42 protein-coding genes and 6 pseudogenes (1 of these 48 only partly in view) are annotated in these 57,671 nt (G+C 61.0%); 29 read left to right on the plus strand and 19 right to left on the minus strand.

The window, feature by feature from the left end:
* The 14 genes and pseudogenes from P6U16_RS15220 to P6U16_RS15285 all read left to right on the plus strand — a co-directional run.
* Positions 1-309, plus strand: partial view of a CmpA/NrtA family ABC transporter substrate-binding protein gene (locus tag P6U16_RS15220; RefSeq protein ID WP_277701254.1) — the final stretch only. The gene continues 984 nt to the left of window position 1, outside the view; 309 of the gene's 1,293 nt are visible here — the last part of the coding sequence; its start codon lies beyond the left edge, outside the window; it ends in the stop codon at positions 307-309.
* A 66-nt stretch (positions 310-375) separates the two neighbouring features.
* Positions 376-1,269: a nitrate ABC transporter permease gene (ntrB, locus tag P6U16_RS15225; protein WP_277701255.1), complete on the plus strand. Its 894-nt coding sequence runs from the start codon at positions 376-378 to the stop codon at positions 1,267-1,269.
* 14 nt (positions 1,270-1,283) lie between these two features.
* Positions 1,284-2,081: an ABC transporter ATP-binding protein gene (locus tag P6U16_RS15230; RefSeq protein WP_277701256.1), complete on the plus strand. Its 798-nt coding sequence runs from the start codon at positions 1,284-1,286 to the stop codon at positions 2,079-2,081.
* A gap of 11 nt (positions 2,082-2,092) precedes the next feature.
* A complete protein-coding gene (nirB, locus tag P6U16_RS15235; RefSeq protein ID WP_277701257.1) occupies positions 2,093-4,540 on the plus strand; it encodes a nitrite reductase large subunit NirB in 2,448 nt (815 codons plus the stop codon).
* Entirely contained in the window at positions 4,537-4,854 is a 318-nt protein-coding gene (gene nirD / locus P6U16_RS15240) for a nitrite reductase small subunit NirD (RefSeq protein ID WP_277701258.1), read from the plus strand. Before nirB ends, nirD begins: the two co-directional genes overlap by 4 nt.
* A gap of 94 nt (positions 4,855-4,948) precedes the next feature.
* Entirely contained in the window at positions 4,949-6,406 is a 1,458-nt protein-coding gene (gene cysG / locus P6U16_RS15245) for a siroheme synthase CysG (RefSeq protein ID WP_277703862.1), read from the plus strand.
* Positions 6,403-8,085: a molybdopterin-dependent oxidoreductase gene (locus P6U16_RS15250; RefSeq protein WP_277701259.1), complete on the plus strand. Its 1,683-nt coding sequence runs from the start codon at positions 6,403-6,405 to the stop codon at positions 8,083-8,085. The genes cysG and P6U16_RS15250 overlap by 4 nt, the downstream gene beginning before the upstream one ends.
* Positions 8,019-8,603: a molybdopterin dinucleotide binding domain-containing protein gene (locus P6U16_RS15255; RefSeq protein ID WP_277701260.1), complete on the plus strand. Its 585-nt coding sequence runs from the start codon at positions 8,019-8,021 to the stop codon at positions 8,601-8,603. Before P6U16_RS15250 ends, P6U16_RS15255 begins: the two co-directional genes overlap by 67 nt.
* Positions 8,600-10,498 carry a flavodoxin domain-containing protein gene (locus tag P6U16_RS15260; protein WP_277701261.1) on the plus strand — a complete coding sequence of 633 codons (1,899 nt, stop codon included), beginning with the start codon at positions 8,600-8,602 and terminating at the stop codon, positions 10,496-10,498. Before P6U16_RS15255 ends, P6U16_RS15260 begins: the two co-directional genes overlap by 4 nt.
* 71 nt (positions 10,499-10,569) lie before the next feature.
* The gene (gene cobF, locus P6U16_RS15265; protein ID WP_277701262.1) at positions 10,570-11,340 is read left to right on the plus strand and encodes a precorrin-6A synthase (deacetylating); all 771 of its coding nucleotides are present in this window, start codon (positions 10,570-10,572) and stop codon (positions 11,338-11,340) included.
* Positions 11,341-11,458: 118 nt separating this feature from the next.
* A pseudogene (cobG, locus tag P6U16_RS15270) lies at positions 11,459-12,777 on the plus strand (precorrin-3B synthase).
* 2 nt (positions 12,778-12,779) lie between these two features.
* A complete protein-coding gene (locus tag P6U16_RS15275) occupies positions 12,780-13,412 on the plus strand; it encodes a precorrin-8X methylmutase (RefSeq protein WP_277701263.1) in 633 nt (210 codons plus the stop codon).
* Positions 13,409-14,146, plus strand: a complete 738-nt coding sequence (locus P6U16_RS15280; RefSeq protein ID WP_277701264.1) for a precorrin-2 C(20)-methyltransferase — start codon at positions 13,409-13,411, stop codon at positions 14,144-14,146. Before P6U16_RS15275 ends, P6U16_RS15280 begins: the two co-directional genes overlap by 4 nt.
* Positions 14,143-14,907, plus strand: coding sequence for a precorrin-3B C(17)-methyltransferase (locus P6U16_RS15285; protein WP_277701265.1), 765 nt, complete (start codon positions 14,143-14,145; stop codon positions 14,905-14,907). Before P6U16_RS15280 ends, P6U16_RS15285 begins: the two co-directional genes overlap by 4 nt.
* On the opposite strand, the pseudogene P6U16_RS15290 reads toward P6U16_RS15285, so the two are convergent.
* Positions 14,871-15,639 (minus strand): annotated as a pseudogene (locus P6U16_RS15290) (cobalt-precorrin-6A reductase). The gene P6U16_RS15285 and the pseudogene P6U16_RS15290 sit on opposite strands and share 37 nt — an antisense overlap.
* Between P6U16_RS15290 and cbiE the strand changes: the two are divergent.
* On the plus strand, positions 15,638-16,879 hold the full coding sequence (gene cbiE / locus P6U16_RS15295; RefSeq protein ID WP_277701266.1) for a precorrin-6y C5,15-methyltransferase (decarboxylating) subunit CbiE: 1,242 nt from the start codon (positions 15,638-15,640) through the stop codon (positions 16,877-16,879). The pseudogene P6U16_RS15290 and the gene cbiE sit on opposite strands and share 2 nt — an antisense overlap.
* Before the next feature lie 22 nt (positions 16,880-16,901).
* A pseudogene (gene cobM, locus P6U16_RS15300) lies at positions 16,902-17,665 on the plus strand (precorrin-4 C(11)-methyltransferase).
* On the opposite strand, the gene mnhG reads toward cobM, so the two are convergent.
* The 6 genes and pseudogenes from mnhG to P6U16_RS15330 form a co-directional block, all read right to left on the minus strand.
* Positions 17,662-18,042 (minus strand): monovalent cation/H(+) antiporter subunit G, encoded by a 381-nt coding sequence (gene mnhG, locus P6U16_RS15305; protein WP_277701267.1) that lies wholly within the window; start codon positions 18,040-18,042, stop codon positions 17,662-17,664. The pseudogene cobM and the gene mnhG overlap by 4 nt on opposite strands.
* Complete coding sequence (locus tag P6U16_RS15310; RefSeq protein ID WP_277701268.1) at positions 18,039-18,320, minus strand: K+/H+ antiporter subunit F; 282 nt, start codon at positions 18,318-18,320, stop codon at positions 18,039-18,041. Before P6U16_RS15310 ends, mnhG begins: the two co-directional genes overlap by 4 nt.
* Positions 18,317-18,805: a Na+/H+ antiporter subunit E gene (locus P6U16_RS15315; RefSeq protein ID WP_277701269.1), complete on the minus strand. Its 489-nt coding sequence runs from the start codon at positions 18,803-18,805 to the stop codon at positions 18,317-18,319. The genes P6U16_RS15310 and P6U16_RS15315 overlap by 4 nt, the downstream gene beginning before the upstream one ends.
* 4 nt (positions 18,806-18,809) lie before the next feature.
* Positions 18,810-20,435, minus strand: coding sequence for a monovalent cation/H+ antiporter subunit D (locus P6U16_RS15320; protein ID WP_277701270.1), 1,626 nt, complete (start codon positions 20,433-20,435; stop codon positions 18,810-18,812).
* A gap of 4 nt (positions 20,436-20,439) precedes the next feature.
* Positions 20,440-20,775 (minus strand): Na+/H+ antiporter subunit C, encoded by a 336-nt coding sequence (locus tag P6U16_RS15325; RefSeq protein WP_060503055.1) that lies wholly within the window; start codon positions 20,773-20,775, stop codon positions 20,440-20,442.
* Positions 20,775-23,701, minus strand: a pseudogene (locus P6U16_RS15330) (monovalent cation/H+ antiporter subunit A). Before P6U16_RS15330 ends, P6U16_RS15325 begins: the two are co-directional and overlap by 1 nt.
* A 525-nt stretch (positions 23,702-24,226) precedes the next feature.
* Between P6U16_RS15330 and P6U16_RS15335 the strand changes: the two are divergent.
* Positions 24,227-24,646, plus strand: coding sequence for a DUF3830 family protein (locus tag P6U16_RS15335; RefSeq protein ID WP_277701271.1), 420 nt, complete (start codon positions 24,227-24,229; stop codon positions 24,644-24,646).
* A 44-nt stretch (positions 24,647-24,690) separates the two neighbouring features.
* On the opposite strand, the pseudogene P6U16_RS15340 reads toward P6U16_RS15335, so the two are convergent.
* The 7 genes and pseudogenes from P6U16_RS15340 to P6U16_RS28390 form a co-directional block, all read right to left on the minus strand.
* A pseudogene (locus P6U16_RS15340) lies at positions 24,691-26,105 on the minus strand (efflux transporter outer membrane subunit).
* Between the two features lie 911 nt (positions 26,106-27,016).
* On the minus strand, positions 27,017-29,686 hold the full coding sequence (locus P6U16_RS15345) for an EAL domain-containing protein (protein WP_277701272.1): 2,670 nt from the start codon (positions 29,684-29,686) through the stop codon (positions 27,017-27,019).
* Between the two features lie 149 nt (positions 29,687-29,835).
* Positions 29,836-31,461 carry a cisplatin damage response ATP-dependent DNA ligase gene (locus P6U16_RS15350; protein WP_277703863.1) on the minus strand — a complete coding sequence of 542 codons (1,626 nt, stop codon included), beginning with the start codon at positions 31,459-31,461 and terminating at the stop codon, positions 29,836-29,838.
* Positions 31,461-32,471, minus strand: a complete 1,011-nt coding sequence (locus P6U16_RS15355; RefSeq protein WP_277703864.1) for a ligase-associated DNA damage response exonuclease — start codon at positions 32,469-32,471, stop codon at positions 31,461-31,463. The genes P6U16_RS15350 and P6U16_RS15355 overlap by 1 nt, the downstream gene beginning before the upstream one ends.
* 70 nt (positions 32,472-32,541) lie before the next feature.
* Positions 32,542-33,495: a nucleoside hydrolase gene (locus P6U16_RS15360; protein WP_277701273.1), complete on the minus strand. Its 954-nt coding sequence runs from the start codon at positions 33,493-33,495 to the stop codon at positions 32,542-32,544.
* 91 nt (positions 33,496-33,586) lie between these two features.
* Entirely contained in the window at positions 33,587-34,030 is a 444-nt protein-coding gene (locus tag P6U16_RS15365; protein WP_277701274.1) for an FAD-binding oxidoreductase, read from the minus strand.
* A gap of 729 nt (positions 34,031-34,759) precedes the next feature.
* Positions 34,760-34,821: pseudogene (locus tag P6U16_RS28390) on the minus strand (hypothetical protein); the annotation flags it as partial.
* Positions 34,822-35,109: 288 nt separating this feature from the next.
* Here P6U16_RS28390 and P6U16_RS15375 point away from each other — a divergent pair.
* Entirely contained in the window at positions 35,110-35,949 is an 840-nt protein-coding gene (locus P6U16_RS15375; protein ID WP_277701275.1) for a hypothetical protein, read from the plus strand.
* Positions 35,950-35,986: 37 nt separating this feature from the next.
* Here the strand turns inward: P6U16_RS15375 and lysS are convergent, their stop codons facing one another.
* The 4 genes from lysS to P6U16_RS15395 all read right to left on the minus strand — a co-directional run bounded on the left by lysS (position 35,987) and on the right by P6U16_RS15395 (position 41,217).
* The gene (gene lysS / locus P6U16_RS15380; RefSeq protein WP_277701276.1) at positions 35,987-37,480 is read right to left on the minus strand and encodes a lysine--tRNA ligase; all 1,494 of its coding nucleotides are present in this window, start codon (positions 37,478-37,480) and stop codon (positions 35,987-35,989) included.
* Positions 37,481-37,678: 198 nt separating this feature from the next.
* Positions 37,679-39,136, minus strand: coding sequence for a glutamate--tRNA ligase (gene gltX / locus P6U16_RS15385; protein ID WP_277701277.1), 1,458 nt, complete (start codon positions 39,134-39,136; stop codon positions 37,679-37,681).
* 439 nt (positions 39,137-39,575) lie between these two features.
* Positions 39,576-40,331 (minus strand): TerC family protein, encoded by a 756-nt coding sequence (locus tag P6U16_RS15390; RefSeq protein WP_277701278.1) that lies wholly within the window; start codon positions 40,329-40,331, stop codon positions 39,576-39,578.
* A 193-nt stretch (positions 40,332-40,524) separates the two neighbouring features.
* On the minus strand, positions 40,525-41,217 hold the full coding sequence (locus P6U16_RS15395; RefSeq protein ID WP_277701279.1) for a TetR/AcrR family transcriptional regulator: 693 nt from the start codon (positions 41,215-41,217) through the stop codon (positions 40,525-40,527).
* Between the two features lie 129 nt (positions 41,218-41,346).
* Between P6U16_RS15395 and P6U16_RS15400 the strand changes: the two genes are divergently transcribed.
* The 6 genes from P6U16_RS15400 (at position 41,347) to P6U16_RS15425 (ending at position 50,046) form a co-directional block, all read left to right on the plus strand.
* Entirely contained in the window at positions 41,347-42,576 is a 1,230-nt protein-coding gene (locus P6U16_RS15400) for an HlyD family secretion protein (protein WP_277701280.1), read from the plus strand.
* 36 nt (positions 42,577-42,612) lie between these two features.
* Positions 42,613-44,214, plus strand: a complete 1,602-nt coding sequence (locus P6U16_RS15405) for a DHA2 family efflux MFS transporter permease subunit (protein ID WP_277701281.1) — start codon at positions 42,613-42,615, stop codon at positions 44,212-44,214.
* Between the two features lie 92 nt (positions 44,215-44,306).
* Complete coding sequence (locus P6U16_RS15410; protein ID WP_277701282.1) at positions 44,307-45,371, plus strand: LacI family DNA-binding transcriptional regulator; 1,065 nt, start codon at positions 44,307-44,309, stop codon at positions 45,369-45,371.
* A gap of 22 nt (positions 45,372-45,393) precedes the next feature.
* Entirely contained in the window at positions 45,394-46,845 is a 1,452-nt protein-coding gene (gene xylB, locus P6U16_RS15415) for a xylulokinase (protein WP_277701283.1), read from the plus strand.
* A gap of 35 nt (positions 46,846-46,880) precedes the next feature.
* Positions 46,881-48,191 carry a xylose isomerase gene (xylA, locus tag P6U16_RS15420; RefSeq protein WP_277701284.1) on the plus strand — a complete coding sequence of 437 codons (1,311 nt, stop codon included), beginning with the start codon at positions 46,881-46,883 and terminating at the stop codon, positions 48,189-48,191.
* 343 nt (positions 48,192-48,534) lie between these two features.
* Complete coding sequence (locus tag P6U16_RS15425) at positions 48,535-50,046, plus strand: globin-coupled sensor protein (protein WP_277701285.1); 1,512 nt, start codon at positions 48,535-48,537, stop codon at positions 50,044-50,046.
* A 63-nt stretch (positions 50,047-50,109) separates the two neighbouring features.
* Here the strand turns inward: P6U16_RS15425 and P6U16_RS15430 are convergent, their stop codons facing one another.
* Complete coding sequence (locus P6U16_RS15430) at positions 50,110-51,141, minus strand: LacI family DNA-binding transcriptional regulator (RefSeq protein ID WP_277701286.1); 1,032 nt, start codon at positions 51,139-51,141, stop codon at positions 50,110-50,112.
* Between the two features lie 166 nt (positions 51,142-51,307).
* Here P6U16_RS15430 and P6U16_RS15435 point away from each other — a divergent pair, with 166 nt between their 5' ends.
* The 5 genes from P6U16_RS15435 (at position 51,308) to P6U16_RS15455 (ending at position 57,634) form a co-directional block, all read left to right on the plus strand.
* Positions 51,308-52,831 (plus strand): sugar ABC transporter ATP-binding protein, encoded by a 1,524-nt coding sequence (locus tag P6U16_RS15435; protein ID WP_277703865.1) that lies wholly within the window; start codon positions 51,308-51,310, stop codon positions 52,829-52,831.
* Between the two features lie 88 nt (positions 52,832-52,919).
* Positions 52,920-53,924: an ABC transporter permease gene (locus P6U16_RS15440; protein WP_277701287.1), complete on the plus strand. Its 1,005-nt coding sequence runs from the start codon at positions 52,920-52,922 to the stop codon at positions 53,922-53,924.
* 119 nt (positions 53,925-54,043) lie between these two features.
* Positions 54,044-54,994: a substrate-binding domain-containing protein gene (locus tag P6U16_RS15445; RefSeq protein WP_277701288.1), complete on the plus strand. Its 951-nt coding sequence runs from the start codon at positions 54,044-54,046 to the stop codon at positions 54,992-54,994.
* A 241-nt stretch (positions 54,995-55,235) separates the two neighbouring features.
* Positions 55,236-56,288, plus strand: coding sequence for a sugar phosphate isomerase/epimerase (locus P6U16_RS15450; protein ID WP_277701289.1), 1,053 nt, complete (start codon positions 55,236-55,238; stop codon positions 56,286-56,288).
* A gap of 161 nt (positions 56,289-56,449) precedes the next feature.
* Positions 56,450-57,634 carry a Gfo/Idh/MocA family oxidoreductase gene (locus P6U16_RS15455; RefSeq protein WP_277701290.1) on the plus strand — a complete coding sequence of 395 codons (1,185 nt, stop codon included), beginning with the start codon at positions 56,450-56,452 and terminating at the stop codon, positions 57,632-57,634.
* Positions 57,635-57,671: the final 37 nt, after the last annotated feature.

The following is a 57,671-nucleotide window of genomic DNA, read 5'->3' on the forward strand; positions in this document are numbered from 1 at the left end:
GTGGAGAACAGCCCGCATTTGATGAAGTTCTGGAAGGACCACACCTCCTATCCGTTCCAGAGCCATGAGGCCTGGTTCCTGACCGAGGACATCCGCTGGGGCAAGTTCGAACCTGGCACGGACATCAAGGGCATGATCGCCAAGGTCAACCGCGAGGATATTTGGCGCGAAGCCGCAAAGGGCCTCGGTATCACTGATGTCCCGGCTTCCACGTCGCGCGGGATCGAGACCTTCTTCGACGGCAAGACCTTCGATCCGGCCAATCCGGAAGCCTATCTCGCCAGCCTCGATATCAAGCGTTTCGCCTGATCCCGTTATTTCGTGCAGCCGGCGTATCGCCGCCGGCTGCCTCACGACCGTTCACAGGAGACCGGCATGTCCGTGACCAATCTCAACATTAAGTCCGATGCGGCGGCCAAGCCGTCCGCCAGCATTGTTACGCTGTCGCGCGCAGCCCCTCCGTCCGCCGGCTTTCGTATGCCCGGTTTTGTCAAGACGCTGGCAGACAATGTCCTGCCGCCGATCATCACGCTGGCCTTTCTGCTTGTCGCCTGGGAATTTCTCTGTTCTTCGCCGACCTCCAGCCTTCCAGCTCCGTCGCGCGTGCTGGAGGAAAGCTGGGCGCTGATCGTCGATCCCTTTTATGTGGGGCAGGGCACCGACCAGGGCATGTTCTGGCATATCTTCGCCAGCCTTCAGCGCGTTGCCGTCGGTTATGCGCTGGCAGCCATTGCCGGCATAGCGCTCGGAACGCTGATCGGCCAGAGCGACCTTGCCATGCGCGGGCTTGATCCGATCTTTCAGGTACTGCGCACCGTTCCGCCGCTCGCCTGGTTGCCGCTCTCACTTGCCGCCTTCCGCGATGGCAATCCGTCAGCGATTTTCGTCATCTTCATCACGGCGGTCTGGCCGGTGATCATCAACACCGCCGTCGGCATCCGCAATATCCCGCAGGATTACCAGAACGTCTCCAAGGTCCTGCGGCTCAACGGCTATGAATACTTCACCAAGATCATGCTGCCGGCCGCCGCACCCTACATCTTCACCGGCCTGCGCATCGGTATCGGCCTGTCCTGGCTGGCGATCGTCGCCGCTGAAATGCTGATCGGTGGCGTTGGTATCGGCTTCTTCATCTGGGACGCGTGGAACTCCTCGCTGATCAGCGACATCATCGTCGCTCTCGTCTATGTCGGCATCGTCGGCTTCCTGCTCGACCGTGTCATCGCCCTCATCGCCAACGCCGTCACCCGCGGCAACGTCAAAGCTTGAAGGAGCGCATCGTCATGTCAAAGAGCTATCTCTCGCTGGAATTCATCGACAAGAGCTTCGAGCGCAACGGCGTCCGCAGTGACGTGCTGACGCAGGTGTCGCTGGGCGTCGAAAAGGGTGAATTCATCTCGATCATCGGTCATTCGGGCTGCGGAAAATCGACGCTGCTCAACATCGTCGCCGGCCTCACCAAGGCAACGACCGGCGTCGTCTTTCTCGACGGTCAGGTCGTCGATGCGCCCGGTCCGGACCGCGGCGTGGTCTTCCAGAACCATTCGCTGCTGCCCTGGCTTACCGTCTACGAGAATGTTTCGCTTGCCGTCGACAAGGTGTTTTCCCGGACGAAATCCAAGGCGGAGCGTCATGACTGGGTCATGCGCAACCTCGACCTCGTGCAGATGGGCCATGCCAAGGACAAGCGTCCTTCGGAAGTTTCCGGCGGCATGAAGCAGCGCGTCGGTATCGCCCGCGCGCTCGCCATGGAACCGAAGGTCCTTTTGCTCGACGAACCCTTCGGCGCGCTTGATGCCCTGACCCGGGCGCATCTGCAGGATCAGGTCATGCAGATCCATGCCGAACTCGGCAATACGGTGATGATGATCACCCATGACGTCGATGAAGCCGTGCTGCTCTCCGACCGGATCGTCATGATGACGAACGGCCCGGCAGCTCGGATCGGCGAAGTGCTGGATGTGCCGATCGCGCGTCCGCGCCGCCGTATCGAGCTTGCCACCGACCCGACCTATATCCGCTGCCGTTCGGCCGTCCTCAAATTCCTCTACGAGCGCCACCGCCTCGTTGAAGCTGCATAAGGGAGAAGACGATGAGCCGCGAAAAACTGGTCGTGATCGGCAATGGCATGGCGCCGGGCCGCATGCTGGAGGAATTGTTCGAAAAGGCACCCGGCCTTTACGACGTGACGATCTTCAACGCCGAGCCGCGCGTCAACTATGACCGTATCATGCTCTCGCCGGTGCTATCCGGCGAAAAGGCCTATGAGGACATCATCATCCATGGCGACGACTGGTATCGCGATCATGGCGTGACGCTGCACCGCGGTGCCAGGGTCAGCGGCATCGATCGGGTTGCAAAGACCGTGACGGCCGAAAACGGGATCACAGTTTCCTATGATCGTCTGGTGATCGCAACGGGTTCGCTGCCGTTCATCATTCCGGTGCCCGGCCATCAACTGCCCGGCGTTCTGGCCTATCGCGATCTCGACGATGTCGAGAAGATGCTCGATATCGCCAAGAACAAGGGCAAGGCAATCGTCATCGGCGCCGGCCTGCTGGGCCTGGAAGCCGCCTATGGTCTGAAGCGCCAGGGCATGGACGTGACCGTCGTGCACCTGATGCCGACGATCATGGAACGCCAGCTCGATCCGGCGGCAGCCTATCTGCTTGAAAAGGCGCTGACCGAACGTGGCATAAACATCATCACCAAGGCCGATACCAAGGCGATCCTCGGCACGACCCGTGTCGAAGGCGTCGAACTCAAGGATGGCCGCATTCTGGACGGCGACATGGTCGTCATGGCAGTGGGCATCCGGCCGGCATCGGCGCTCGCCAAGGAAGCCGGCGTCGCCGTCAACCGCGGCATCGTCGTCGATGACGGGATGATGACGTCGGACCCCAGCATCTACGCGCTCGGCGAATGCGCCGAACATCGCGGCACTTGCTACGGCCTCGTCGCGCCGCTCTATGAAAGCGCCCGCGTCCTTGCCGACCGGCTCTGCGGCGGCAGTGGTGAATATGGCGGCTCCGTCGTCAACACCAAGCTCAAGGTCACCGGCATCAACCTGTTCTCCGCCGGTGATTTTGCCGAAGGCGACGACCGCGAGGAAATCGTCCTGCGCGACGCGACGGCCGGTGTCTACAAGCGGCTGGTCCTGAAGAACGACCGCATCATCGGCGCCGTGCTCTATGGCGAAACGGCCGATGGCCCCTGGTATTTCGACCTGATGAAGCGCAGCGTACCGGTCACCGAAATGCGCGACACGCTGATCTTCGGCCAGTCCTATCAGGGCGGCACCACGCTCGACCCGCGGGCGGCTGTCGCTGCCCTGCCGGCGGAAGCAGAAATCTGCGGCTGCAATGGTGTGTGCAAGGGCAAGATCGTCGACACGATTTCCGCCAAGGGTCTGACTACGCTGGACGACGTGCGCGCCCACACCAAGGCGTCCGCCTCCTGCGGCTCCTGCACCGGTCTGGTCGAGCAACTGATGTCGATCACGCTCGGCGACGCGTTCAATCCGCATGCGGTCAAGCCGATGTGCGGCTGCACCGATCTCGGCCACAGCGATGTGCGCCGGCTGATCATGGCCAAGCAGTTGAAGACCATTCCGGCCGTCATGCAGGAGCTGGAGTGGAAGACCTCCTGCGGCTGCGCCAAGTGCCGTCCGGCGCTCAACTACTACCTCGTCTGCGACTGGCCGGACGAATATGCCGACGACTACCAGTCGCGTTTCATCAACGAGCGCGTCCACGCCAACATCCAGAAGGACGGCACCTATTCCGTCGTTCCGCGCATGTGGGGCGGCATGACGAGCTCGTCGGAACTGCGGGCGATCGCCGACGTTGTCGACAAGTTCGAAATTCCGGCCGTCAAGGTCACCGGCGGCCAGCGCATCGACATGCTGGGAATCAGGAAGGAAGACCTGCCGGCCGTCTGGGCCGATCTCGGAAAGGCCGGCTTCGTCTCGGGCCAGGCCTATGCCAAGGGACTTCGCACCGTGAAGACCTGCGTCGGGACCGACTGGTGCCGCTTCGGCACGCAGGATTCGACCGGGCTCGGCATCCGCATCGAAAAGTTCATGTGGGGCTCCTGGACGCCTGCCAAGCTGAAAATGGGCGTCTCCGGCTGTCCGCGAAACTGTGCGGAGGCCACCTGCAAGGATATCGGCGTGATCTGCGTCGATTCAGGTTTTGAAATCCACTTTGCCGGTGCCGCCGGCCTCGACATTAAGGGCACGGAGGTTCTCGGGCTGGTGAAGACCGAGGACGAAGCGCTCGAATATATCGTGGCGTTGACCCAGATGTATCGCGAGCAGGGTCATTATCTCGAGCGCATATACAAATGGGCAAAGCGCACCGGTCTCGACGAAATCCGCCGCCAGATCATGACCGATACGGAAAAACGCCAGGGTTACTACGAGCGTTTCGTGCTGTCGCAGAAGGTCGCCCAGGTCGATCCCTGGTCGGAGCGCGTTTCCGGCAAGGACAAACACGAATTCAAGCCGATGTCCGAACTCAAGCTGGAGGCCGCCGAATGAACACGCATATGAAAAGCTGGTTCGACGTCGGATCGATTTCCGACATTCCGCGACGCGGCGCACGCTGCGTCAAGACCGGAACCATGACGGTCGCCGTGTTCCGCACCGCCGACGACAAGGTCTTTGCGCTGGAGGACAAATGTCCCCACCGCAACGGCCCTCTCAGCCAGGGCATCGTCCATGACGGCTGCGTCACCTGCCCGCTGCACAACTGGGTCATCTCGCTCGAAACCGGCCGTGCACAGGGTGCCGACGAAGGTGCGACGCTGTCCTTCCCGGTGCGGCTGGAGGGGATCGCATCCTCCTGTCGCTGATGCCGCAGGCAGCGGAAGCGGTCATCGCGGCGGAATAGTCCGGCATTTCGAACAGGAGACGGGTGGCATGGGCGAGCACAGCGATACAAACGGCATGATCTCGAACACGTTCACGCAGGTGGCCGGATCGACCGGGCGCAAACGTTCCGAGCGGGTGCAGCCGCTTTCCGTCCTGCCCGTCTTCTTGCCGCTCTCCTGCCGCCGGGTAATCGTTGCCGGGGGTACGGATGCGGCCGCCTGGAAAGCCGAACTTCTTGCGGCGACTGGCGCCGATGTTATCGTTTTTTCGCCTGACAACGAGGAGTTGTCCGGCGACATGCGCGCCCTGCTGGAGGAGGGCAGGGTGCGCCTTTGTTCCCGTCCGTGGTCGTTGGCTGATTTCGACGGTGCCGCAATCGCCATTGCCGATGCCGAGAGCGAGGAGGAGGCCATCGCTTTCGCCGATGCGGCGAAGGCAGCAGGCGTGCCCTGCAATGTCATCGACAAGCCGGCCCATTGTCAGTTCCAGTTCGGCACGATCGTCAACCGCTCGCCGGTCGTGGTCGGCATCTCCACCGATGGCGCGGCACCGATCCTCGGACAGGCGATCCGTCGGCGCATCGAGACGCTTTTGCCGCCGTCGCTGAAGGATTGGGCGGGGCTTGCCCGCACGCTGCGCGACACGGTGGCGGAAAAACTCACCCCCGGCCCGCAGCGCCGTGCCTTCTGGGAGCGCTTTGTCGATCGCTCGTTTGGCGGGCAGGGCCCGGACGCCGGCAGCGTCATGGAGATAAACGATGATCTTTCGGCCGTGAAGCACACAGGCAATGGTCGCGTGACCCTGGTCGGAGCCGGTCCGGGCGACGCGGAACTGCTGACGTTGAAGGCGATGCGGGCGCTGCAATCGGCCGATGTCATCCTGTTTGATGACCTGGTGTCCGACGAGGTGCTGGAACTTGCCCGCCGCGAGGCCAAGCGCACGCTGGTCGGCAAACGCGGCGGCCGCGAAAGCTGCAAGCAGGACGATATCAACCGCATGATGCTGACCTTCGCCCGGCAGGGCAAACGCGTCGTGCGGCTGAAGTCCGGCGATCCGGCCGTCTTTGGCCGCGCCGGCGAGGAAATCGCTTTTCTGGAACGGCACGGTATCGCCGTCGATATGGTGCCGGGCATCACGGCGGCCAGTGCCATGGCTTCGCGCCTCGGCGTCTCGCTGACGCACCGCGACCATGCCCAGTCCGTCCGCTTCGTGACAGGCCATTCGCGGCACGGTGCCTTGCCGTCCGATCTCGACTGGCGGGCGATTGCCGATCCGCGCACGACGACCATCTTCTACATGGGCGGCCGCACGGCCGCTGAAATATCGGAGCGCCTGCGCGACCATGGCCTGGATCCGCAGACGCCGGTGGCGATCTGTTCCTCGGTCTCGCGGGCCAGCGAGAAACGCTGGTTCGGAACGGTCGCGGGGATGGCGGACGGTATCGGCGAAATACGCTATGACGAACCGGTGCTGATCGCCGTCGGCGGCGTCTTCGCGCGGCAACAGCAGCAGGCGGTGGCGCTCAGCGCATGAATATCCACGCCGCCTCCACCCGCAAGGTCAAGAGTGCCTGCCCCTATTGCGGCGTCGGCTGCGGCATCGTCATGGAGGTGGCCGGCAACCGCGTCGTCAAGGTCACCGGCGACAAGGATCACCCGGCAAACCGCGGGCGGCTCTGCACCAAGGGCATGACGAGCGCGCAGGCAATCGAGGCCACGGGGAGGCTCGACCGTGCCTTCATCCGCGCCGATCGCCATGGCGAGCAGGTGCCGGTGGCGCTGGAACTTGCACTGTCACAGACAGCCGACCGGCTGAGGGCGATCCTCGATCAGGACGGGCCGGACGCCATCGCGCTATATATTTCCGGCCAGATGTCGATCGAGGCGCAATATCTCGCCAACAAGCTCGCCAAGGGCTTCATCCGCACGCAGCACATCGAATCCAATTCGCGCCTCTGCATGGCAAGTGCTGCGAGCGGCTACAAGCTTTCGCTCGGCGCCGACGGCCCGCCCGGCTCCTATGACGATATCGACAGCGCGGATCTCTTCCTCATCATCGGCTCCAACATGGCCGATTGCCATCCCGTCCTGTTCCTGCGGCTGATGGACCGCGTCCGGCAGGGTGCGAAACTGATCGTCGTCGATCCGCGCCGGACCGCGACGGCGGAAAAGGCAGACCTGTTCCTGCAGATCAAGGCCGGAACGGATCTCGCACTTCTCAACGGTCTCCTGCGTCTGCTTGCCGAAAACGGTCGGATCGATCAGGATTTCATCGCGGCGCATACGGAAGGCTGGGCGATAATGCCGGATTTCCTCAGCACCTACGCGCCGGACGCCGTCGCCGTGACCACCGGGCTTTCGGCAGAGGATATTCGCGCGGCTGCGGAGATGATCGGCACGGCCGGCAATTGGGTCAGTCTCTGGACCATGGGGCTGAACCAGAGCACGCACGGCACCTGGAGCACCAATGCGATCTGCAACCTGCATCTCGCCACCGGCACCATCTGCCGGCCGGGCAGCGGGCCGTTTTCGCTGACAGGCCAGCCGAATGCCATGGGTGGCCGCGAAATGGGCTATATGGGCCCGGGTCTGCCGGGCCAGCGTTCGGCGCTCGTCGATGCCGACCGACGCTTCGTCGAAGAGCGCTGGGCTCTTCCGAAAGGAACCATCCGCGCGGATGGCGGCGGTGGCACGATCTCCCTGTTCGAGGACATGGGCTCCGGTCGAATAAAAGCCTGCTGGATCATCTGCACCAATCCGGTCGCCTCCGTCGCCAATCGCGCGACGGTCATCGAAGGATTGAAGAAGGCCGAGCTGGTGATCACCCAGGACGTCTTTCTCGATACAGAAACCAATATCTATGCCGATATCATCCTGCCCGGCGCGCTCTGGGCCGAGGCTGAGGGCGTGATGGTCAATTCCGAGCGCAATTTGACGCTCATGGGCAAGGCCGTGGAGCCGCCCGGAGAGGCGCGGCCCGACTGGTGGATCATCGCGGAGATCGCCTGTCGTATGGGCTATTCGAAGGCCTTCACCTATACCTCGGCGGCGGAGGTGTTCGAGGAGCTTTCCGGCTTTGCCAATGCCAAGACTGGCTACGACATTTCCGGTGCCAGCTACAGGCGGCTGGAGGAGACGCCGCTGCAATGGCCGCTGCCAAAGGGGGCAGCAGTCGCAATCCGGTGCGCTACCGTGATCCCGCAGCGGGGATAAATTTCCCGACGGCCAGCAGTAAGGCGCAGTTTTTTGCGCGACCGCATCTCGATCCGTCGGAAATGCCTGACGATGCCTTCCCCTTCGTGTTGAACACCGGTCGCCTGCAGCACCAGTGGCACACGATGACCAAGACGGGAAAGATCCAGACGCTGAACAAGCTCAATCCCGGCCCCTTCGTCGAGGTCAATCCGCTGGATGCACAGGCCTTCGGCGTGTCCGATGGGGACCGGGTCGAAATCCGCTCGCGGCGCGGTTTTGCCATCCTGCCGGCGGTGGTGACCGACCGCGTGCTGCCGGGCGCCTGTTTTGCACCCTTTCACTGGAACGACATCTTCGGCAACGACGTGGCGGTCAATGCCATAACCTGCGATGCCGTCGATCCGATCTCCCTGCAGCCGGAACTGAAGGTCTGCGCTGTTGCGCTGACGCCTGTCATGCAGCCCGGCAAGGTGTTGCCGTCGGCAGAACCGATCCTGCAAAAGTCCTGCAGCCGGTATCGGCCGGTGGGTGGATGACTGATGGCGCGGATGCCTTTGCCAGTGCCGTCGGGATCAAAAGACCGGCGCTTGTCGTTCTGCTTGACGAGGAGCAGGCCTATCTTGAAGGCTTTATCCTCGGCCTGCGTGCGGATGCCCGCTCGTTTCCATCAGGTGTTCCTGTCTTGCCGTCGAACGCTCCGCTCTCTGTGGAGAAGCGCTTGCGGCTGAACGGCCTCCTGGCCGGACTGTTTTCGCGCGACTGGTCTGATGCGGCGCCCTCGACGGGTATGCAGGCTTCCGTTAAGGAAAAGTGCAACGAAGGCATCCTGATGCTCTGGTCCTCGCAGACCGGGACGGCGGAGGAACTGGCGAAACGCTGTGCTGCCGATCTTGCCGAGCATGGCCTGAAAATCCGCCTCACCTGCATGGAGGATTGCACGGCAGAGGCACTTTCCCGCGAAAACCTGCTGCTGATCGTCACCAGCACGTTTGGCGATGGGGACGCACCGGACAATGGCGCGGCCTTCTGGCAAGGGCTGCAAAACAGCAAGACAGCCCTACCGGAGCTGGGTTTCGCGGTACTCGCGCTCGGCGATTCGAGTTACGGCGAGTTCTGTGGGTTCGGCAGGCGGATCGACGAGACGCTGGAAGCTCTGGGTGCCCGCCGTCTCGTGCCGCGCACCGATTGCGACGGCGATGGCGAAGACAAGGTCGATGGCTGGCTCGACGGGCTCATCGGGGCACTGACAGCCGAAGACCCTAATCCGCCGAAAATGGCGCCGGTTGCCAGACCAGCCTTCGCGCCCGTTTCCAGTCCGGCTCGCGATCTTTTGCAGCGGGTTCGCCTGATCCGCAATCTCAGGCTCAATGCAACGGGCTCCGCCAAGGAAACCCGCCAGATCGGTTTTGATCTGCGCGACACCGGGCTCGACTATGAAACCGGCGATGCGCTGGGAATTCGTCCCCGCAATTGCCCGGATCTTGTCGCGGAAATTCTGGAGGCTGCCGGGCTATCGGCGCAAAAAGCCGTCGATGTTGCCGATGTCGGAGAGATGTCGCTCACCGAAGCCCTGACCGATCATTTCGAAATCGCCCGCATCACGCCGGATTTTCTTCGTTTCGTCGCCGAGCGGACAAAGGACGAGACGTTGAACGCGCTGCTTCATCGCGACAGCAAGGCGGCGCGCGAAAAATGGCTTTGGGGCCGTCAGGTGGCCGACGTGCTGGCTGAACATCGGCTCGACGTCGATGCTGGTGATTTCCTCTCCAGCCTGAAACGCCTGCAGCCGAGGCTCTACTCGATTTCGTCAAGTCCCAGAGCGCATGCCGGGGAGGTTCATCTCACCGTCTCGACCGTGCGTTATGCCCATCAGGGCCGTTCGCGCCACGGCGTCTGTTCCGCATTTCTTGCAGACCGCGCCGAGCAAACCGGGGCATCGATATTCGTTCGTCCGGCGCCAGCATTCCGTCTGCCTACAGACGGTGACAGGCCGGTGGTAATGATAGGTCCCGGCACCGGGGTCGCACCTTTCCGCGGTTTTCTGGCCGATCGGGCAGCGACGGGTGCAACGGGTCGCAACTGGCTGTTCTTCGGCGAGCAGCATGAAAGCACCGATTTCTATTACCGCGAGGAGCTTGTGGACTGGCAGCGCTCAGGCGTGCTGACCCGCCTCGATACCGCCTTTTCCCGGGATAGCGCAGACAAGGTCTATGTGCAGGATCGCATGCTCGAACAAGGCGCGGATCTCTGGCGCTGGCTGGAAGAAGACGCTTCGATCTATGTCTGCGGCGATGCCTCGCGCATGGCGCGGGATGTCGATGCGGCGCTGAAATCGATCGTTGCCGAGCACGGCCGGATGACCGGCGAGAATGCAGCCGAGTACGTTTCGAGGCTCTCACGCGAAAAGCGCTATCTCCGCGACGTCTATTGATCGTGCGCTGGAGCTTGCATCCCGCTGATCGATCCGTCAAAGACGCTCCTTGAAAGAGCAGGTATGGGCGCATGAGACAGATACTGATCGTCGGCATCGGGGCCGGCAATCCCGAACATATGACGATGCAGGCGATCAATGCGCTGAACCGCGCCGATGTCCTGTTCATCCCGACCAAGGGCGAGGCGAAGTCGCAGCTTGCCGACATCAGGCGTGATATCTGCGACCGCTACGTCACCCGCGCCGATGGTCGCGTGGCGGAATTCGCCGTACCGGTACGCCAGACTGTTGGGCGCTCCTACGACCAGAGCGTCGATGCCTGGCATGCGGCGATCGCGCAATCCTATGAGCACTTGCTGATCGAGGAACTGAAGCCCGACGAGACGGGCGCATTCCTAGTCTGGGGCGACCCCATGCTGTATGACAGCACAATCCGCATCATCGAACGGGTGCGGGCGCTGGACACGGTCGCGTTCGACTATTCCGTCATTCCCGGCATCACCAGCGTTCAGGCACTGACGGCCAGCCACCGCATACCCCTCAATCTTGTCGGAAAGCCGGTGCAGATCACCACGGGCCGGCGTCTGGCCGAGAGTTTTCCGGGGCTTGCCGAAACCGCTGTGGTGATGCTGGACGGCGAGCAGGCGTTCATGACAATCGACGATCCTGATGCCTTCATCTATTGGGGGGCCTATCTCGGCACGCCGCAGGAAATCATCCTTTCGGGGCGGGTGGTCGAGGTTCGGGACGAGATCCTGAAGATCCGTGCCGAGGCCCGGGACCGGCATGGCTGGATCATGGATGTCTATCTGCTACGCAAGGGCGTCGATTTCGGCGCATAGTCGCATGTGGCCGACGCATGTTGGCCCGCGTGTCACAATCCTGTAAGGACGGCGGATGGAACGGAAAGCTGTGCATCTGGCAATGACGGAACAAGCGACAGGCTACGACGGCGCCGACATGCGGCGTGGCGCCTGTCCGACGCTGGCCGCGCCGATGCAGACCGGCGACGGTCTTCTGGTGCGTCTTCGTCCGGTTCGTCCGGGTTTTGCCCTTCCGGAGATAGTCGCGCTTGCGAAGGCCGCCCGTCGCTTCGGCAACGGCATCCTTGAGGTGACGGCCCGCGGCAATCTGCAGATCCGTGGCCTCACCTTCGAGACGGTGTCCTCTCTTACCGCCGCCATCGCCGATGCGGAGATCAGGATTACCGAAGGGGTCGCCATCGAGACACCGCCGCTTGCCGGCATCGATCCGACCGAGTTTGCCGATCCGTTGACGCTGGCTGCCGAATTGCGCGCTGCGATCACGGCGCATCGGCCAGCGCTTGTCCTTGCTCCAAAACTCTCGATCATCATCGACGGCGGCGGTCGCCTCCATATGGGTGAAACGAGCGCCGACATACGGCTGCGCGCGGTTGGGGTTGGTGCCGCCCTGTCCTGGCTTCTGAGCCTTGCCGGGACGGAACGAACGGCCAAGCGGGTTGCCATGCTTGCGCCTGATGCCGTCATCCCCGCCGTCTTGAATGTGCTTTCCGAACTCGCACGCCTCGGCGGCAATGTGCGGGGACGGGACCTGGATGCGGAGATGCTGGCCCGTTCGATCGGCTCCGGAACGATTTTTGACGAGGTCGCATTCCCGGATGCGGCCCCGCTGGCAACAGGCGTCCATGGTTGCGGCAGCAGGGGTCCGGTGCTCGGCCTTGGGCTTGCTTTCGGTCAGACGGATGCCGAAAGCCTGATCGCACTTGTCGCAGAGTTGGAACGGCTCGGCGCCGATGAAATCCGGCTGGCGCCGGGGCATGCCTTGCTCGTTCCGGGCCTGAAGGGCGAGGAAATCGCGCAGGCACAGGCGCATGCTCTGGCCTTTGGTTTCCGGATTTCGCCTGACGATCCCGGCAATCATATTGCTGTGTGCGCCGGAACGGGGCCTGCCGTTCGGCGCTTCTCGACACGAAGGCTGTTGCAAGGTTGTTCATCGACGAGGCACCGGACCTGCTCGATGGGTCCTTGTCCGTGCATCTTTCCGGCTGTGCCAAGGGCTGTGCAAAACCTTCGGCCGAGACACTGACCATGCTGGGTGCGCCATTAGGCTATGGGCTTGTCGTAAATGGCCCTGCGTCCGCCGTCCCCAACGCCTACATCGAACAAAAGACCATAAAAACCGCAATCGGGCATCTCGGCGCCCTGGTGCGGCAGAACAAACAGGCTGGCGAATCGGCTCTATCCTGCCTTACACGGCTTGGACCGGATGCGACCATCGCAGCGCTGCAACAGGGATAGAGATGCCAGACTACGATTACATCCGGGATGGCGACGCCATCTACGAGCGTTCCTTTGCCATCATCCGCAGCGAAGCCGATCTGTCGCGGTTCTCCGAGGAGGAGGCCGATCTGGCCGTTCGCATGGTGCATGCCTGCGGTCTGGTCGAGGCGGCCCGGCAATTCGAATTCTCGCCTGACTTTGTTGCCGCCGCCCGCACGGCGTTGCAGAACGGCGCGCCTATTCTCTGCGATGCCTTCATGGTGGTGCATGGTGTTACCCGAGCGCGCCTCCCAGCCGGCAATGAGGTGATCTGCACTTTGCGCGAACCGGAAACCGTGGCGATCGCCAAGGAGATCGGCAACACGCGCTCCGCCGCAGCGCTCAAGCTCTGGGGCGATCGCATGGCCGGTGCTGTCGTTGCCATCGGCAATGCGCCGACTGCCCTCTTCTACCTGCTCGAATTGCTACGGGACGGGGCACCGAAGCCGGCGGCGATCATCGGCATGCCGGTGGGCTTCGTCGGGGCAGCGGAATCCAAGGATGCGCTGGCCGAACATTCCTATGGCGTGCCCTATGCGATCGTGCGCGGGCGGCTGGGCGGCAGCGCCATGACGGCGGCGGCGATCAATTCGCTGGCGAGGCCTGGCCTGTGAGCGCGGCGGGTGTTGGAAGGTTGATCGGTGTCGGCACCGGCCCTGGCGATCCCGAGCTGTTGACGGTCAAGGCCGTCAAAGCGCTGGCGGCTGCCGACGTGCTGGCTTATTTCGCCAAGGAAGGTCGGCGCGGCAATGGCCGCACGATCGTCGACGGCATGCTGAAAGCCGACCTTATCGAACTGCCGCTGTACTATCCGGTCACGACCGAGATCGACAAGGATCACGACGACTACAAGAGCCAGATCACCGGCTTCTATGATGCCTCGGCCGCAGCCGTCGCAGCGCATCTGGAGGCCGGGCGAACGGTCGCCATTTTGAGCGAAGGCGATCCCTTGTTCTACGGCTCCTACATGCACCTGCATGTGCGTCTCGCCGGGCGTTTTCCGACGGAGGTCATTCCCGGCATCACGGCAATGTCCGGCTGCTGGTCGATGGCCGGGCTGCCGATTGTCCAGGGCGATGATGTTCTGTCGGTGCTGCCGGGTACCATGGCCGAGGCTGAACTTTGCCGCCGGCTGGGCGATACCGAAGCGGCCGTGATCATGAAAGTCGGCCGCAATCTCCCAAAGATCCGCCGCGCGCTTGAGGCGTCCGGCAAGCTTTCGCAGGCGCTCTATGTCGAGCGTGGCACGATGACGACCTCAGCCATGATCCCGCTTGCGGAAAAGACCGACGATGTCGCGCCGTATTTTTCGCTGGTGCTGGTCGCCGGATGGAAGGGCAAGCCATGAGGGGAACGCTCTATGTCGTCGGCACCGGCCCCGGTGGTCCGCAGCAGATGACGCCTGAAGCGCTGGATGCCGTTTCGAAAGCCACCGAGTTCTTCGGCTACGGTCCCTATCTCGATCGCCTGTCTCTGCGGCCGGACCAGACCCGCATCGCGTCTGACAACCGCGAGGAACTCGATCGTGCGCAGGCTGCACTGGCGCGTTCTGCATCCGGCGTTGACGTCTGCGTCGTCTCGGGCGGTGATCCTGGTGTCTTCGCCATGGCCGCGGCCGTCTGCGAGGCGATTGATGCCGGCCCGCCGGAATGGCGGGATCTCGATCTGGTCGTTACACCCGGCGTCACCGCCATGCTCGCCGTTGCCGCTCGGATCGGCGCGCCGCTCGGCCATGATTTTTGTGCGATTTCGCTGTCGGATAATCTGAAACCATGGGAGGTGATAACCCGCCGTCTGCGGCTGGTTGCCGAGGCCGGATTGGTGATCGCGCTTTATAATCCCATCAGCAAGGCCCGGCCGTGGCAGCTCGGTCAGGCCTTCGATATCCTGCGCACGGTACTGCCGGCATCGACGCCGGTCATTTTCGGTCGCGCGGCCGGACGGCCGGACGAGCGCATGACCGTCATGCCGCTTGCCGAGGCTGATCCGGCGGTGGCCGACATGGCAACCTGCGTCGTCATCGGCTCGGCCCTGACGCGCATCATCGCGCGGCCCGGCAGGCCGGATCTCGTCTATACGCCGCGCTTCATCTCCGGGGAGAGCCAGTGATCGATCCGGTCGAGAGCCTCAGCCAGCGTTCCGACCGACGGCATGTCGGCCGGGTGCTGCCGCTCGACCATCACGACCTCGATGCCGCGGTCTCGGGCAGCGACGATCTTGCTATAGGTGGCCGCCCCACCGCTGTTCTTGGCAACGATGACGTCGATGCGATTATCTTTCAGAAGCCGATATTCGTCGGCAGTCTCGAAGGGACCGCAGGCGAGGATATAACGAACATGCGGCAACTCGAGCGGCGGAGTGACGGGATCGACGCTGCGCACGATATAGTGATGCTGCGGCGCGTTCTCGAACTGGAACGCTTCCTGCCGGCCGATCGCGAGAAACACGTTTCTGGGCTCAGGCCCGAGCGCAGCCACGGCATCCGTCATGGTGAAAACGGACGTCCAGCGATCACCCGCCTGCCGCTCCCATGCGGGGCGTCGCAGGGCAAACGCCCCAATGCCGGCCAGCTTGGCTGCTACGGCGGCATTGGCGGAGATGCGCGCGGCAAGGGGTGCGTGGCGTCGATCAGCAGGTCGAAATGATTGTCCCGAAGAAAGTCGGCCAGCCCCTCGGCTCCGCCAAAGCCGCCACTGCGCGTCGGAACGGGTTGCGCCATGGGTTCGGCGGTGCGGCCGGCCAGCGAAAGCAGCACGGCACAATCGGCGCGGTCTTTCAGCCTGTCCGCCAATTGCCGGGCCTCGGTTGTTCCCCGAGTATCAGAATGCGGTGTCTGCCCATGCGTGATGGTTCCGTGGTTTCCCTTGATCTTCAAGCGCCCTGGCTGACGGTTATCGGCCTGGGAGAAGATGGTCTAGCTGGTCTCGGCGATGCGGCCAAGCGCTGCATCGCATCGGCGACTGTGATCTTCGGCGGCGCCAGGCATCTGGAGCTTGCGGGTCCGTTGATCACAGGCGAGGCCCATGTCTGGGCAAGCCCGTTTGAGCGTTCGATCGATGCGATCCTTTCCCTGCGGGGTTCACCCGTCGTGGTGCTGGCCTCCGGCGATCCGCTGCACTTCGGTGTGGGTGCTACCTTGGCGCGCCGCATCGATCCCGCAGAAATGCGGGTCCTGCCGTTCCCGTCCTCTTTCAGCCTCGCTGCCTCGAAGCTCGGCTGGGCGCTGCAGGAGACGCAGACCGTTTCACTGCACGGGCGCCCCGTCGATCTCATCCGCCCGCTTCTGCACCCGGGTGTGCGGGTGCTTGCACTGACTTCGGATGCACAGGCCCCTGCCGCTCTGGCAAAACTCCTCACGGAGAGCGGGTTCGGTCAGTCAAGGTTTACGGTTCTCGAGGCGCTGGGTGGTTCGAACGAGCGCTTGACGCACCATATCGCCGCGCAATTCTCGCAGGCCGACGTCAATGCCCTGAATGTCTGTGCGGTCGAGGTCGTGGCCGACAAGGGTGCGCGCATTCTGACGCTTGCGGCCGGCCTTGACGACGCGCTGTTCGAGCATGACGGGCAAATCACCAAGCGGGAAATCCGCGCGCTGACGCTGTCCGCGCTTGCGCCGCGGCGTGGCGAATTGCTTTGGGATATCGGTGCCGGATCCGGCTCGATCGCCATCGAATGGATGCTGACTGATCCGTCCATGCGGGCGTTGGCAATCGAGGTTTCAGCCGAGCGCGTCGCGCGGATCGGTCGCAATGCCGCCCGCTTTGGCGTCCCCGGCCTTACGGTCGTTCACGGTGCTGCCCCTGATGCGCTGTCCGGCCTGACGCCGCCCGATGCAATTTTCATCGGCGGCGGCGGCAGTCGCGATGGCATGATGGACGCGGCACGTTCTGTCTTGCGCGAAGGCGGTCGTCTGGTTGCCAATGCGGTGACGACCGAAATGGAAGCGGTGCTTCTGGCGAGCCATGTCCGCTTTGGCGGCACGTTGATCCGCATCGACATTGCAAGGGCATCGCCCGTCGGCTCGATGACCGGCTGGCGTCCGGCGATGCCCGTGACGCAATGGTCGTGGACAAAAGAATAGAAGACGTCTGAGAGGAAATGAAATGACAGTGCATTTTATCGGCGCCGGCCCTGGCGCTGCGGACCTGATCACGGTGCGCGGCCGCGACCTGATCGCCCGTTGCCCGGTCTGCCTCTATGCAGGTTCGATCGTTTCGCCCGACCTTTGCAATATTGCCCACCCGGCACCCGCATCGTCGATACGGCGCCGATGTCGCTTGATGAGATCGAGGCGGAATATGTGAAGGCTGCGGCCGATGGCCATGACGTGGCGCGGCTGCATTCCGGCGATCTCTCCGTCTGGAGCGCAGTTGCCGAGCAGGTCCGCCGACTGGAAAAGCATGGCCTTGATTATACGATGACACCTGGTGTGCCGGCTTTTGCTGCTGCCGCCGCCACGCTCGGCCGCGAGCTGACGATCCCGGCTGTCGCGCAAAGCCTTGTGTTGACCCGCGTTTCCGGCCGCGCGTCGCCAATGCCCAATGCCGAGACCCTTGCAGGCTTCGGCGCCACCGGCTCGACACTTGCCATCCATCTGGCGATCCACGCGCTGGGGCAGGTCGTCACGGAACTGACGCCGCTCTATGGCGCGGATTGCCCCGTCGCCATCGTCGTCAAGGCATCCTGGCCGGACGAGCGCGTCGTGCGCGGTACGTTGGCCGATATCGAGGCCAAGGTTGCGGCCGATCCGATCGAACGCACGGCGCTGATCTTCGTCGGCAAGACCCTTGGAGCTACCGATTTTCGAGAGAGTGCGCTCTACGATGCTGCCTATCAGCGTCGCTTCCGCGGCCGTGACGGCCTTTAGTCAGGGTCAGTTCCGGTCGGAGTCGGTACGGGTTTTTCCTTGAGTGGCACGTCGTGTGTGCCCTCGATCCGGTCGCGATAGAGAGCTGATTGCCCCAGAAGCATCAGCGTCACTGGCGTTGTCAGGATGATGAAGACGACGATCAGGACTTCGTGAAAGATCCAGCGATTTTGCAGGACGGCAAAGCAGAGCATCGATGCAAGGGAAATGAGAACGACGCCGGCGCTGGCGCCAAGGGTCGGCGCATGAAGCCTGCTGTAGAAGTTGTTCAGCCTGAGCAGGCCGATCGATCCGATCAGCGTGATGATCGATCCGACAAGCAAAAGGATGCAGACGGGGATTGCGGCCCAGAGCGGCAGGTCTGTGAGGTGGCTCATTCGATCACCTCACCGCGCATCAGGAATTTGGCGAAAGCGATCGAAGACACGAATCCGAGCAGCGCAATGATCAGCGCGGCCTCGAAATAGATCGTGTTGGCCGTGCGCATGCCGAAAGTGAGCAGCAGCAACATGGCGTTGATATAGAGCGCATCAAGGCCGAGTATGCGGTCCTGCGCGCGCGGGCCCCGCACCATGCGGAACAGAGCGCAGGCCATCGCGAGGCCAAGGATGACCTGAGAGAGCAGGATCGACCAGATGATGAAGAGTTCGGTCATTCGAATAGCTCCTTCAACGGCGCCTCGTAGCGCGTTCTGATCAACTCTGCCCAGGCAGTCCCGTTTTCGATATCGAGCACATGGAGCAACAACACCTGCGTCTGGCTGTCGAATTCAAGCCAGGCTGAACCGGGGGTCGCGGTCAGAATGCAGGCCAAAATGGCCAGAGCGTTCTCGTCGCGCAGCGTAAGGTGGATCGGCACGAAGCCGGAATTCACAGGACGGTTCCTGCGGCGCAGGATGACGCCCATCACCATGATATTGGATTTGGCCACATCGATGACGACGGTTGCCATCAACCGACCGACCAGCCAGGCTTTTTTCATATGGGTCTTGGTCGGCCTAAGATTGACCATCAGCCACGCATGCGAAATGCCGAGCGCGGCTCCGAGAAGAATCTGTGCCGGCGAAAGCGACTGGTTGATCAACAGCCAGAAGAGCATGAGAGCAAAGGATAACAGCGGGTAGGGGAACCAGTAGCGCATCGCGTCAAACGCCTCCCGCCGGGGCGACGCGTGGCGCGGTAAGCACCCGGTCGGTATAGTTTTTCGGATTGGCCAGCGACTTTGCCGCCGCATCCATATAGCGCATGGCTGGGCCTGCCTGCAGGCTGAGGAAAACGGTCGCGAGAAGCAGCAGGAGCACGGGCGTGATCTCGATCAGGAATACCCGCGGGATCGTGCCTTCGATCGATGTCCAGAAGGTTCGGATGCCGATGCGGTTCATCGCGATCATCGCTGCCAGGCCCGACAGAATGAGCAGGGCGACGTAGATCCATTGCCCGGCGCCGATCGGCATGTTGCCGCCGAAACCGTCTTCGTTGAAAAGTTCGTGCAGGATGGCGAATTTGGCCAGAAAGCCTGATAGCGGCGGTAGGCCCGACATCAGGATGGCGCAGGTGCAAAAACAAAGGCCGAGCACGGCAAGCGTGCCCGGCACGGCAACGCCAACTTCCTTTTCATCCTCGTCCTCATCAAGATCGCCATAGGCCTCCATCGTTACCGCCAGAACGTCGGCACCGGCATCGCGACCGCGCTCGACGAGTTCGATCAGCAGGAAGAAGGCACAGATCGTCAGCGTCGAACTCACCACATAGAAGAGTGCCCCGCCGATGACCGCGCTGTTGCCGAGGCCGATTGCCGCCAAGAGCGTGCCGGAGGATACCAGAACGCTGTAACCGGCAATGCGGCCCATGGCCTGCGAAGCGAGAACCCCGACGGCGCCGAAGCCAATGGTCAGCAGACCGCCGTAGAGCAGGAGGGTCTGGCCGAAACCGGCCGACATGCCGGCCTCGTCTCCAAACAGCAGCATTGACAGGCGCAGGATGACATAGAACCCGACCTTGGTGAGGATGGCGAACATGGCTGCAACGGGCGGCGTTGCGGCGGAATAGGCGGTTGGCAACCAGAATCCGAGCGGCCACATGCCGGCCTTAACGAGAAAGGCGATGCCGAGCAGAGCGGCGCCTGCTTCCATCAGCATGCGGCTTTCCGGTCCGAGCGTCATTATGCGAACTGCAAGATCGGCCATGTTCAGCGTGCCGGTCGCGCCGTAGATCAGGCTGACGCCAATGAGGAACAGCGAGGATGCGGCGAGATTGACGGCGATGTAATGCAGCCCTGCCTTGACGCGCAGCGGGCCGGAGCCATGCAGCAAAAGGCCGTAGGAGGCGGCCAGCATCATCTCGAAGAAGACGAAGAGATTGAAGAGATCGCCCGTCAGGAAGGCGCCGTTGAGACCGGCCAGCAGAAGCTGGAACAGCGAGTGGAAATGATAGCCGGCCGTATGCCACCGCGCCATCGCATAGACCTGCGCAGCCAGCCCCAGCACGGCGCTCAGCGCCAGCATAAGCGCGGACAGTCGGTCGAGAACCAGAACGATGCCGAATGGCGCCGGCCAGTTGCCGAGCATATAGACAAAGGCACTGTCCGCCGCATCCTGGGAGGACGCCGCAAGGGTCACGAGAATGATGGCCGCAAAGAAAAGCACCACCGTCGAGGCAAAACTCAGGACGCCTTTCAGGGTCCGGTTCCGGTCGTCGATCGGGATCAGTGCCGCGGCGGTCGCCATCGGCAACAGGATCGGCAGGATGATCAGGTGGTTTGCCCAGTTCATTCCGTCACTCCCTGCCATCCACATGGTCGGTGCCGGTGAAGCCGCGCGAGGCGAGCAGGACGACGAGGAACAGGGCGGTCATGGCAAAGCCGATGACGATCGCGGTCAGGACAAGCGCTTGCGGTATCGGGTCTGTATGGGTCAGCAACCCGCCGACGCCGCCCGGCTCGAGTACGGGCGGGGCGTTTACGCGCAGGCGGCCCATGCCGAAAATGAACAGATTGACGGCGTAGGAGAGGAGCGAAAGGCCGATGATGACCTGATAGGTGCGCGGCCGGAAAAGCAACCAGACCCCGGATGCGGTGAGTACGCCGATACCGGCCGAGAGAACGAGTTCCATTACGCGGTCTCCTTTGCAGCGGCGCGGGCTGCCTTGATTTGCGTGCGCGGCGCGCGCACGGACTGGTGGGCAAGCGCGATCAGGATCAGCACGGTGGCGCCGAGAACGAGCGAGAAGACGCCGAGATCGAACAGGATCGCGGTTGCCAGCGGGATTTTGCCAAGGATGGGCAGGCCGGCATATTGCGAATACGAGGTCAGGAACGGATAGCCGAACGCCCAGGAACCGAGCCCCGTCGCCATCGCGACAAGCAGGCCGATGCTCATCCAGCGCAGAGGATGGATGCGCAGCCGCTCCTCGACCCAGCGCGTGCCGCCGGCCATATACTGCAAAATAAAGGCGATCGACATGGCGATGCCGGCTGCAAAGCCGCCGCCGGGAAGATCATGGCCGCGGAAGAACAGGAATGCCGTCAGCATACCGATGACAGGAAACATCCAGCGCATGATGACGGACGGCACCAGCAGATATTCCGCGATGCTGTCGCCCTTCTTGCGGTCGGGGTGGTCGTCGTCGAAGGCGTTCTGGATGCGCTGTTGTTCGGGTTTTTCGAGGCTTTCGGTGGCCGGCCGGAACCGGCGTAGCAGCGAGAACACAGTCAGGGCGACAATGCACAGCACCGCGATCTCACCGAACGTGTCGAAGCCGCGGAAATCGACGAGGATCACATTGACGACGTTCGTGCCGCCACCCTCGCTATAGGCGCGCTCAAGGAAGTAGCTGGAGATCGTGTCGGGCACGTTGCGCGTCATCACCGTATAGGAGATGAGCATCATGCCAACCCCGCAGGCCAGCGCCAGAGCCAGGTCTCGCAAACGTCTGAGCCGCACGGTGAAGTTCATGAGTTCCGGATCGTTCGGATCCTCGATCCGCTTTGGCAGCCAGCGCAGGCCAAGCAGGATCAGGACGGTGGTGACGATCTCGACCAAAAGCTGAGTGACGGCAAGATCAGGTGCGGACAGCCAGACGAAGGTGAGGCAGGTGACGAGCCCGGCACCACCAAGCAGCACGAGTGCAGCCAGCCGGTGGAATTTCGCCTGATACGCGGCACCAACCGCGCATACCATCCCGATGATCCAAAGCAGGGCGAAGGCGGGATCAATGCTGCGAAGTGCGATTGCCGCAGGTTTGAACCCTTGAAAGAGAAGAGGGATAGTGCCGGCGACGAAGGCGACGAATACGAGAATGCGCATTTGTTGCTGTAGCCGGCGCGAACTTGCAGTACGTTCCAGCCAGCGGGCCCATTTCCACGAAAGAGCAACCAGTACGCGTTCGAAGATGCGCTGCCCTTTCAGCCGCCGGAAGAAGGGTGGGCCTTCGACGCTGGTGGCAAGATAGGTTTTCATCAGCAGAAACAGCACCACCCCACCGATCAGTGCGACAAGGCTCATGGCAAGCGGCAGGTTCCAGCCGTGCCAGACCGCGAGGCTGTAGACCGGGGTGGCCTCGCCAAGCACCGATTGCACGGCGGTGTGCAGAAATGGGCCGATGGTGAATGTCGGTATGACGCCGACGACAAGGCAGGCAAGAACCAGGAATTCGATCGGTGCGCGCATCCAGTGCGGCGGCTCGTGGGGTATTTTCGGCATGTCGGTCGGCGGCGGCCCGAAGAAGACGCTGTGAATGAACCGCAGCGAATAGGTGACGGCGAACATGCTGGCCAGCGTCGCGACATAAGGCGTGATCGTATCAAGGACGTTGTACTTATGCGTCTCGATCGCCTCGGCGAAGAACATTTCCTTCGAGAGGAAACCGTTGAGCAACGGTACGCCGGCCATGGCGGCGCTGGCGACCATGGCGAGCGTCGCGGTGAACGGCATGTACCGGAAAAGCCCGCTCAGCCTGCGCATGTCGCGCGTGCCGGTTTCATGGTCGATAATGCCGGCCGCCATGAAAAGCGAGGCCTTGAAAGTCGCATGGTTCATCGTATGGAAGATCGCCGCGACGGCTGCAAGCGGGCTTCCGAGGCTGAGAAGCACGGTGATCAGGCCGAGATGGCTGATTGTGGAGTATGCCAGAAGGCCTTTCAGGTCCTGCTGGAAGATCGCGAAATAGGCACCGAGCAGCAGTGTCGTCAGGCCGGCACAGCCGACGATCCAGAACCAGGCGTCGGTTCCGGCCATCACCGGCCAGAGCCGGATCAGCAGAAACACGCCCGCTTTCACCAGAGTTGCTGAGTGCAGATAGGCCGAGACCGGGGTTGGCGCCGCCATGGCGTGCGGCAGCCAGAAGTGGAAGGAAACTGCGCGCTCTTTGTCAGCGCGCCGAGCAGGATCAGGATGAGCACGGTGGTGTAGAGCGGATGCTCGCGGATGACGTTTCCGGACGACAGCACGGCGTCGAGGTCATAGCTGCCGACGATATGGCCCATGAGCATCAGGCCGACGAACATGCATAAGCCACCCGTGCCGGTGACGGTCAGCGCCATGCGCGCGCCATCGCGGGCATGGCCGTTGTGGTGCCAGTAGCCGATCAGCAGGAAGGAGACGATGCTGGTCAGTTCCCAGAACATTGCCAGTTGGATGATGTTGCCTGACAGCACGATCCCCAGCATGGCGCCCATGAAGGCGAGAAACAGCGAGAAAAACCGCGGCACCGGATCGCTGGCGGACATGTAGTAGCGGGCGTAGACGACGACGAGTAGACCGATAGCCGTGATGATGCCGGCAAACATCCAGGCAAAGCCATCCATGCGGAGCGTGAGGTTCAGGCCGAGTTCCGGCAGCCAGCGCATCTCGTAACGCAGGATGCCGCCCGATGTGACGAAGGGGTAGAGGCTCGCGACCAGCAGAAGGCAGAACAGAGCGACGGCACCTGCGAACCAGGCCGCGGCGGTACTTTTCGTCGACGGGAAAAGGATTGCAGCGAGGCTTCCCGCAAAAGGCGCGAGGGTCAGTATCAGAAGCAATGGTCCAGCGGTCTCTATCTCTCTGTTTCCTCGATCGTTCCGAATGGAAAGGAGCACAAGGGCTCCGCAAAGCTTTGCCCAGCGATGTGGTCGGGACCGGTGCCCGAAGCATGCCGCAAAGCAGCAAAATAAGTATGTGTTTTTATGTCCGGTTTCTCGCTTGCTGCCAACCCGAAGAAGCGAGAAAAGGATTCGACGGCTCGAATTTCCGTGCCGGCGCGCCCGACGCGCGACGGATTGTCCTTAATTGTTGAAAGCACGGTACCCAAAACACCCCGCCGGTTTTGGTTGTGGATAGTCCTTCTGCCGGTCGATCATGCCTGTCGCAGGATTGTGCCGAGTGTCGGTCCGAACTCGCCATTTCGCGTGAGATACTTGAAAACAACGGCGGGTCGGTCTCGATCATCAACCGGCCGGAGAATGGGTTGTTGCAGACCGTGCAGCTTTCCGTCGTCACTGCCGATTGAGCGAGGTGCCGGGCTTCATTTGCCGGTTACCTGCTGTTAGAAGATGCGATCTCAAGCACAAAACGGCGGGACAGGAATGACAGACAATCTTATCGTCAGGGCAGGGCCCTTCACGTTTTTGGCCAGGCTTGAAACGGCTCTGGCGCCAAAAACATGCGCTGCGATCCGCGGTATTCTTCCCTATCGCCAAAAGCTCATTCATGTTCGCTGGAGCGGCGAGGCGATGTGGATTCCGCTCGGCGACGAGGATTTTGGCATCGGCTACGAAAATCACACCAGTTTTCCTGCGCCGGGGCAGATGCTGATTTATCCTGGCGGTATCAGTGAGACGGAGATGCTGCTGGGCTATGGCGCCGTACATTTCAAATCAAAGATGGGGCAACTCGCCGGCAACCATTTCCTGACCATCACATCCAATCTGGAAGATCTGACCAAACTCGGCAAGATGGTCCTATGGGAAGGGGCGCAGCCGATCGAGATCAGCAACGCCCCCTGATGTCTTGCCGGAGCCGCCTGTCTTCAAGCCGGCGGCTCGCTGTTTTACTGGCCGGCAACTTCGACGGCCGAACCACCGCCGACGGCAATGTTCAGCGCGACGTAATTGGCGGCAAGGCTGCGGATACCGGCAGCCAGCTGGATGCGGGCGGACGACAGCGAACGCTCGGCATCGAGAACGTCGAGCAGCGACGTCGCGCCACCCTTGTAGCTTTCGCGCGCCAGGCCGAGGGCCTCCTCATAGGAGGAAACGACCTTCCGAAGGGCGGCGACTGTCTCGTAGTTCTTGCGGAGCGAAATCAGCGCATTCTCGACATCTTCGACTGCTCGGAGAACGGTCTGCTTCCAGGCAATGTACTGCTGCTCCGCACCGGACTTTGCAATATCGACATTTGCCTTCAGGGCATTGCCGTTGAAGATCGGCAGGTTGAGGCTCGGTCCAAACGACCATGCCGCCGCGCCACCACGGACAGCATTGGTTATCGTGCGCGACGCGTCGATCGTGCCGCTGAGCGTTATGCTGGGGTAGAGCTGCGATTCGGCAACGCCAATCTGTGCCGTTGCCGCGGCCAAGAGCCGCTCGGCGCGGCGTATATCGGGACGGTTGCGGATCAGGTCGGCGGGAATGCCGATCTTCGTGTTGTAGCGTGGCATCGGCTGCGACGACCCACGAATAAGGTCCGCAGTGACCGTCGTTGCGGGAACGCCAAGCAGCGTTGCGATGTGGTTGGCGGCGACATGGAAGCCGGTTTCATAGGCCGGCAATTCCGCTAGCGTCTGGTTGACCAGACCTTCGGACTGGACGACGTCCAGATTGGAAGCGGCGCCGGCGGCCTTGATGTCGTTGGTGAGTTTCAGCGTTTCGCGCCGTGAGGTCAGGCTCTTGCGCGCCAGCGCCAGAGCTTCCTGATTGTAGCGGGCATCGATATAGGAGCTTGTCAGATCGGACAGATAGGCAAGCCGCGCGACGTTCACGTCGTCATAGGCCGCATCCAGCGAGGCGTTTGCCGATTCCTTGGCGCGGCGATACTGGCCGAAGAAGTCCAGCAGCCAGGATGCGTCGAGACCCGCTGCAAGCTGCGTCGATTCGCTGTGGTCGTTGCCCGTGCTGCGGCGCGCAAACGAACCATCCGAGCCTTGCGTGGATGCGGACGCACCGCCATTGAGCTGCGGCAGCCCACCGGCGCCGGCCGCGACGACGTTGGCACGCGCCTCGACGATACGCTCCATCGACGCCTTGACGTCAAGGTTTTCGGCCAGGCCCTGCGCGACGAGGCTGTTCAGTTTCTTGTCGCGGAAAGCCTGCCACCAGGGGAAAGTGTCACATCATCGGCTGCATGGGTGCTGCCGGCGGAGAATTTCCCCGGCAGGGCTGCGTCTGGAGACTGGTAGTTCGGGCCGACGACGCAACCGGAAAGGAGGAGAAGGCTCAAGGGAAAGAGCACGTTAGCTATTTTCATCTGGTATCCCCATCCGGCACGTCATGATCCGGCTTACTATTCAATTTTAATCGATCTTTAACAGTTTTCCGCGCATTGTGAGCGCCGTCGATGTCAAAGTATGCGGGGACGAAACTGTCCCCAGAAATCTCTCGCAGCCTGCTGCTAACCCCAGCGGGGTGAAACGCCAGGCAACGCCGATTGGCATTGATGGGCGCGTCCCCAGATGCGCATCTTAGTCTTCATGCGCCATCGGGCAAGGGCCTGAATGCGTCGCACCCGAGCGGCGACTCCATATATGATGGTCCCTCAGTGAATGCAATCGTGCCAGCCCCTGTATTTGCACAGCGATCCATTTGGCTTTGAGCAATCGGATTGTTGTTCGTTAAGTTGCGACGCTCGCTGATTTGGTTTTGCCGCCTACGGCCAATTTATCCAACCTGTCGAGTCGCATCTCGGTCTTTGCGCCGGAATTCCGCCGGATTCCTGGGGATTGAGAGCGGAAATCCATGAGTGCACCTCAAAAAATGATCCCAAACCTCCAACTGCAAAGAGGTCCTATGAAGACCTCCTTCGGCCGCTGGAGACGATCCGGAAAGCCTCAAGGAAGGCGCATGCGTAGGGGAAAACAGACCCGGGGAACCCCTGTCGCTCGCGTAAAAAAGTAACGGTGGTGCAATTTGGTCGCAGGTCGCATCCTGCTGGAATTGGCTGCCGGGCCTGTCGCCGGAGCAGGAAGAAAATGCCATGTTTTGCTTCAAAAATCTGACAGGCCAGGACGGTAGGCCGAGATGGAAAACTGTTCGGAACCAATTTGATACGAGATTTTGGCAATAGAGGCTTTGATTTCGCCCCTTGGGAGCAGCCCTGTCCGCTGCCAGTGGTTCCCTACAGTTCGAATCAGTAGCGGCTGCGAGCGACGCAATTGATTTTCAGGCGGCCATCCATTTCCGTTCACGGGCGAAGTTGGCGAGGTCGTTGGCGCTCATCGGGCGGGCAAAGGCATAACCCTGCAGACCGTAGCAGCCAAGTTCGCGCAATGCCGTGGCGTGCTCCATAGTCTCGACGCCTTCCGCAATGACATCGATGCCAAGCGATGTGCCGATGTCGATGATCGAGGCAACGAGCTGACGTTGTTTGGGAGAAGTGAGAATCGGAATGATCAGCTGGCGATCGATCTTCAGGCGGCGCGGGGTCAGCTTCAGGAGGCTGACGATGGAGGCGTAACCCGTGCCGAAATCATCGATCTCAATATCGATACCGAAATTCTTGATCCGCTCGATGTTGGAGAGAACAGTGTAATCGCTCTCGTCGAAAGAGATTGATTCCAGCAGCTCGAATGCCAGTCGTCCGGTCGGTATGGTAAGCTGCGACAAGCGTTCTATCAGGTTTTCGTCATGCAGCCGCTGGTAGGATAGATTGACCGAGATCTTGGGTATGTATATGCCGGACGCCTCCCAACGATGCAACTGGAACAACGCCTGCTCGAGAATGCGCTGGTCGATGTCGGCAATGACGTTGATGTCCTCAGCGGTTTTCAGAAACGCATAGGGCGCAAGCAGGCCCTTTGTCGGATGGTCCCATCGGGCCAAGGCCTCGACACCGATGATGTCAAGCGATACCGGGCAGAACTGCGGCTGGAAATAGGCCACGAATTCGTTCTGTTCGAGCCCACGCAGGATTTCGTCCGCCGTCTGTTTGGATTTGATGACGGCTGTCTTCAGCGAATGGGTGAAAACCTCGTAGCGGTTGCGGCCGCGGCGTTTGGCTTCGTAGAGAGCGATATCGGCATTGACCAGAACCTGGGTCAGTTCTTCGTCGGTCCCCGTCTGGTGCGCTATTCCGATGCTGACGCCGATGCGACACTCCTGTTCCTTGTAGCGGATCGGCAGGCTCATCTCCTCGATTATCCGGCTCGCCATGGCAGTGTCGCTGTTCTCCGCCCGGCCGGTTTTCGAAATGATCACAAACTCGTCGCCGCCGATCCGGCCAACGAAATCGCTGTCCCTCGTATTCGCACGTAATACCTGGGCTGCATGCCGCAGGATTTCGTCCCCGGCGGCATGACCCAGCGTGTCGTTGATTTCCTTGAACCGGTCGAGATCGACATGGAAGATGCTGACAAAGTCGGCGCCTCCCGTCTGAACGCTCATCTCCGCGAGGATCTGATCGAGATAGCGGCGGTTGGGCAAGGTCGTCAGCGGGTCGTGAAGGGCATTGAACTCCATACGATGTCGCGCCGATTCGAGTTCCGCGCTGTGCGCCTCTGCCTGCGTCTTGGCGTTTTCCAGAATAGCGTTGGTCTCGACGTCCCGGGTGACATCCCAGTTAACGCCCACGATCTTCTGATGGCCGCCGGCACCGAAATACTTCGAACCAATTGCACGGATGTAACGGACACTGCCATCCGTGAGGACGATGCGGAATTGGGAAACATAGCTTTCTGCCCCGGCCAAGGCATCGTTGAATTCGGCCTCGGCCTGTTGCAGATCGTCGGGATGCAGCGCTTTCTTCCAGTCATGATAGGTACCCTCCAGATGCCGGCCGCCGTAAAGCTCCTTCATCCGGTCGTCCCAGAAGAGCGTGCCGTTTTCGATGTCGAGCTCCCAGATCCCGATTTGTGATGTATCGAGCGCGATCTTCAAGCGGTAGGAGAGTTCCAGCAGGCTTTCCTTGTTTTGTTTCAGAACCTCGATATTGCCCTGGCGTTCCTCCATCAGCCGGCCGGTAATGAACATGGGAACAAGAATGAACAGGCCCGCTACCACGACAAGGAGGCGCAATTGCCATGTGTTTGGCGGCTCAAGCTGCCAGCCGCCTTTCGGAATGGCCAGGATTTGCCAGCTTCCGGCTGGGAGGTAAATGTTTCTCTCGACCGGATCCGATGTCCTGACGGCCGGTGCTCCATAAAACTGAGGGCCATCCTTACCCAGCCCGTCGCGCCCGACGATGGCAATATCGATGGTGTCGGCGACCGTGAGCAGCCCGCTTTCTTTGTAAAGCAAAGGGACATCAATGACAGCCGATACGATCCCCCAGAAGTTGTTGGAGGACCCACGGCCGGAAATGAACAGCGGGAACCGACCGATGAGGCCTTCGCCGCCTTGAACCAGCTTGAGCGGGCCTGCAAGAACCATGGTGGCGGTTTCCTTCACGCGAAGAGCCGCAGCGCGTTGATCGTCGTTCTTGCGATAGTCGAGTCCGATGGCTTTTCTATTTGCCTCCACCGGATAAACCATTGAAATGACGAGATTGGGCGCGGCCGCAATGCTTCGCAGATGCGATTTTTCATTGAACAGGTTTCTGGCCAATTCGACGAACCGGTTCTGATCCATCCCGGGTTCGGTTGAGATTGTGGCTATCAGTCCCCGCACCAACTGGATATCGCCATTGATGTTCGCCTCGAGCTTGGCTCGGATGGGATTAAGCTCGGCTGCCACAGCTTCCCGCTCTTTAGCCTTGTAGACAACCCAGTTCTGATGTTCTGCAAATGCACCGGCGGCAATCACGATGAAAAAGGCAAGAATGGTCGGCAGGTAGTTCAGGCTGAACCAGCGCGCCGCCTTTGGTTTTCCCGGACTGTTCACTTGGCCTGAATGCACGATACCACCACATTGCTGTCCTGCCGGACCTGTCTCGTGGGATAGTCGCAAAATCATCTTAATAAGATGTGCGAAGCGATCCGCACAGCTTTAGGTGCAATCCCTTGTGGCGAAAGATGCCTATCCGCGCGATGACAGGTTCATCGGGTTCAGACCGGCTTACCTCCGTCGATCATGGCGATCAGTGTTTCCAGCCTGTCGGCATCGCGCGGCAGCTTGTCGAGGCGCAGCCGGGAAATCCTCGGAAACCGCATGGCGACGCCGGATTTGTGGCGGCCGGACCGGTTGATTCCTTCGAAAGCGACTTCGACGACGAAGCCGAAATCGGCTTCCGCCCGGACGGACCGGACTGGGCCGAAGCGTTCGATCGTGTTGTTGCGCACAAAGCGGTCAAGCACTTCCAGCTCCGCGTCGGTGAAGCCGAAATAGGCCTTGCCGACGGGCACCAGCATGTCCTTGCCGTCGCCCTCGGTCCACACGCCGAAGGTGAAGTCGGAATAGTAGCTTGAGCGTTTGCCGTGCCCCCGTTGCGCATACATCAGCACCGCATCGATATTGTAGGGATTGCGCTTCCATTTGAACCACGGGCCTTTGGCGCGACCGGAGGTATAGGGCGAATCCAGCCTCTTCAGCATGATGCCCTCGATCACAGGATCGGGCGGATCGCTGCGCAGCCGGTCGAGTTCCTCCCAACTGGAAAACGGTACGAGCGGCGAAAGGTCGAAATGGGCTGGCGATGCCGCCTCCACAAGATTTGCCAATTTCTGGCGACGGGCAAGATAGCTGTCGGCGCGAATATCCGTTGCTCCGGAAAACAGAAGATCGTATCCGCGGACGAAGGCCGGGTAGTCCTCCAGCATCTTGCTGCTGACGGTTTTGCGGTTCAGCCGCTGCTGCAGGTCGGAGAAGGTGCGGGTTGCGCGGTTGGTCCTGGATGTTCCGCCGACCAGAAGCTCGCCATCGATGACGCCTTCGAAATCCGCGGATTCAAGAATGTCCGGAAAGGCCCCGGAAATATCGTCGCCGCTGCGGGAATAGAGCCGTCTCGTGCCGCCGAGATTGGCCAGTTGCACGCGGATGCCGTCCCACTTCCATTCGGCGGCAAAGTCGGCCGGATCGAGGCCTGCAAGATCATTGTCGCCGACCGGCGTTGCCAGCATGACCGCATGGAATACTGCGGGTGTCGTCAGCGCCGGTTTTTCCGACTTGCCTTCCAGCCACTGGAAGAGCTGCGTGTAGGGTGGCGAAAGGCCGTGCCAGAGGGTCTCGACATCGGCGATCTCCCGACCGCCGACATCGGCCACGGCCTGTTTCGCCAGCCGCGCTGAAACGCCGATGCGCAGCCCTCCGGTTACGAGCTTCAGGAAGGCGTAACGGCTCGAACTGTCCATCTGGTCGAGAAGACTGCGGACCAGCCCTCTGACTTCGGAGCGACCCACGGATTGAAGCCGGTGGATTATGCCACCCAATGACAGGTCGTATTCCGGCGATCTCGCATCCGCCGCCGGTTCCCAGACCAGCGAAATCGTCTCGGCAAGATCGCCGACATAGTCATAGGAATAGCGGAAGAGGACCTCGTCCATCCGCTCCATCACGAGTTCGCGCAGGATGGCAGGCTTCACTGCCTTCAAGTCCAGCGTCCCGGCAATGGCGGCGAGCGCGTAGCCGCGGTCCGGGTCCGGCGTCGCCTTGAAGTAATCGGTGAGGAGCCTGATCTTGGCGTTGCGCTGCGGGGTGAGGACCAGTCGGTCGAGCAGTTCGGCAAAGGCGCGCATCATTCGCCCTCGTCGTCATAGCCGACAAGATGCAGCGGCCGGGCGTCGATGCCCTGCAACTCGCACCAGCGCACCAGTGCTTCCTCGCGTCCATGCGTAACCCAAACTTGAGAGGGCGCGATTTCCCGGATCGTCTGGGTCAGTTCGGCCCAGTCGCAATGGTCCGAGACGATCATCGGCAGTTCGACGCCGCGCTGTTTGGCGCGCTGGCGCACAAGCATCCAGCCGGAGGCGAAGATCGACACGGGATCGGGGAAGCGCCGCGCCCATTTGTCGGCAAAGGCAGACGGCGGCCCGATGACCACCGCTCCGGCAAAAGCCTGCCGGTCCTGTCCGGCGATCGTCGCAGGACGGAGATCGCCAAGGTCGTATCCTTGCGTTCGGTAATAATCGCAGAGTTTCACAAGCGCGCCATGGATATAGATCGGCGCATCATGGCCCGCCTCGCGCAAAAGCGCGATGACGCGTTGCGCCTTGCCGAGCGCATAGGCGCCGACGAGATGGGCACGTTCGGGAAACTGTCGAAGCGAGGTCAGCAGCTTTGCGATCTCATGGCGGTCGTCGGGATGGTGGAAGACGGGCAGACCAAAGGTTGCCTCGGTGATGAAGACGTCGCAGGAGACCGGTTCGAACGGCAGGCAGGTAGGGTCGCGACGGCGCTTGTAGTCGCCGGAGACGACGATCCGGGTTCCCTGCGCCTCGACTGCGATCTGGGCCGAGCCCAGAACATGGCCTGCGGGATGAAAGCTGACCGTTGCGCCATTGATTGTAAGCCGCTCACCGAGGCTCGCCACTTGCTCGCTCTCGCAGAAATCCTCGCCGTAGCGAATGCGCATGATGTCCAGAGTCTCGCGGGTGGCAAGCACATGGGTGTGGCCGGAGCGGGCATGGTCGGCATGGCCATGGGTGATCAGGGCCCGCTCGACCGGCTGGACCGGATCGACATAAAACTGACCGACCTCGCAGAAGAGGCCCTTCGGGGTGGGAAAAAGCAGCGTATCCGGTTTCATGGACGGGAAGATAGCTGGCAAACCCGAGCCTGCCAGCCGTGCGCTCCGATTTATTATTGCCCGGCCCCGCTCAGGCGGGACGGCCGATCGTCTCGGCGATCAGGGCCAGAACGGCATCGGCATCGACGCCGGTGCAGACATTCTGGCTTGGCAGTTCATCCCATGGGCTTGTCGGGAAGGAGCGGCTGTCCGGCTTCTGGATGGTCTGTCCATCGGCGATCCCACCGCAGACGACCCGGATCGCGCCGCTTCGCGTTTCAAACAGGTGCGGCGCCACGACGTAGACGCAGGCGCAGCTGTCATGCACGACCATGCCGTCATCGACATGCTGCTCGTAAAACTCGATGTAGAACTGCGAGATTTTCGCCAGAAGCGTGGCGCGCTCGCCGCCGGCCGCGGCAATATCGGCCATCAGCTTGCGGGTCATCACCGTCTTTGTCGTCACGTCGAGACCAACCACCGTTACCGGCCAGGGAGCGGTCATCGCAACGTCGGCAGCATCAGGATCTCCGTGGATATTGGCTTCTGCGGCGGGGGTGATATTGCCGGGCACATCAAAGGCGCCGCCCATGATCACCACATCCTTGACCAGCACGGCGATATCAGGATCTTCGCGCAGCGCCAGCGCCAGATTGGTCATGCGCCCCACGGCGACGATCGTCACTTCGCCGGGATGAGCGCGCACGGTCTCGATGATGAAGCGGTGCGCCGGGCGCGGGTCAAGATCGACATCGATGCTGTCGGGAACGCCGATATTGCCCAGACCGTCATCGCCGTGAATTCCAGTTGGCCAATCCACGTGCGGGCGCGAGGGGTCGAGCGTTTCGCCAAGCCCCTTGGCAACGGGTGCATCGATGTTCCAGGTCTTCTTCAGATAGAGCGCATTGCGCGTCGTCGTCTCGATCGAGGCATTGCCGAAAACCGTCGTGATGCCGATCAGGTCGATGTCGGGATGCTGATGCAGGAAAAGCAGCGCCATTGCATCATCAATGCCGGGATCGGTGTCGAAAATTACCTTATGCATCGCGTTGTCTTCTCGTTTTGGGTCTCACCAGAGTTGCTGGCGGCTATGGAAACAAGGCGAGATTGAAAGTCAATCTTCGCCGTCTGCAATATTATTGAAATCGCTCGATGCCGAAGGGCGCAAGATCGGCCGTATCCCCGCCGGACAGCAACCGGGTCACGGCCCTTGCGGTCACCGCCGAAAGGGTAAGGCCCAAATGCCCGTGGCCGAAGGCCATGGCAATGCGGGGATCCCGCGGGCTAAGCCCGATCACCGGCACCGAGTCGGGCGTCGAGGGACGCCGGCCCATCCATTCGGTACCACCGCTCTCGGGCAGGGAAGGCACATAACGGCGCATCTTGTTGCGCATCGCCGCGGCCCGGGCAAAATTGGCGGGGGCTTCCGGGCGGGCCAGTTCCACGGCGCCGCCGATCCGCAAGGCATTGCGCATCGGGGTCGCGACAAAGCCATGCTCTGCGAAGAAAACCGGCACTTCGAGTTTAACCTGCGGGTCGGCGAAGGTGGTGTTGTAGCCGCGTTCCGTCTCGAGCAGCACCTTGAGCCCCACCCCCGGACCAGGCCGCGCGACCAGACCCCCGCAGCGATGACGACCTTGTCGAACATCTCGCGCTCTTTTGCTATGGTGGTCAGCCCGACGCCGTCGGCGGCCGATTGCACGGCCTCTACTGTCGCATCCACAAGACGTCCACGCTGGCGAATGTGGTTCTGGAGTTGCCGCAGCAGGGCTAGCGGATCGGCAAATGTCTGGTAGCCGTGGGAAAAAACGCCGCCGGCAAACTTGCCTTCAAGCGCCGGGACACGCGCGCGCGCCTGCGCGGCATCGAGTTTCTCCACGGCATAGCCGAGAAGCCCTGCATTGCCCTGTTCGTGGCGAAAGGCGGCTTCAACGGCGCCCGGGCTGTCGAAGATCGTCAGCGCCCCGGTCGGCGCCATATGGCCGGAAAGACCAGCCATTGTCGCGAGAGCCTGATGCTCGGCCAGCGCCGAGCGCATCAGGCCAAGCAGCGCGAGGCGCGATGCCGAGACGCGGGAGGGTGCCGCAGCCTTCAGGAAAGCAATCATCCAGGGCATGAGGGCTATCAGATCCTGCCAGCGCAAAGTCAGTGGCCCGAGCGGATCCAGCAGCCATTTCGGCGCCTGCAGGATCATGTCCGGTCGCGCGAGCGGATCAATCTCGGGAACGGCGAGAATTCCGGCATTGCCGACCGAGGCGGGCAGGCCCCCGGCATCTTTTTCAAAGACTGTGACGTCGTGACCTTGTTCGATGAGATAGACGGCGGTAGCGCACCCGATGATGCCTCCGCCAGCAATGCCAATACGCGCCATGATGCAGGAAATGTCCTTCGGCAAAAGGGAAAGTGGTTGGTTTGGTTTTAGCAATGTCGCCGCCGCGATCAATCGATTTCGCCGCCAATATCCGGCTGCGTCGTTTTGGCATTGCGCCAGGACGGGACATCTTTTCCCTGCAGCGGAACAAGGGCTGCTTCAGCGCTTAAACTTTCCGAAACGTCGATGCCGTAGGTTTGCCGCTTAAGTTATGTATTGGAGCGGAACCGATGGTGGAGCAGCGGGCGTGAAGGCGAAGATCCTCAAGATGCGCTTTCCAAAAAAGTGATGCTCATCCTTTCGGGTGTGCTGCTGCTTGGCGGCGCTTCCGGCGCCTTTGCGCTTTATGCAGCGAAAGGCACGTTCCATGTGGAAACGGCCGAAGAAGCCTCCCTTTCCGGACAGGCCTGCACGACAGTTCAGACCCTGAAACTCCGGCGCAACGGACAGCGCTGGATCCGCAAATATGTGGAAACCGACAGCATCGGCGGCATCGATCGCGTTCGCACGGCGCTGCGGGTGACCGGGGTTCTGGCAAAGCAGGAAAAGGCCGACTTCTACCAGGTGGTCATTCTCGATCATGCCGGCCCGAAAGATCGTGCGCGTTTCCGCGGTGCGGCAATCGGGGCGGAGGTTCTGTTTGCGCCGCAGCCGGAGCAAATCCCCGGCATGATGGCCCCCTTCGTTGCCAAGTACAATGAGGCGGATGCGAATATGGCCGGCCTGTTCCACGGCAAGGAAGTCGTGATGCCGCTGGAGGCTATCAAGGCAACACTGACGGAAATGGACGACAAATCCGACTGTACGGATCTGATCGTGGAAATCGGCGAACCGGGATCGGAAGCCGAACACAAGAGCATGCCCGGAGATGAAGAAGTGGTTGCCGGCCACGAGCCTGCCGGTGAACATGGCGAGGCTGAGGAAAGCGGGCATGGTGAAACGCCCGCTGAGGAGGCGCATGGCGAAGCGACGGCGGCAGACGAAGCGGGTGGCGGCATGTTCGCCTCGATCAAGAAAATGATCTTCGGCTCGGAAGAGGATACTCCTTCACCGGCGCCGGATCATGACGCGGCTGCTCCGGCAGAAGCCGAAGAACACGCGGCGGCCGAAAAAGCCGCCGCCCATTGAGGCTGGCCGGACTTTTGTCCGGGAGCCTGAGCCTATTTCAATCGTTACGGTTGCGACGTGCCGGGAAAAGGATGATATCCCGGATTGACGGCGCATTGGTCAAAAGCATGATCAGGCGATCGACGCCGATGCCAAGACCGCCGGCGGGCGGCATGCCCTGGTCGATGGCGTCAAGGAATTCCTCGTCCAGTTGCTTGGCCTTTTCGCCGCGGGCATGCGCTTGCTCCAGCTGTTCGACCATGCGCTTGCGCTGTTCTTCCGGATCGTTCAGTTCCGAGAAGGCATTGCCGATTTCCCAGGCGTTGCAATAGGTCTCGAAACGTTCGACGAGGCGCGGCTCGCCCGGAACTTCCTTGGCAAACGGTGAGATATCCTTCGGGAAATGCGTGACATGGCTCGGCTGGATCAGCGTGCCCTCGACCTTTTCCTCGAAGATGAAGGCGAGGCACTCACCCCAGGTCGCATCCTTCTCGACTTCGAAACCGGCCGCCTTGGCGGCGTTGCGGGCTTCCTCGTCCGTCTTCATGGCGAGGAAATCGATGCCCGTCGCTTCCTTCACGGCATCGGGCATGGGCACGCGCTTGAACGGTCCCTTGAAGGAGATTTCCGTTTCGCCGAACAGGAATTCCGTGGTGCCGTGGATGTTCATCGCGAGCTTGGCAAACAGACGCTCGACGAGGTCCATGATGTCCTCGTAATCGGCATAGGCCCAGTAGCATTCCATCATGGTGAATTCAGGATTGTGCCGGGTCGAAACGCCTTCGTTGCGGAAGTTGCGGTTGATCTCGAACACCTTGTCGGTGAGGCCTGATACCAGCGTGCGCTTCAGGAACAACTCCGGCGCGATGCGCAGGAACATGTCGAGCTTCAGCGTGTTGTGATGCGTCTTGAAGGGCTCGGCAGTGGCACCGCCGTAAACCGAATGCAGCATCGGCGTCTCGACTTCCATGAAGCCGTCGTCTTCCATGAAGCGACGAATGCCCGAAACGATCTTCGAGCGCTGCTGGAAGCGGAGCTTCGAATCCTCGTTGGTCATGATGTCGAGATGGCGCTTGCGGTAGCGTTGCTCGACGTCGGACAGGCCGTGCCACTTTTCCGGCATCGGCAGCAGCGCCTTGGTCAGCATGGTGATCTCTTGCGCATTGATCGACAGCTCGCCGCGCTTGGTGCGTCGCACGATGCCCGTCACGCCGATAATGTCGCCGATATCGATCAGCGGCAGCAGGTCGCGCGCCTCTTCGGGCGTGGTGTCCTTGTGGGAAAAGATCTGGATCTTGCCCCCGGCGTCGTGGATGTCCATGAACATGCCGGAGTTGCGCGAGGAATAGACCCGGCCTGCAACGGTCACCGCATCTTCCGTCACGACATCAGCTTCGAGGTTCTCGTATTTCTTCGCCAGCTCCGCATTGGTGGTCGTCCGGTGGAAATGCGCCGGATAGACGTCGCCGATCTTTTCGCGCAGCAGCTTCAGTTTTTGCGCGCGCACTTCGGTGACATCGGAGGAAAGGGCGGTTTCGGTCTTGTCGGTCATGGGGTTCGCCTTTGATAGGGCCTGTGTTCTTATAAGGTCTGTGCGTGAGCGCGTCTTCCTCTTCTCCCCAGCGGGGAGAAGGTGGCCCACAGGGCCGGATGAGGGGAGCCGCTTGCTCCGCGGTTTGCCGTGCCACCCCTCATCGCCTCGCTTGCGCTAGGCACTTCTCCCCTATGGTGAGAAGAGGGAGCCCCGTCTTTACTTTCCGCTGCCCGCCATGCCTGCTGCAACGTGGGCTGCGAGCTTCAGGCGCTGGCGCACGACCGAGCGGCCGAGGATGGCCATACTGTCGAACAGCGGCAGCGAGCGCGACGAGCCGGACATGGCGACGAACAGCGGCGCGACGACGACCTTGAGCTTCTTGCCCATGCGGTCGGCAATGGCGCGCAATTCAGCCTCGATCGTCTCCACATTCCATTCGAGGATCTTTTCGAGGTCCGGCTGGACGGTGTTGAAGATTTCGACCAGTTCCTCCGGCGTCGATTTCACCTTGGCGAAGGCGGAGGCATCAAGGCCGAGATCCGACTTCAGCAGGAAGCCCGCGAGATCAGGCAGTTCGCCAAGCTTGGTGATGCGCGACTGCGAAAGCTTCAAGCCTTCTTTCAACCGGTCGTTGTTCATCGCCCAGGCGAGAACGCGTCCAGCGAATTCCTCTTCCGAGAGCTTCTCGCGAATCCAGCGGCCATTCAGCCAGTCGAGCTTCTGGACGTCGAAGATGGCGCCGGCCTTGGACAGATTTTCCGGGTCGAACTTTGCGGCCAGTTCGTCCATGCTCAAGAGCTCTTCGCCCTCAGCGATCTGGATGAAGAAGAGGCCGAGAAAGTTCATTAGCGCTTCCGGCAGATAACCCAGGGCCGTGTAGTAGGAGATCGATGTCGGGTTCTTGCGCTTCGACAGCTTCGACTTGTCATGATTGCGCATCAGCGACAGGTGCATGAACACCGGCGGCTCGAGGCCGAGATACTGGTAGATCAGGATGTGCTTCGGCACGGAAGACAGCCATTCCTCGCCGCGGGCCACATGGGTGATCTTCATCAGATGGTCGTCGACGACATTGGCCATGTGGTAGGTCGGCATGCCGTCGGCCTTGAGCAGCACCTGCATGTCGACGGCATCCCATGGAATATCGACATCGCCATAGACGCCGTCGGTAAACTTGCAGGATCCTTCGGTCGGGATCTTCATGCGCACGACGGTCGGTTCGCCAGCGCTCATGCGGGTCGTGACTTCCTCGGCCGAAAGCGTCAGGCAGCGACCATCATATTTGGGCGGCTTGCCGGCTGCGCGCTGCGCCTCGCGCATTTCCGCCAGCCGCTCGGGCGTGCAGAAACAGCGAAAGCCATGGCCGTTGGAAACGATCTTTTCGACGAAGGGAAGGTAAGTGTCCTTGCGGTCGCTCTGGCGATAGGGGCCGTAGGGGCCGCCGATATCAGGGCCTTCCGACCAGGTCAGGCCGCACCATTTCAGTGCGTCGAGCACCTTCTTTTCGAATTCCGGCGTCGAGCGGGTCGCGTCCGTGTCTTCGATGCGCAGGATGAACTCGCCGCCGTTCTTCTTGGCAAAGAGATAGTTGAACAGGGCGATATAGGCGGTGCCGACATGCGGCTCGCCGGTGGGGGAGGGGGCAATGCGTACCCGGACTGGTCTGTCTGTCATGATCTTGGCCCGTTTTGACGTGCTCTGAACCTTCGCGCCGAAAGGCTGTTTCCAGTGGCGTAGGGGCAGGCTTGAAGAGAAGGGAAAGCCCTGGAAGCAGCCGAAACGACCCGAAATTCCGGAATTTCCATTTGGCTCGCGTGAGACCATATTCAAAAGGGTGCGTCAAGGAAAACCGCGGACGGTCACCTTATGACCGACACAGGTTTTGCAAAACTTGGAACCTTGTATTGCCTCGTCCGTTTGGGTGGAGGGTGACGGACTGTGTCAACCGGACCTGAGGGAGATGGAGAACGCGGAGATTTTTCCGGTTTCTCTTCACGGCCAACGAAACGGCAGTCGAGCTTCCTACCCCTTCGGCCCGTTACCTCGCGGCGATATGGAAAGGCCCGGGACTGTAATCCCGGGCCTTTTCCTTGTTTATCGTCAAGCTGACCTGTCAGTGCTTGGGCGCTTTGTCGCGCTGGCGTTTGCGACGTGTCAGCATGTTCAGCACTTCGACCAGAGCCGAGAAGGCCATGGCGGCGTAGACGTAGCCCTTCGGAACATGGAAGCCCATGCCTTCGGCGATCAGCGTCGTGCCGATCATCAGAAGGAAGCCGAGCGCCAGCATGACGATGGTCGGGTTCTTTTCGATGAAGCGGGCGAGCGGGCCTGCGGCCACGAGCATCACGGTGACGGCAACGACAACCGCGACAACCATGATCGGCAGGTGCGGCGTCATGCCGACGGCGGTGATGATGCTGTCGACCGAGAAAACGAGGTCGAGCAGCAGAATCTGGCCGATGGCAGCCGCGAACGTAGTGGTCGCGGTCGAGGATTTGGCGATGAAATCCTCGTCGTGGTCTTCCGGATCGACGCTGTGGTGGATTTCCTTCGTCGCCTTCCAGACCAGGAACAGACCACCGGCAATCAGGATCATGTCCTTCCAGGAGAACTCGTTGCCCATGATCGTGAAGACCGGCGCCGTCAACTGCACGATCCAGGCGACCGTACCAAGCAGGCCAAGGCGCATCACAAGCGCAAGGCCGATGCCGATGCGGCGGGCCCGCTCGCGGCTTTCCGCCGGAAGCTTGTTGGTCAGGATCGAAATGAAGATCAGGTTGTCGATGCCCAGAACGACCTCCATGATGATCAGCGTGATCAACGCGATCCAGGCAGCGGGGTCTTGCATCAGAAGCAGAATATCCTGCATCGGGGTGGTTCCTTCCTCGATCAAGGTGCAGATATGGTGAACCCGCGCTGCCGGGATGGTGCGCGGTTAAAAGACAGTTCTCTATGTATGGCGAACAGGCGTCAAGGCAAGCGCGCAGTCGCGCTGAAGTGCTGTGCAATCCGATTAATTTTAGGCTTTTCCCTGAAATTTCAGGTCAGGCCGATATCCCGGCTCATTTCGGTCCATAGGTGGCGAGAAAAATACGCACGCCGGAGGAGACGGTTTTCTCGATATAGGCTGGCTCCGGTGGATCTTCCATCTCGCCGAAAAGGCGGCGCTTCAACAAGCCTGCCATGGAAATCTCGATGAATTGCCGGGCGGCAAGTTCCGTGTCTTCGATTTCGAGCCGTCCCTGCGCGACCTGCTTTTCGAGATAGGCCTTGAGAACCGTATAGCCATTCTCCGGTGTCGCAGCAAAGAAGCGCTTGGCCAGCTGCGGCATACGGTCGATCACGCCCACCACCATGCGCATGGCCCTGATCGTGTGGTCAGAAGTCATGTGGGTGGTCAACGTCGTGCCGAAATCAAAGAGCGCCTCGTCGATCGGCTCGTGCTCGTCGAGCGCGTGTTTGATATTGCGGATGACCCGGTTGCGTTCGCGCTCTATAAGCGCTGCAAAAAGGTCTTCCTTGCTCTGGAAATAGACGTAGATCGTGCCCTTCGAGACACCAGCTTCGCGCGTGATATCGTTCATGCTGGCAGCATCGAAGCCGACACTCATGAAGATGCGCTTGGCGCCGTCAATAATCTGCTCGCGCTTAGCCGGATCTTCGCCCGCGGCCCTGCGTCCCGGCAGGCAGCGATCGTCACCAGATGCGGCGCTTTCCGTTGGGGTCGTTTGTATATCGTCTTGTTCGGACGCCATCAATTTTCTCGTTGTGAACTTTTCGAACCGATCGGTTCGATTTCGCTTGATATGTGGGTAATTCCGCCCTATGTCAATCGAACTGAACGGTTCGGTTCGAATTTCTCATGTAAGGGCTGGTAGTGCAACATGTCAGTATCAAGCAATTCCAAGGTATCCCATGTTCGCCCCGTCGGTGAGGATTTTTCTCCTCCTGTTGACGAGAGCCTCGGGCACGAAGCCAAGAGTGGCGATGAACCGGCACAGGAGTTGAAACCTGCGACATCCGCCGAAAATGTCGCTGCGCCGAAGCCCGAGCCCAAGCGTCGCAAGATGATCCTGCCCGTGATGGCGCTGGCCGTCCTTATAGCTGGCGGATGGTACGGTTATGACTGGTGGACCACCGGCCGGTTCATGGTCTCCACCGATGATGCCTATATCGAAGGCGACATTGCTTCGATCTCGCCGAAGGTTTCGGGTTACATCGAAAAAGTCAACGTCGTTGCCAACCAGCATGTCAAGGCGGGCGATCCGCTGGTTACCCTCGACAAGGGTGACTATCGCATTGCGGCCGATCAGGCCCAGGCGCAGATCGATACGGAAAATCTGTCGCTGCAGCGGTTCGATGCCCAGATCGCCGGTGCAAAGGCCAGCCTGCAGCAGGCTCAGGCCCAGAAAACCGCCCTTGAAGCGGCCGTGCGCGGCGCCGAAACCACGCAGAAGCGGGCCAGCGACCTCCAGTCCAAGGCTGTCGGCACGGTCGCTTCGCTCGACAGCGCACAGGTGGCGCTTGATCAGGCGAAGGCAAACCTCATCGGCGGCGACGCCAATATCGCCGTCGCCAGCGCCAATATTGCCGTTCTGGAAGCGCAGCGCGCGGAAGCGGAAAGCACGGTCCGGTCACTGGAACTTGCCCGCGACAAGGCGCAGCGTGATCTCGGCTTCACCGTGTTGCGTGCGCCCTATGACGGCATTGTCGGCAATCTCGCTGTGCAGGATGGTGATCTCGTCTCTGCCGGTCAGCGGCTGGCCGCGCTTGTGCCAGTCGATCAGCTCTACATCGATGCCAATTTCAAGGAAACCCAGATCGCCGATCTGATCCCGGGTTCCAAGGTCAAGATCCATGTCGATGCGTTCGATGACGAGCCGATCGAAGGCACTGTCGCGTCGATCGCGCCGGCTTCCGGTTCTGTTTTCTCGCTGCTGCCCGCTGAAAACGCCACGGGCAACTTCACCAAGGTGATCCAGCGCGTTCCGGTTCGTATTGCCCTGCCGAAGGATGTGCTGGACAGCGGCCGCTTGCGCGCCGGTCTTAGCGTCGTCGTCGATGTCGATACGCGCACGGCGCCGGGACAGAACATCGCGGCAGTGAGCAAGTAGCACCAACCGGCATCGGTCGGAACGGAGTCGGAAATCATGTCTGCTACCACCACTGCCGGCGCGGTTGCTCGCCCGGCCGCTCCTGCCGCTGCCGCAGCGGAAACGATGGATTCGAGACGCCTGATCGCCTTCTTCGCGATGGTCTTCGGCATGTTCATGTCGATCCTCGACATTCAGATCGTCTCGGCATCCCTTGCCGAAATCCAGGCTGGCCTCAGTGCCGGCTCCGATGAAATCGGCTGGGTCCAGACATCCTACCTGATCGCCGAAGTGATCATGATCCCGCTGTCGGGCACGCTCGCCCGCATCGTATCCACCCGCGTTCTGTTTGCTTTCTCTGCTGCTGGCTTCACCATCGCCAGCGCGCTTGCCGCCACCGCCACGAACATCGACCAGATGATCGTCTATCGCGCCCTGCAGGGCTTCATCGGCGGCGGCATGATCCCGTCCGTCTTTGCCGCCGCCTTCACCATCTTCCCACCCTCCAAGCGCGCCATCGTCTCGCCGATCATCGGGCTGGTGGCGACGCTTGCTCCGACCATCGGCCCGACGGTCGGCGGTTATCTGAGCCATGCGTTTTCCTGGCACTGGCTGTTCCTGGTCAACATTGTTCCAGGCATCATCGTCACTGTTGTCACCTGGAATTTCATCGACTTCGACAAGCCGGAATTGAGCCTCTTCAAGAAATTCGACTGGACCGGCCTTGCGGCCATGGCGGTCTTCCTCGGCGCGCTGGAATATGTGCTCGAAGAGGGCAATGCCAATGACTGGTTCAACGACAGCCACATCGTCATCGGCGCCGTCGCGTCCGCCACGGCTGCCGCCATCTTCTTTTACCGGGTTTTCTCCGTCAGTTTCCCGGTCGTGGATCTCAGGGCCTTTGCCAACCGGAACTTTGCCATCGGCTCTCTGTTCTCGTTCATCATGGGCATCGGTCTCTACGGGCTCACCTATCTCTACCCACTCTATCTCGGGCGCATCCGGGGCTATGATTCTCTGATGATCGGCGAGACCATGTTCGTCTCCGGCCTTGCCATGTTCCTCACCGCACCGGTCGCCGGCATCCTGTCGAGCAAGCTCGATCCGCGCGTCATGATGATGATCGGCTTCGGCAGCTTCGCCGCCGGCACCTGGCTGATGACCGGGCTGACCGCCGACTGGGATTTCTACGAACTGCTGATCCCGCAAATCCTGCGCGGCGTCGGCCTGATGCTCTGCATGGTGCCGATCAACAATGTCGCACTCGGCACGCTGTCGCCGGATCGCGTGCGCTCGGCCTCGGGCGTCTTCAACCTGACGCGAAATCTGGGTGGCGCCGTTGGCCTTGCGATGATCAACACGATACTGACGCAGCGCCAGGAAGAGCATTATGCCCGTCTGTCCGAACATGTGCATTGGGGCAATCCGGCAGCCGTCGATCAGTTGCGCGACATGGCTGCCAACTATTCGTCGCACGGGCTGGACGGAGCGACGATCGCCATCCAGAAGATGTCCGGTCTGGTGCAGCAGCAGGCCACGATCCTTTCCTTTGCCGACGTGTTCTTCATCCTGACCGTCCTTTTCGGTGCGCTTGTCACGCTTGCCTTCCTGATCAAGAAACCGCAGGCCCTGCCAAGCGGGAGCGGCGGCGGCCACTGACCAAACGGGCGGCACGAGCGTGCCGCCACGCTTTGCAAATTTCTGATTTACGTACATCAAAAAATCCTCTAAGGGTTCTTTCCGGAGGAAACATGCGTCCCACAGTTCATGACATTGCTGCCAGTGCAGGGGTGAGCCTTGCCACGGTCGATCGGGTTTTGAACCGTCGTCCGGGCGTACGCGCTGTGACGCGTGAAAAGGTTGAAGCGGCGATCGAGACGCTGGGCTATGTCCGTGATATGGCGGCTGCCAATCTCGCCAAGAGCCGTGTCTATCCGCTCGTTTTCATCATTCCAACCGGGGACAATCCCTTCATGCGCGGCCTGGAGGCCGAAATTGCCGTCGCCGGTCTCCGATCGCCCGTCGATCGCACGCGGCTCTCCGTGCTGACCGTGCCGGCCTTTGATTCAGCTGCGCTGGTCGAGGCAATTGACCGGGCGGTGTCGGACGTTCCTGCGGGCCTTGCCGTCGTCGCCGTGGACGCGCCGGAGGTGGCCGCAGCCATTGCTCGTGCCCGTTCGGCAGGCGTGCCTGTCGTGACGCTCGTCTCTGATCTTGCCGCATCGGGACGCGATCATTTCGTCGGTATCGACAATATTGCAGCGGGCCGGACGGCAGGGAGCCTGATGGGGCGATTTCTGGGCGGACGGCCCGGCCCGGTGGCGGTGCTGGCCGGCTCCATGCTGGTGCGCGACCATCGCGAGCGCTTGCAGGGCTTTACTGCCGCCTTGAGCCAGGATTTCGAGCCCCGGGTGATCCTCGATGTGCTGGAAGGCCAGGACGACCCGATGCTGGCCGAGGAACTGGTCGCCATCTGTTGCAAGGCCCATTCGGACCTCGCCGGGATTTACAGTCTGGGCGCCGGCAACAGCGGTCTGGTCACGGCGATTTCCGCGCAGGGGCGGCCAATCCGCGTCATCGCCCATGAGCTGACGTCGCATACGCGGTCGGCGCTCAAGGCTGGCTTGATCGATGCCGTGCTGCACCAGGATGCCGGCCATGAAGTGCGCAGCGCGATCCGCGTGCTGAAGGCAAAAGCGGATGGTGTCGCGGTGATCGAGGCGCAGGAGCGCATCCGCATCGACATATTCCTGAAAGATAACCTGCCGCTTGAGCAGGCTGGCGATGTGCGCGAGCCGATCGGGCGGGACGACTAAAAACAGATAAGGGAGAATGTGAATGTATCTCGGTCTCGATCTGGGAACATCGGGCGTCAAGGCGATTCTGATCGACGCCAACCAGGCGATCATCGGTTCGGGCACCGGTTCGCTTGATGTGTCACGGCCCCATCCGGGCTGGTCCGAGCAGGACCCGGCGCATTGGATCCGTGCCACGGAAGAGGCGATCGCCGCCTTGAAGGCCACGCATCCCGCCGAGCTTGCCGCCGTTCGCGGCATCGGCCTGTCCGGCCATATGCACGGGGCGACGCTGATCGATGCTGCGGATCAGGTCCTGCGACCCTGCATCCTCTGGAACGACACGCGCAGCCATGCGGAAGCGGCAAAACTCGATGCCGATCCGCAGTTTCGCGCTATCACCGGCAATATCGTTTTCCCCGGCTTCACCGCGCCAAAACTGGCCTGGGTGAAGAACAACGAGCCGGAGATTTTTGCCAAGGTCGATTGCGTGCTGCTGCCGAAGGATTACCTGCGGCTCTGGCTGACCGGCGAGCGGATTTCGGAAATGTCGGATTCGGCCGGCACCTCTTGGCTCGACACCGGCAAGCGCGCCTGGTCGGAAAGCCTGCTTGCCGCGACCGGGTTGACTGAAAACCAGATGCCGTCGCTGGTCGAGGGCACGGATGCCTCCGGCACGCTGAAGAGCGAACTGGCATCGAAATGGGGCATGGGCTCCGATGTGGTCATTGCCGGTGGTGCGGGCGACAATGCGGCCTCGGCCTGCGGCATGGGGACTGTCGGCGAGGGGCATGCCTTCGTCTCGCTTGGCACATCCGGCGTCCTGTTTGCAGCCAACGCCTCCTATTTGCCCAATCCCGAAAGCGCCGTGCATGCCTTCTGTCATGCGCTGCCGAACACCTGGCACCAGATGGGCGTCATCCTGTCGGCGACCGATGCCCTGAACTGGCATGCCGGCGTGACCGCAAAGAGTGCTACCGACCTGACGAAGGAACTGGGCGACACCCTCAAGGCCCCCTCGGGCGTGACCTTCCTGCCCTATCTCTCCGGCGAGCGCACGCCGCACAATGATGCAGCGATCCGCGGCGCCTTTGTCGGCCTTGGCCATGAAAGCAGCCGTGTTGTGCTGACGCAGGCGGTCCTGGAGGGCGTCTCGTTCGCACTGCGCGACAGTCTCGAAGCGCTGAAGGCCGCTGGTACCAGCCTTTCGCGCGTCACGGCCATCGGCGGCGGTTCGCGTTCGCGCTACTGGCTGAAATCGATCGCCACGGCACTCGACCTGCCGGTCGATCTGCCGGCAGACGGTGATTTCGGGGCCGCCTTCGGCGCCGCCCGCCTCGGCCTGATCGCCGCCACCGGCGCCGATCCCGTCGCCACCTGCTCTGCGCCGAAGACCGACGAGACTATTTCCCCGGATGCTGCGCTCAAGGGCGCATACGAGGATGCCTATCAGCGTTATCGCAAGCTTTATCCAGCGCTGAAAGGCGCTTTCTAAAACCTTTCCCTACTTGAAACATGAGGAGACATCCAATGAGCACCGGTTTTTTTGGCGACATCGGCGATATCAAGTACGAAGGCCCTGACAGCACCAATCCGCTGGCCTTCCGTCATTACAATCCCGACGAGATCGTCATGGGCAAGCGCATGGAAGACCAGTTGCGCTTTGCCGTCGCCTATTGGCACACGTTTACCTGGCCGGGCGGCGATCCCTTTGGTGGCCAGACCTTCCTGCGCCCCTGGTTCGAAGACACGATGGCGGCTGCCAAGCTGAAGGCCGACGTGGCGTTCGAACTGTTTACCAAGCTCGGCGTGCCGTTCTACTGCTTCCATGACGCCGACGTTCGCCCGGAAGGCAAGAATTTCGCCGAGAACACAAGGAATCTCAACGAGATCGTCGATTACTTCGCCAAGAAGCAGCAGGAGACCGGCGTCAAGCTGCTCTGGGGTACGGCCAACCTGTTCTCCAACCGCCGCTTCATGTCGGGTGCGGCCACCAATCCGGATCCGGACGTCTTTGCCTTTGCCGCAGCAACCGTGAAGACCTGCATGGATGCAACGCTGAAGCTCGGCGGCGACAACTATGTTCTGTGGGGTGGCCGCGAAGGCTATGAGACCCTGCTCAACACCGATCTTAAGAAGGAACTCGACCAACTCGGCCGCTTCGTCAACATGGTCGTCGAATACAAGCACAAGATCGGCTTCAAGGGCGCGATCCTAATCGAGCCGAAGCCACAGGAGCCGACCAAGCACCAGTACGACTACGACGTCGCCACAGTCTACGGCTTCCTCAAGACTTACGGTCTCGAGAACGAGGTCAAGGTCAATATCGAGCAGGGTCACGCGATCCTTGCCGGCCATTCCTTCGAGCATGAGCTGGCGCTCGCCAATGCCTATGGCATCTTCGGGTCGATCGACATGAACCGCAATGACTACCAGTCCGGCTGGGACACCGACCAGTTCCCGAACAACGTTCCGGAAATGGCGTTGGCCTATTACCAGGTTCTGGCAGGCGGCGGCTTCAAGACCGGCGGCACCAACTTCGATTCGAAGCTGCGCCGGCAATCGCTCGATGCCGAAGACCTGCTGATCGGCCATATCGGAGGCATGGATTGCTGCGCCCGTGGTCTGCGTGCGGCAGCCAAGATGATCGAGGACAAGGCGCTGTCCGGACCGCTCGATGCCCGCTATGCCGGTTGGAATTCCGCTGAAGCGCAGAAGATGCTGAAGGGCGAATACACGCTCGAGGACATCGCGGCGCAGGTCGAAAAATCCGACCTCAATCCGCAGCCGAAATCCGGCAAGCAGGAACTCCTGGAAAACGTCGTCAACCGCTACGTCTAATTGGTGCAGGGGCAGCCGATACGGAAAAGAAGGGGGAGCAGATCCCCCTTTGAGAGTTTGAAATTTCTTTCCAAGATGCGATTTCATCAAGAAATTACTGGCAAAATTGAGGGTTTTTGCGGGCACCCATTGCGTTGAAAAAAATGCCAAGCTTTTGATATAAATCAATGCCGGGTTGCAAATTTTATGCTCGTTCCAAGTCATTGATCTAAAAACGCAATTCGAAACCTTATCATTAGATTAAGCATTTCTGCTTAATCTGACCTAACGCGTCTTCCCTCTGCCGGCATGAAGCCGATCCCCGCAGTTCGCATGTTGATCACCTCTCCATAGGACGAACGACATGACCGGAATCGATTCCACGACCAAAGCGCTAAACGAACGCCTCGATTTCGTTGGCCTCGGAGTGCCGGAAAGACAGGCGCTGGCTCAGGCCAAGCCCGTCATTTCCGCTTCGCTTGATGGCGCGCTCGACAAGTTCTACGCAAAGGCGAAAGCCGCCCCGGAAACGGCCAAATTTTTCAACAGCGAAGATCACATCAAGAGCGCCAAGGCCCGTCAGGCGCGGCACTGGGATGTTATCGCTTCCGGCAATTTCGACGGCGAGTATGTGAAGGCTGTCACCACGATCGGCAACACCCATGCCCGGCTCGGCCTTGCACCGCGCTGGTACATCGGCGGCTACGCTATCATCCTTGAATCGATCATCGAGGCAGTGGTTTCGTCGCATCTCAAGGGCATGCTTTCGAAGAAAAAGGCGCAGCCTATCACGCGGGACGTCTCGGCGGTCGTAAAGGCGGCACTCGTCGACATGGACTATGCCATCACCGTCTATCTCGATGCGTTGCAGATCGAGCGCGAAAAGTCCGAGGTTGCGCGGCGTGAACAGGGCGAACAGCAGGAGCAGGCGCTTTCCGCACTCGACGCTTCGCTGCAGAGGCTTGCCGGCGGCGATCTGACGGCCACCATCACGCAGCCCCTTGCGCCGCAGTTCAACGACCTGAAATCCAATTTCAACAGCGCCATTGCAAAGCTCGATGAAGCTTTCGGTTCCATCGTCGTGTCAGCTGACGAGACGACCTCCAACTCCGGTGAGCTGGTGACTGCCACTGATGATATGGCTCGCCGCACCGAACAGCAGGCGGCATCGCTGGAGGAGACATTCGCCGCGCTGGAGGAAATCACTACGATTTCGAAGGAATCGGCCAGCCGCACCCAGGAGGCGCAGCGCGTCGTGACGGTGGCGACCAGTGAAGCGAAAAAGTCAGGCGAGATCGTCGAACAGGCGGTCTCGGCGATGGGTGCGATCGAGGAATCCTCGCGCAAGATCACGCAGATCATCAGCGTCATCGACCAGATCTCCTTCCAGACCAACCTTCTTGCCCTCAACGCAGGGGTCGAGGCGGCTCGCGCCGGCGATGCCGGAAAGGGCTTTGCCGTCGTGGCGCAGGAAGTTCGTGAACTGGCCCAGAAATCGGCAGCTGCTGCCAAGGAAATCAAGGAACTGATCGATAAGTCCTTCGAGGATGTGCTGCTCGGTGTCTCACTGGTCAACAAAACAGGCGAAGCGCTGCGCCATATCGGTCAGCAGGTGGTGGATATCAACAGCCATATCGACGCCATCGCCGGATCCGCCCGGGAGCAGTCGATCGGTATTGCCGAAATCAACACGGCCGTCAGCAGCATGGATCAGATGACGCAGCAGAACGCCGCCATGGTCGAAGAGACCAATGCGGCAACGCACAGCCTCATGCGCACCAGCATGTCCCTCAAGTCGCTGATCGATCAGTTCAAGGTATCGACGGCCCGTTCCGCCGGATCTCGCGAGCCGGTCCGAAACCAGCGCTACGGCTGAAGCCGCTCAAGGTTTCTTGCATGCAACTGACTGATGAAATCGAACGCTGATGGTTATGAACCGTCAGCGTTTCGTCCATTGTCTCGAGGGTGCCGAGACCGAATTCCGCACGATCAGATCCGGCCGCAGGAGGATTTCGGTTTCTGCCGGTTGGCCGTTCGACAGGAGTTCCAGCAGCAAGGCCATGGCGTGCTTGCCGATCAGCGTCCGTGGCTGACGGATCGTCGTGAGCGCCGGCGACATGAAGACGGCCTGTGGCACGTCATCAAAGCCGGTCACCGAAAAATCCTGCGGAATATTGTAGCCCCGCGCCGTCAGGCCGAGCATCACGCCGATGGCGGTCTGGTCGTTGACGCACATGAAGGCCGTCGGCAGGGTGTCGCGCATGAACAATTGCTCGACCGCGAGCCGCCCGCTCTCAATCGTGCCGTCGCCTTCGAGCACGATGCGCAGATCCTGCGGCACGCCGGCTGCGTCCAGTCCGGCCTCGTAGCCCGTGCGTCGGCGGCTATAGGCAAGCCGGGTGCGGCTGTCGCCGATGAAGGCGATCTTGCGATGCCCTTCCGCCAGAAGCAGATCGATCGCCTTGCGCGCGCCCTCGATGTCATCGACGCCGACATAAGGAATACCGCCGTTGAAGACAGGCTCGAAGACGCCGACGCTCGGCGGCAGCCGGGCCGTCATGGTCTGGTGGCCGAAGGGCAGGATCCCGGTGAACAGGATCAATCCGGCCGCCTGGTTTGAATTGAGAAATTTCAGATATTCCAGCCCGCGCTGGGCATCATTCTGCGTGTGGCCGATCAGGATTCCGTAGCCATGGGCGCGCGCCTCGTTTTCAAGGCCGACGAGTATGTTGGAGAAATTCGGATCGCCGATATCAGGGGCCACGACGAGGATCATGTTCGAGCGGCCAAGCCGCAGGCTGCGCGCCATGGCATTGGTCGTATAGCCGGTGATCGCGATCGCCTGGTTGACCTTCAGCCGCGTCGAATTGGCGACTTTCTCGGGCATGTGGATGGCGCGCGAAACCGTCGCGATCGAGACTTCCGCGATCCTGGCGACGTCTTCGATGGTTGCCGGTGTGGAATTCGACACTGCGCTCTGCCTTGGTTTCGGTCTCGGCGGGACACTACACAGACTTGCACGGAGATCAAACGTTCCGTTGCGAAATTCTATGTTATGCCACGATGTAAACCTTTACATGACCTATGTAAAGGTTTACACAGCAGTCCAAGCGGATGGGAGCCGCAGGGAGGGAATGATGGTTTCGGAGGCAAACGATGCCGGGGCAGTCGTGCTGTCCGCCAGGCGCATCAGCAAGTCGTTCAGCGGCGTGCAGGTCCTTTTCAGTGTCAATTTCGAACTGCGCGCCGGGGAAATCCATGCGCTGATGGGTGAAAACGGGGCTGGAAAATCGACGCTGGTCAAGGTTCTCTCCGGTTTCGAGCAGCCCACCTCAGGAGAAATCCTCCTTGACGGGAAGCCCATAAAGTTGCCGCCGAATGGCGCTGCTGAAGCGTTGGGCATCGTCATCATTCATCAGGAATTCAATCTCGCCGAACACCTGACTGTCACCGAGAGCCTGTTTCTCGGTCGCGAAGTGGCGCGGTTCGGCATGCTCGACCGCAAGCATATGCGCACCGAGACGCGCCGCGTGCTCGACCAACTCGGCTCGCATGTCGATGAGAATGCGATGATCAGTTCGTTGTCGATCGCCGACAAGCAGATGGTAGAAATCGCCAAGGCGATCAGCCGCGATGCGCGCGTCGTGTTCATGGATGAGCCGACGGCGGTTCTGTCGGGCGAGGAGACCAGCTTCCTGTTCCGGCAGGTGCGCAAGCTGCGCGACCAAGGCACGAGTTTCGTCTTCGTGTCGCACAAGCTTGATGAAGTTATGGAGCTGACGGACCGCGTTACGGTGCTGCGCGATGGCCAGTGGATCAAGACATCGCCGACCGCGATTCTTGATGGCGAATCGATTGCACAGCTCATGGTCGGGCGTGAACTGTCCAGCCTCTATCCTGCGAAGAGCGAGCCTGATGTCGATGAAAAGGTCATGCTTAGCGTCCAGTCGCTGTCAACAGGCTATGTCAAGGATGCGAGTTTCGAGGTTCGCAAGGGCGAAATTCTCGGCTTTTCCGGTTTGATCGGTTCTGGCCGAACGGAATTGATGGAGGCAGTCGCCGGTCTTCGATTGCGCCATTCGGGTGAGGTGGCAATCAAGGGCGAAACGGTGTTGTCCGGCGATGTTCATGCGACGAACCGCTGCGGTCTGGCCTATATGACCAAGGATCGCAAATCCAAGGGACTGCTTCTGAACTCCGGCCTGACCGCCAATCTGACGCTGCAATCGCTCGATCGGCACGGCAAGCTCGGTTACCTCAGCCCGTCCAGCGAGGCAGTGGCGTTGGAGCGGGCCAAGCGGCGGTTCGATATTCGGGTCCGCGACGGCAGCATCGTCGCGCGTCGCATGTCGGGCGGCAACCAGCAGAAGCTTTTGCTGGCTAAGGTCATGGAGACCGAACCTGACATCATCATCATCGACGAGCCGACACGCGGCATCGATGTAGGGACAAAGCAGCAGATTTATCATTTCATTTCGGCGCTCGCCCGCGATGGCAAGTCGATCATCGTCGTGTCCTCGGAAATGCCTGAGATCATCGGGCTGTGCACGCGGGTTGCGGTCATGCGTGAAGGCCGCATCGTCGGCATGCTGGAGGGCGATGAAATCTCCGAGCAGGAGATCATGCGCTATGCGGCGGGCCTGAAGAAAAAGGCAGCCTGATCGCTCAGCGGTCAGGTGTGAGGGAATGCTGAAACAAAAGGCCTAGATGTAACGGGCCGACGCAGTGCCACGGGAGGCAGTTTTAGAAATGAGCGTTAACGAGGAAGCCAGGGATATCCGTCGTCGCAGCTGGCGTGATGTCGATCTTCGGGCTGTTGCCCCGTTTGCTGCTCTGGCCCTGCTTTTGGTCGTGGGTGCGCTCGTCAATCCTAATTTCATCGGCATGACGAATCTTGCGAATGTCGCGACACGCAGTGCCTTCATCGCGATTATCGCCGTCGGTGCGACCTTCGTGATTTCTTCGGGGGACCTCGATCTCTCGGTCGGCTCAATGGTGGCCTTCGTCGCCAGCGTCATGATCCTTTTCATGAATTCCGGGGTCATCGCCGATCCGGCATTGATGCTGACGGCGGCTGTCGTCTTTGCTGTTTTCGTCGGCGGCGCCTGCGGTCTTGCAAACGGCCTGATTACCACGGTCGGCCGCATCGAGCCGTTCATTGCAACGCTTGGCACGATGGGCATCTATCGCGGCCTGACGACCTGGTTGTCGCAAGGCGGCGCGATCACATTGCGAGAGCCGGAACTGCAGGCGCTGTATCGCCCGGCCTATTTCGGCTCGATCCTCGGTGTGCCGGTGCCGATCGCGGTCATCCTTCTTGTGACGGGCATCGCGGCTTTTGTTCTGTATCGCACCCGGTACGGACGCCATGTCGTCGCCGTTGGTTCCAATAGCGATGTCGCGCGTTACTCGGGCATCGCGGTCAACCGCGTGCGTACCATCGCCTTCGTCATTCAGGGGCTGTGCGTTGCGATTGCCGTGTTGCTCTACGTGCCGCGGCTCGGGTCAACGTCGGCCACGACAGGGATTCTCTGGGAACTGCAGGCGATCACCGCCGTCGTTGTCGGCGGTACGGCGCTGAAGGGTGGTGCAGGCCGGGTCTGGGGTACGATCTGCGGCGCCTTCATTCTCGAACTGGTCGGCAACATCATGCTGCTCTCCAATTTCATCAGCGAATATCTGATCGGCGCCATCCAGGGCTCGATCATCATCATTGCGATGCTCGTCCAGCGTTCGCTGGTACGCAAATCGTAAGGCCAAACGGTTCCGGCAAACGTGTGAAGCGGTTTTGCGTTCGGAATTGCGAGGAAAAACCAAGCCGGGTCAACAGGTCGCCCGGCGTCTACGGAGGACCTGACATTGGGAGGACTACCATGCGTAAGAAATTATTGGGGCTGACCGTCGCAGCACTGGCGCTTGCCTTTGCCAGCGCTGTCCAGGCGCAGGAAACCAAGACGATCGGCGTTTCGATCCCGGCAGCCGACCACGGCTGGACGGCCGGCGTTGTGTTCCATGCCGAACGCGTTGCCAAGCTTTTGATGGCCGAACATCCGGGCCTGAACGTTATCGTCAAGACCTCGCCGGATCCGGCGACCCAGGCAAATGCCGTGCAGGACCTGGCCGTGCAGGGCATCGACGCACTTGTGATCCTGCCGTCCGATCCGGATCCGCTGGTCAACGCCATCAAGGAAGTCAAGGACGCCGGCAAGTTCGTGGCGATCGTTGACCGCGCGCCAAGCGTCAATGACGGCACGGTGCGTGACCTCTACGTCGCCGGAAACAATCCGGCGCTCGGCGAAGTCGCCGGCAAATACATTGCCGAAAATACGCCGGACGCCGAAGTCGTGGTTATCCGTGGCCTGCCAATCCCGATCGACCAGCAGCGCCAGGACGGCTTCGACAAGGGTATCGCCGGCTCGAACGTCAAGATTCTCGATCGCCAGTTCGGCAACTGGAACCGCGATGATGCCTTCAAGGTCATGCAGGACTATCTGACCAAGTACCAGAAGATCGATGTCGTATGGTGCCAGGACGACGACATGGCAGTCGGCGTGCTCGAGGCCATCGCGCAGTCCAAGCGCACGGATATCAAGTATGTCGTGGGCGGTGCTGGCTCCAAGGATATGATCAAGAAGGTCATGGATGGCGACAGCATGATCCCGGTTGATGTTCTCTACCCGCCGGCAATGGTCGGTACTGCCATGGAAATGACGGCGGCGGCACTTTACAGCCAGGTTCCGGTCAGCGGCACCTACACGATTGATGCCACTTTGATCACCAAGGAAAATGCGGCGAACTATTACTTCCCGGATTCTCCTTTCTGATCTGAATTTGAGGACGAGGCCGCCTGAAGCATGAAGCTGCGGGCGGCTTTTTCCATCAGTAAAAATTTCTGCATTTCGCCGCAGTGCCAGTTGCCCGCACGCAAAGTTATGATAGCGTCCAGGCACCCTGCAACGTTTCAGGTGTCGCCGTTTCGCACCGTCGAGCCGGCCGATCGTAGATCAAAAACAGATAGTCATGGCCGGGGTTGAGCGGTCGTGCTGTTGACGGAGGAGACGACAGATGAAGACCATCAAGGGACCAGCGCTTTTCCTTGCGCAATTCGCTGGCGACGCCGCACCATTCAATTCCTGGGATTCAATCACGAAATGGGCCGCCGATTGCGGCTACAAGGGCGTTCAGGTCCCAAGCTGGGACGCTCGCCTGTTCGATCTGAAAAAAGCCGCCGAATCCAAGGCCTATTGCGACGAGTTCGCCGGCAAGGCCCGCGATAACGGTATCGAAGTGACCGAGCTTTCCACCCACCTGCAGGGCCAACTCGTGGCCGTGCACCCCGCCTATGACGAGCCCTTTGATGGCTTTGCAGCACCGGAGGTGCGCGGCAATCCAAAAGCACGGCAGGAATGGGCGGTTGAGCAGGTGAAGCTCGCCCTGACAGCGTCGAAGCATCTCGGCCTCACAGAGATGGCAAGTTTTTCCGGCGCGCTCGCCTGGCCCTTCATCTATCCGTGGCCACAGCGTCCCGCCGGTCTCGTTGAAACTGCCTTTGACGAACTGGCCCGTCGCTGGGTGCCGATCCTCAATCATGCAGAGGATTGCGGCGTCGACATTTGCTATGAAATCCATCCGGGCGAAGACCTGCATGATGGCGTCACCTACGAGATGTTTTTGGAGCGCACCGGCAATCACGCCCGCGCCTGCATGCTCTATGATCCCTCGCATTATGTCCTGCAGTGCCTTGATTATCTTGAGAACATCGACATTTACAAGGACCGCATCCGGATGTTCCACGTCAAGGATGCCGAGTTCAATCCGACCGGCCGCCAGGGTGTCTATGGCGGCTTCCAGGGCTGGGTCAACCGGGCCGGTCGCTTCCGGTCCCTGGGGGATGGCCAGGTCGATTTTGGCGCGATCTTCTCCAAGATGGCGGCCAATGATTTCTCTGGCTGGGCCGTGGTTGAATGGGAATGCGCACTGAAGCATCCTGAAGACGGCGCTCGCGAAGGGGCCGAGTTCGTGAAGCACCACATTATTCGTGTGACCGAGAGAGCCTTCGATGATTTTGCCGATTCAGGCACGGACGACGCGGCCAACCGGCGGATGCTTGGGCTTTAAACTTTTACCCTCCCCTTGAGGGGGAAGGTTGGCACGCAGTGCCGGGGTGGGGTGACTTTTCACGAAACCCAACGGATCCCCCCACCCGTAGCTTCGCTGCGACCTCCCCCTCAAAGGGGAGGTGAAACTCTCCGCAAGCACTGAAATCCAAGGAGAAAACAATGGCAATCGAAGGAAGCTCTTCGGAAACCCGCGAAAAACGTATTCGCCTCGGCATGGTCGGCGGCGGCTCGGGCGCCTTTATCGGTGCGGTTCATCGCATGGCGGCACGGCTTGACGATCATTTTGAACTGGTGGCCGGCGCGCTGTCGTCGACACCGGAAAAAGCCAAGGCATCGGGTGCCGAACTCGGCCTTGATCCGGTCCGCAGCTATTCCGATTTCAAGGAAATGGCGATCCGCGAAGCCAAGCTGAAGAACGGTATCGAGGCGGTCGCGATCGTCACACCGAACCATGTGCACTATGAGGCGGCAAAGGAATTCCTGAAGCGTGGTATCCACGTTATCTGCGACAAACCGCTGACCTCGACGCTCGCTGATGCGAAGAAGCTCAAGAAGCTTGCCGACGAGAGCGACGCGCTGTTCGTGCTGACCCATAATTACACCGGCTATCCGATGGTCCGGCAGGCCCGCGAGATGATCGCCAATGGCGACATCGGCGCTGTGCGTCTGGTCCAGATGGAATATCCGCAGGATTGGCTGACGGAGAATATCGAGCAATCCGGCCAGAAACAGGCCGCCTGGCGCACGGATCCATCCAAGTCCGGTGCGGGCGGCTCCACCGGCGACATCGGCACGCATGCCTATAATCTGGGCGCCTTCGTCTCGGTCCTCGAACTGGAGGAACTTGCGGCCGATCTCGACAGTTTCGTCGAAGGCCGGGCGCTGGATGACAACGCCCACGTGATGATGCGTTTCAAGGCCAAGGACGGCCAGCGCGCCAAGGGCATGCTCTGGTGCAGCCAGGTTGCACCCGGCCACGAAAACGGTCTGATGGTCCGGGTCTACGGCACCAAGGGCGGTCTGGAATGGACCCAGAAGGACCCGAACTATCTCTGGTATACGCCCTTTGGCGAGCCGAAGCGCCTGATCACCCGCGCCGGCGCCGGTGCCGGGTCGGCTGCCGCCCGTGTCACGCGCATTCCGTCCGGTCATCCGGAAGGCTATCTGGAGGGCTTTGCTAATATCTACACCGAAGCCGCCCGCGCCATCTACGCCAAGCGACAAGGCAAGGCCGTCGATCCAGCAGTCGTTTACCCGACAATCGACGACGGCATGAAGGGCATGGTCTTTGTCGATGCGTGCGTGCAGTCGTCCAAGCGCAACGGGGCGTGGGTGAAGGTCTGATTGAACTGGCTTTCTGCCGCGACCTTTTCTTGGTATG

It is taken from the genome of Rhizobium sp. 32-5/1 (assembly GCF_029537235.1).
In the GTDB taxonomy this organism is placed as follows: domain Bacteria; phylum Pseudomonadota; class Alphaproteobacteria; order Rhizobiales; family Rhizobiaceae; genus Pararhizobium.

Bases quoted from the DNA above. Each gene is read 5' to 3' on its own strand.
- cobF (WP_277701262.1), top strand. From the start codon at position 10,570: ATGAGACAGATACTGATCGTCGGCATCGGGGCCGGCAATCCCGAACAT.
- P6U16_RS15445 (WP_277701288.1), top strand. From the start codon at position 54,044: ATGCGTAAGAAATTATTGGGGCTGACCGTCGCAGCACTGGCGCTTGCC.
- ntrB (WP_277701255.1), top strand. From the start codon at position 376: ATGTCCGTGACCAATCTCAACATTAAGTCCGATGCGGCGGCCAAGCCG.
- gltX (WP_277701277.1), bottom strand. From the start codon at position 39,136: ATGACAGACAGACCAGTCCGGGTACGCATTGCCCCCTCCCCCACCGGC.
- P6U16_RS15255 (WP_277701260.1), top strand. From the start codon at position 8,019: ATGGCCGCTGCCAAAGGGGGCAGCAGTCGCAATCCGGTGCGCTACCGT.
- P6U16_RS15285 (WP_277701265.1), top strand. From the start codon at position 14,143: ATGAGGGGAACGCTCTATGTCGTCGGCACCGGCCCCGGTGGTCCGCAG.
- P6U16_RS15325 (WP_060503055.1), bottom strand. From the start codon at position 20,775: ATGGAACTCGTTCTCTCGGCCGGTATCGGCGTACTCACCGCATCCGGG.
- P6U16_RS15400 (WP_277701280.1), top strand. From the start codon at position 41,347: ATGTCAGTATCAAGCAATTCCAAGGTATCCCATGTTCGCCCCGTCGGT.
- nirB (WP_277701257.1), top strand. From the start codon at position 2,093: ATGAGCCGCGAAAAACTGGTCGTGATCGGCAATGGCATGGCGCCGGGC.
- P6U16_RS15315 (WP_277701269.1), bottom strand. From the start codon at position 18,805: ATGCGCTACTGGTTCCCCTACCCGCTGTTATCCTTTGCTCTCATGCTC.
- P6U16_RS15410 (WP_277701282.1), top strand. From the start codon at position 44,307: ATGCGTCCCACAGTTCATGACATTGCTGCCAGTGCAGGGGTGAGCCTT.
- P6U16_RS15360 (WP_277701273.1), bottom strand. From the start codon at position 33,495: ATGCATAAGGTAATTTTCGACACCGATCCCGGCATTGATGATGCAATG.
- P6U16_RS15450 (WP_277701289.1), top strand. From the start codon at position 55,236: ATGAAGACCATCAAGGGACCAGCGCTTTTCCTTGCGCAATTCGCTGGC.
- P6U16_RS15395 (WP_277701279.1), bottom strand. From the start codon at position 41,217: ATGGCGTCCGAACAAGACGATATACAAACGACCCCAACGGAAAGCGCC.
- P6U16_RS15250 (WP_277701259.1), top strand. From the start codon at position 6,403: ATGAATATCCACGCCGCCTCCACCCGCAAGGTCAAGAGTGCCTGCCCC.
- P6U16_RS15350 (WP_277703863.1), bottom strand. From the start codon at position 31,461: ATGCGCGCCTTTGCCGAACTGCTCGACCGACTGGTCCTCACCCCGCAG.
- P6U16_RS15425 (WP_277701285.1), top strand. From the start codon at position 48,535: ATGACCGGAATCGATTCCACGACCAAAGCGCTAAACGAACGCCTCGAT.
- xylA (WP_277701284.1), top strand. From the start codon at position 46,881: ATGAGCACCGGTTTTTTTGGCGACATCGGCGATATCAAGTACGAAGGC.
- P6U16_RS15275 (WP_277701263.1), top strand. From the start codon at position 12,780: ATGCCAGACTACGATTACATCCGGGATGGCGACGCCATCTACGAGCGT.
- lysS (WP_277701276.1), bottom strand. From the start codon at position 37,480: ATGACCGACAAGACCGAAACCGCCCTTTCCTCCGATGTCACCGAAGTG.
- mnhG (WP_277701267.1), bottom strand. From the start codon at position 18,042: ATGAGCCACCTCACAGACCTGCCGCTCTGGGCCGCAATCCCCGTCTGC.
- P6U16_RS15335 (WP_277701271.1), top strand. From the start codon at position 24,227: ATGACAGACAATCTTATCGTCAGGGCAGGGCCCTTCACGTTTTTGGCC.
- P6U16_RS15320 (WP_277701270.1), bottom strand. From the start codon at position 20,435: ATGAACTGGGCAAACCACCTGATCATCCTGCCGATCCTGTTGCCGATG.
- xylB (WP_277701283.1), top strand. From the start codon at position 45,394: ATGTATCTCGGTCTCGATCTGGGAACATCGGGCGTCAAGGCGATTCTG.
- cysG (WP_277703862.1), top strand. From the start codon at position 4,949: ATGATCTCGAACACGTTCACGCAGGTGGCCGGATCGACCGGGCGCAAA.
- P6U16_RS15455 (WP_277701290.1), top strand. From the start codon at position 56,450: ATGGCAATCGAAGGAAGCTCTTCGGAAACCCGCGAAAAACGTATTCGC.
- P6U16_RS15230 (WP_277701256.1), top strand. From the start codon at position 1,284: ATGTCAAAGAGCTATCTCTCGCTGGAATTCATCGACAAGAGCTTCGAG.
- cbiE (WP_277701266.1), top strand. From the start codon at position 15,638: ATGCGTGATGGTTCCGTGGTTTCCCTTGATCTTCAAGCGCCCTGGCTG.
- P6U16_RS15310 (WP_277701268.1), bottom strand. From the start codon at position 18,320: ATGACCGAACTCTTCATCATCTGGTCGATCCTGCTCTCTCAGGTCATC.
- P6U16_RS15435 (WP_277703865.1), top strand. From the start codon at position 51,308: ATGGTTTCGGAGGCAAACGATGCCGGGGCAGTCGTGCTGTCCGCCAGG.
- P6U16_RS15355 (WP_277703864.1), bottom strand. From the start codon at position 32,471: ATGAAACCGGATACGCTGCTTTTTCCCACCCCGAAGGGCCTCTTCTGC.
- P6U16_RS15390 (WP_277701278.1), bottom strand. From the start codon at position 40,331: ATGCAGGATATTCTGCTTCTGATGCAAGACCCCGCTGCCTGGATCGCG.
- P6U16_RS15440 (WP_277701287.1), top strand. From the start codon at position 52,920: ATGAGCGTTAACGAGGAAGCCAGGGATATCCGTCGTCGCAGCTGGCGT.
- P6U16_RS15375 (WP_277701275.1), top strand. From the start codon at position 35,110: ATGCTCATCCTTTCGGGTGTGCTGCTGCTTGGCGGCGCTTCCGGCGCC.
- nirD (WP_277701258.1), top strand. From the start codon at position 4,537: ATGAACACGCATATGAAAAGCTGGTTCGACGTCGGATCGATTTCCGAC.
- P6U16_RS15405 (WP_277701281.1), top strand. From the start codon at position 42,613: ATGTCTGCTACCACCACTGCCGGCGCGGTTGCTCGCCCGGCCGCTCCT.
- P6U16_RS15260 (WP_277701261.1), top strand. From the start codon at position 8,600: ATGACTGATGGCGCGGATGCCTTTGCCAGTGCCGTCGGGATCAAAAGA.